Source organism: Blautia sp. HCN-20427, from assembly GCF_037890365.1.
Classification (GTDB): domain Bacteria; phylum Bacillota; class Clostridia; order Lachnospirales; family Lachnospiraceae; genus Blautia.
Window position 1 is genome coordinate 115,344 of record NZ_JBBKBX010000001.1, and the last position, 57,671, is coordinate 173,014.

Genomic DNA, 57,671 nt, shown 5'->3' on the forward strand with positions numbered 1-57,671 from the left:
TCCGTTGGAGGCCGGTGTGTCAATGACTACGCCAAAGCTGTCTAAGCTCTTTACCTCTACCGAAACAGCTTCATCGGTTACCTTTCCGGTCAGTTTTTCCACTTTGGAATCGCTGCAGTGAAGTACAGTCAATTCTTTGCCATTATAATCCTTTCCTACCGGAATGGATAATACACACGCAGACGGAAGTTCGATTTCTTTTCCATTCTTTGTGAGTTTGATGTTGTACAGACGGAATACGGATTTGTCAGAAGCAATTTCTTTTCTCATCTTTTCTACGTCTGCATTGTCTTTTCCGATTGGAGTAACTGCCAGTTCCATATCAGAGGTCAGACCCTCTCCTTCCAGTTTCACGCCGTATTTTTCATTTACCAGCATTTTTACACTTTCCGGTTTGCCTGGGTTTGGGTTTGGATTCTGGTTGTTATCTTCCAGTTTCTTCAACTCTTCCTCTGCTTTTTCCAACTTGGCAAGAGTTTCTTTGCTTACCAGCTTCTTCTGAGCATCTGTCAAAGCGTCATAGGCTTTTCTGGCTGCTTCAATGGCTGCTTTGCTTTCCAGAGTAATCTTATCCCCGATAGCATCAATCTTACCTGCAGCTGCATCTGCTGCCGCCTGGTCTTTCTTCTGATTTTCTGCCTGCTCTTTCAGTTCTGCCAGTTTCTGCTCTGCAGTGGTGAGCTTTGCAAGATTGTCTTCTCCTACCAAATTCTTCTGAGCATCTGTCAAAGCATTATAAGCTGTTCTTGTTTCTGTAATAGCTTTTTCGCTTTCCAGGGTTACTTCTCCGATGGCGTTAATCTTTTCGATTACTGCATTGGCTTTTTCCTGGTCTGCAGCTGCCTGCTGTTTCAACACTTTCAGTTTTGCTTCTGCAGCTTTCAGTGTTTTAAGTTCCGTTTCGCTTATAAACTTTTTCTGCGCTTCTGTCAGCTTGTCATATGCAGCTCTGGCTTCTGTAATAGCCGCTTCGCTTTCCAGAGTGACCTCCCCGATGGCGTTAATCTTTTCGATTACTGCATTGGCTACCTTCTGGTCTTCCTCGGCCTGCTGTTTCAATTCTGCCAGTTTCTTCTCCGCATCTGTCAATTTTGCAAGATTTTCTGTTCCTACCAATTCTTTCTGTGCATCCGTCAGCTTATCATAAGCAGTTCTTGCCTCTGTAATAACTGCTTCGCTTTCCAGAGTGACCTCTCCGATGGCGTTAATCTTTGCAATTACACTTTCGGCTGCCAGTTTATCCTGACTCATCTGCTCTTTTGCCTCTTCCATAGCCTTTTTCAGATTTTCCGTTGCTGTTTCAATTTCAGCTTTTGGAGTAATCACTGCGGAAACCAGTTCCACTGCTTTATCATAGGCCGCTTTCACTGCCGGTACAGCCATAAGCATGTCTCTGTCTTCATTGACTTCTGCCATAACTCTTGTGATTTCATCTTTATTGCAGATATCCAATACCGGATCCGTGTTTCCATACTCATATCCGGTCAGGTCTGTGCCGTATCCCCACAATGTGAACTGATATCTGAGTACATCTCCGTCTTTTGGTACATAGCTTGCCATTCCATAACCCACTTCCACGCCATTTACATGGTACATCCAGCCGGACATAAAGCTGTAGTCAAATTCACCAAGGGCATCTCCCTCCTGGGATTTTCCGTTTTCCAATGCTTCTTCGGTTGTCGGGCCTCCAAGTTTTTCGGAAATATAATCCGGTACTTTTACATGGTCTGAACCAAGATCTGCTCCCTTAATGGCTTCCAGATATGCTGCCGAACCGTCTTCTCCCACCCAGTTTTCTGCTCCAATGACTTTTTTCAGAATATCAACCGCATTATCACCTTTTTCAAACGGCACGATTACCGGCTCGTGGATGTAGCCCTGTCCGATAGTAAATCTCTCTACGGATACCACTACATGACCGTTTCCGGCTTCTTCCTCCAGTTTTTTCAGGTCTTCCTCGGCCTTTTCCAAAAGTTTAAGAACGTCTTCACTTATTAATTTCTTCTGGGAATCTGTCAGCTTGTCATAAGCAGCTCTGGCTTCTTCAATGTCGTTCTTACTTTCCAGTGTCACTTCTCCAATGGCCTTAATCTTTTCGATTACTGCATCAGCTGCTTTCTGGTCTGCCGCCTGCTCTTTCAACTCTGCCAGTTTCTTCTCTGCCTCTGTCAGTTTCCCATAGTTGGTTACTAACTTCTTCTGCGCTTCTGTCAGTTTGTCATAGGCAGTTCTGGCTGCTTTGATTGCCGCTTCGCTTTCCAGCGTTACTTCTCCGATGGCATCAATTTGTTTGATAACGGATTTTACTGCTGCGGTATCCTTATCCATCACATCTGTAAGGTCATACAAACGGTTTTCATTTTCTGCAAAGCGCCTGTACGCTTCCATTGCGTAAGTCACCTGCTGGGTAGCCATGCCATTGCCTTTCTGTCCCTGCTGCCACATAAAGCCGCTCTCTGCCTTGTAGCTGTCCAGATTTTTTACGATATTCTTATTTCCCGTTTTTGTGAATCCGTTGCTTTTGTCCAGAGGATCAATGCCTGCTGCGGTAAGGGCCGTAAGAACCTGTGCGGTTGTACAACTGTTTTCTTTTCCGCTATCCAGAAATCCTGCATTCTCTGTCATATTTTCTTTCATGTGTTCCAGAGCTTTGTCAAACGCTGTTTTCACTTCCGGATAAGAATCATTGTTCCTGTAAGGAGCCAGCGCCTGCAGCGCCATACCTGTCATATCAATACTGCTGAATTTGTTATTTGTCAGTCCGAAACCGCCTTCTTGGGTCTGGAAAGTAAGAATGTGCTGAATCAGCTTCTCTCTTGTCCATACTGCATCCTTTGGAATATCTGCATTCTGACAATCCAGTGCAATCAAAGCCCATATAGGGGCATTGGAGGTATCTTTGCCGATTTTCATCTTCAGTTCATCATTATAGAGCGCCTTCATCAGATTGACACCGTCAATATCTGTCAAATCTTTTCCCATAGCTGCCAAGGTAATGCTGACTCTTGCCACATCTGTGGCCCGAAGCTTTGTCAGCCCTGTTTTTAATTTTTCCGACACACTGGCATAATAAGCGTCCAGATTTTCCTGGCTGATGGTTCCGCCTGCACGAAGGGTTGTGAAAATATTCCATTCGTCTCCATATGCATTTACAGGCTCTTTCTGCAGATAATCCATGCCATGCTGTATATCCTCTTTCACCAAAGCCGTATAGTCTGTATCGTCGGGAACTATACCGCCCTTGCTGACCAACACAGTAAACTGTACAGGCTTGCAGTCTGCCGTAGCGTCCCAGGGTGTTCCTATTACCTGTACTTCTCCGGCTTTTTTTGCCTTAATGGTGTGTACGGTTTTTCTGGGTGCATTTACATTTCCAACGACTGTCTGCACTTCATCTGTAACTTCTACAATTCCTTCCTTGCTGTAAGACCAGTTAAATCTCTGCTCCGTAGCATTGGAAGGTGTTGGTGTAATTTGAACGCTTTTGGAACTGCCTTCTTCCAGTTCATAGGTATCCTTTTCTGATTCTGCCTTTTGCAGGGGGTATTTATATTTGAATTCCACACTAATGTCCTGAGAAATATCCTTATCTTCCTGGCTGTAAATATGGAATTTTGCCACGCCTGCCTTCTTTGGCACAATGCCGTTTCCGAAATATTCCATAAACTCTGCAATTTCCGGTGTCTTTGCCTCCCAGACAAGCTTCTGATTTGTGGCATTATACGGCGTAAAGCTGCAGTTATAATCATCCGGGTCATTTCCTTTGGTGATACCTACATAGTAACCGCCCAGAGGATTCCAGGAATCTATATACCAGACACTTGGAACAGTAACCTGAAAGTCTTCCAACGCTACGTTTTTGGAGATGACCTTAAACTCTTTGGAAAGGCGTTGTTTATCTTCCCCCATGCCAAGCTTGAAAACAGCCTCTCCTTCGCTTTCCATGGTGAATTTGCTGCCCTCAGCATGATTCTGGATAATGCCGGGGCCGCTGATATTCTCATGATACATAGCGGCGACGGGAACCTTCTTAAATTCGTCTGAGCCTTTGACTCTGGCCTTTAAATAGGCAACTCCGCTGTCTGTTCCGTGCATTTCGTAAGGTTTGTCCAAAGATACTTCCTGGTCTCCTACGAAAACCTTCAGCTCTTCCACATTACTGGAAACATTGTTGATTTTAAATCTCTGGAAGACTTCTCCCATGTTGTCTGCGTTGCAGACATAACCTTCCACAACCCGGAGGTCTGCCGGCTGATACCGTCCGCTGGCATTTACCCAATAGTGTTCGGTATATTCTATATCCGATGTATACACTTTTGCGGATACATTCCAGTCTGGCCGTTTGTCTGTGCCTGCCAGAACAAAAGTACCTTCGTCCATGGCATTTAAAGTAAAGGTGTTGTTTTCATCCATTTCCTGTATTCTTCCGTCATCATATTGGAAGTATACATAGGGCTTTTCTTCTGCGGCCTGGTCTTCCGTGGTTTCTGCCTCTCCCGGCACCATTTCAGGAACCGAAATCTGCTCTGTTTCACCCGCTTCCGGCTGCACCGCTTCTTCCGGCTCCTGAATTTCTGACTCTTGATTTTCCGACTCCTGGTAATGTTCCGTACTTTCCACGTTTTCTGCCTGCTGCTCATAAGCAGTGCTTTCTTCTGCTGCGGGCAATGTGTCTGCCTGCACCGGCACAGTAATACCCGATACCATGAGAACCATGGCCAGAACAATACTGAGCATTCGGCTGCCCGCACGTCGTTTCTTGTGTTTCATATGTTTTCTCCTTTTCTTTTTATTCTGCATAATTGTCCTATGTTTGTTTTGAGGAAATTTTACATGCAAAAAAGGCTCTCTCATCTTTACCAGACAAAAGAGCCTCTATTATCACTTTACCATATTAAATTTTCATATTGTAAAACCGCAAAACATCCTCAGCCCGGAAACACGAAACGTTTATAACGGCAAGTCTTCTGACTCAACTTCTTCCGCAGAAATACCTTCTCGGGTTTTCCCCAATGGTACTATTTCCTTGTCCATTTCACAGTAGAGGTGACTGTATCCGATTTACACGGATTTCCTTTTTAACTCCGGACATATAACACATCCGGTGACCGTTATTATTATGCAGTTATACCTTTCTTTCTACTCTATACTACACAATGTTAGTCAAAGTGTCAATGCATTTCTGCGAATTTGTCTTCCAGAAATTCCAAAAACTGTTTTGTGCAGATTCCAGGCTCTGTATCCGCCCGTCTGACGTAGCCGCAGGAAATATCTGCCCCACAGTCCTCCAGTTCCAGCTTATGGAGCCTGCTTTTCTTGTCACAGCACAAATCAAATCCGGTGCTGATATTTCCCAGCTCTGTTTTTAAAAGCAGCTGCTTCATAGCATGGGCGCTGTTCACCAGAACACCGTTTACCGCTTTTGCCCCATCCGGTATCTCGCCTTTTAAATGACGGGAATTGAGATTGTAAAAAGAAGGGATTTCCTCTGCCATATTCTGCACCAGGGAAATCTTCTGCAGGTCTGCTTTTTTTATGGTTTTCTGTTCATAATACGGACTTTTCGGCCCCACATAAAGAGCCAGCTTTGTTTCCCTCAGCAGGTGAAATTCCAGCCTCATCTTTTTCAAAAGTCGCTCTGAGGCCTTTTTCTGATGCGAGGAAATGAATACAAGACCTACCTGTGCCTGGCGGTGGGCCGTGCGGTGAATGACCTTATCCAAAGCTCCTTCCCAGTACCCTGCCTGCATTCCTTCCGCTTTTGCATAAAAGGAAGCAAAGATTCCGGCGAAACAACTGCTTGGCATGGCAGCTACTAAAAGAGGCTCCTTCTTTTCCAGGTTTTTCACATCCTGAATCGTCTGCAGGCTTTTGAGAATCTCTCTTACCTGTTCGTAAACCAGTTCCCCTTCTTTTGTCATCACCACGCCTTTTTTGCTCCGTTTCAGCAGAGGAACCCCCAGACTGGACTCCAGTTTCTGAATGGTCATGCTTACATGGGGCTGGGTCGTGTACAAAAGTTCTGCGGCTTTGCTCAAAGACCCTGCCTCTGCGCTTACCACAAAATACTGCAGTTGTTTCATCTCCATATCTTTTTCTTCCTCTCTTACAACCGGTGGCATGCAGCCAGATGCCCCGGGGCAATTTCTTTCAATTTAGGTTTTTCTTCCCTGCACGTTTCCGTCCCGTATCTGCAGCGGCTCCAAAAAGGACAGCCCTTTGGCAAATCACAGGGACTGGGCACTTCTCCCTTCAGACCTTCTATCTCTTTTCGTCTGTCATCCCGGACGGAGAAAAGAGCCTGCAGCAAAGCCTGTGTGTAGGGATGTGCTCCATGACTTCCAACCTGCTCCCCCGGAAGCAACTCTACCACATGGCCCAGATACATCACCGCAATCTGATGGGCAAAGGACTGAATCAGAGCAATGTCATGGCAGATAAAGACCATACTGATATGCTTTTCCTTCTGAAGTCTTACCAGCAATTCAATCACTGTCTTCTGTACCGAAACGTCCAGCGCTGACGTGGCTTCATCACAAATGAGAATTTCCGGTTCCAGGGAAAGGGCTCTGGCAATGCCGATTCTCTGCCGCTGTCCGCCGCTCATACTATGGGGATACCGCCAGAGAAGGTCTTCCGGCAGTTCCACCATACGCAGAAGTTCTTTTGCCTTCGCCTCTTTTTCCCCTTTTTTCAGTCTCTTATAATTTTCCAACGGCTCGGTGAGAATGTCAATGACTTTTCGTTTGGGATGAAAGGACGCCAGCGGGTCCTGAAATACCATCTGCATCTTCTGCCGGTTCAGCCATTTCTCTTTTGCAGTCATTTCAGCCAGATTCTTTCCGTGAAAAAGGATTTCTCCTCTATCCGGCTGCTCCAGCTGCATCAGCATCCGCACCAGAGTCGATTTTCCGCAGCCGCTTTCCCCTACGATTCCCAGGGTCTTTCCTCTGTAAACTTCCAGACTGATGTCATTACAGGCTGTCAGCACTTTTTTCTTTGGCGCCGGAAACTGCCGCACCAGATGATTTGCCTGCAAAATACATTCTCTTTTCTCAAACAAAACGCGCTCCCTCCATTTCCGGTACTGCTGCCAAAAGCTTTCTGGTATAATCGCTTTTTGGATTGTGCAGCACTTCTTCTGTACTTCCCTGGTCTAGCACCTTTCCGTTCTGCATAATCAGCAGTTTATCTGCCATATAGGCCGCTACACCCAGATTATGCGTCACCATGATAATTCCTGTCTGATAATCCCTTCGAAGTTCCATCATCTGGCGGACAATCTGCGCCTGAGTCGTCACATCCAGCGCGCTGGTGGGCTCGTCTGCCAGCAAAAGCCGGGGCTGAAAGGTCATAGCCATGGCAATTCCCACCCTCTGCCGCATACCGCCGCTTAGCTGATGAGGATAGCTTTTCATCACAGCTTCTCCGTCAGGCAGATGCATTTTTTTCAGCATCTGAACAGCCCGGTTCCATGCTTCCTGTTTGGAAGCCCTACTGTGGGTACAGATATATTCCACATACTGACTGCCGATTTTCCGGATGGGATTTAAGGTTCCCCCGCAGTCCTGAAAAATCATGGAAATCTTCGTGCCTCTTAAGGTTCTCCATTCTTTTGGGGATTTTTCCGTCAGGGATTCGCCAAGGAACAGGATTTCACCCTCTGTAATTTTCCCGCCGCCTGCCAAAGCGCCCAAAATAGCCCGGATAACCGTGGTCTTTCCACTGCCGCTTTCTCCTGCAATACTGATGATTTCCCCTTTTTTCATAGAAAGGTTAAAATGCTCCAGCACAGGCGGCTGTCCTTCGTATTGAATCGTCAAATCTCTTATTTCCAGCATAATCTGCCTCTCTATTCTGCAAATGCAATGTCCTTTGTCAGCCAGTAATAGTCCATGGGATACAGGGTGGCTCCCTGCACCTCTTTGGAGGAAAACAGGTATGTAGTTTCATAGCCAAAAAAGACGGTTGCCGCATCATCCATAATCAGCTGCTGTATCTGAATAATCAAAGCTTTTCGTTTCTCTGGGTCAAATTCCTGCGCCAGCTGGTCTAAAAGCTTATCTGCCTCTTCGTTCTTATAGCCCGTCTGGTTCGACGCGGAAGTGCTGTACCAGTTTTCTCGGAGATACTTTTCCGGGTCTCCTGTATTTGCCACCAGAACATTCCAGATAAGCAAATCAAACTCCCCTGCATCCCGCATATCCAGCAGGGTTTCATAGCTTACGGTATTGAGTTTTACGTTGATGCCAATGTCCTTTAAGCTGGACTGGGCTGCCTGTGCATACACATTCAACTCTTCCCGGCTGGTATAAATAACGAAATTCAATTCCAGTTTTTCTCCGGATGGCTGCTCTACAAAGCCGTCCCCATCCTTGTCTATATATCCTGCCTCTTTTAGCAGAGCCTTTGCGCCTTCCGGGTCATAGGCATTTTCGTCCTGAAGCTGGTCAAAGCCAAAGTCCAACGTTGGAGGAACCGGCGCTTTTCCCGGTGTTGCGCCCCCTTCCAGCAGTGTGCTGCAGTAGGTTTCCCGGTCCAATCCCCGAATGATAGCCTGTCTTAACGCTTTGTCCTTTAAAACGCCGTTCTGATTCATAAAGGCGTAGGTGGAGCGCAGGGATTCCAGCTCCTGCACCTGAATACTGTCATCGTTTTCAAAATCTGCCAGGTTTTCCGTTTTCAAATTGTAGGCAATCTGGATTTCCCCTGTCTGCAAAGCCATGGAACGGGTGGTCTGGTCGTCGATACATTTTAATACCACCTTTTCAAGGGGTACCTCCCCACCCCAGTAATATTCATTTTTCACTACCACGCAGGAATCCGTGGGGCTAAAGGATTCCACCGCATAAGGTCCTGTGCAGATAGGACCGGACATGGCAAAGGACTCCGTATCCGCATTGGCATCCACAATGAGAAACAGCGGATCCGCAAGGCTGCCCGGAAGGACTGCCACCGGTTCTTTGGTGGTGATTTTCAGATTCTGTCCCTCTGTTTCTATGGAGGCAGGCGCGAAAAAGGTTTCCGCACGGTCGCTTAGAGAAAAGGTTCTCTCCAGAGAGGCTTTTACCAGCTCCGGTGTCATTTCTTCTCCATTTGAAAACTTCACGCCCTCACGGATTTTAAAAGTCCAGGTCAGCTTGTCCTGGCTATTTTCCCAGCTTTCTGCCAGACAGGGTACAATCTCTCCCTTTTCATCAAATTTTACCAGTGTTTCACCGATTCCATACCGGGATACCACCCAGCTGAAATACTGCTCTGTCGGTTCCAGTGTATCTGCAAAGCTGGTTACACCAATGGTCAGTTCCTGCTTTTCCTGTGCAGAAGAGGAGGAGGCACTGCCTTCTGATTTTTCTCCGTTTCCACTCCCGCATCCGGTCAGCAGAGACGCCGCCATACTTCCTGCCAACAGAGTGCTGCATATTCTTCTTACCCATTTCTTTTTCATTACGCTCTCCTTTTCTTTTCCTGTCTGGGGTCTAAAATATCACGGATACTGTCTCCCAGCATATTAAACACAACAACCACAATGACGATGGCAATTCCCGGATACAACATCAGCCAGGGAGCCTTGGTCAGATAAGTTCTGCCCTCGTTGAGCATAAGCCCCCACTCGGGAACCGGAGCCTGGGCGCCGAATCCCAGAAAGGACAGGGACGCCAGTTCCAACATCATGGTTCCGATATCTGTTGCCGCAGTCACCACCATGGTGGTAATCATATTGGGCAAAATGTAGTTCAGAATGATTTTATGATTTCGGGTTCCTGTTACTACGGCTGCCTCAATGTAAAGATTTTTCTTTATTTTCAGCACCATACTTCGAGCCAGTCTGGCATACTTTGTCCAGCTCACTGCCGAAATGGCAAGGACGGCATTGACCATACTGGGTCCTAAAAGACCTGCAATGGCAATAGCCAGCACCAGTCCGGGAAAGGAAATCATCATATCTGCAATCCTCATAATCACGGCATCCACAAACCCGCCGAAATATCCGGCCAGAATTCCCAGCGCAGTTCCCACCACAAAAATCACGACAACCAGACAAAGGGTCATGACCAGAGAAGAACGGGTGCCGTAGATAACTCTGGAAAGCACATCTCTTCCCAGCTTATCCGTACCGCAGAGATATTCTCCTCCCGGCGCCTGCAAAGAATGGCTCATCACCGCCTCGTAGGGATCTTTGGGAGCAATCCACGGTGCAAATACGGCAATGGCGGCAATCCCCAGAGCCAGTGTGAGAAAAAGTGTAAACTGCCTGTTTGTCTTCAAAAATTTCCAAATTTTCACTTACCGCTCCTCCTTCAGTCTTGGGTCCAGCCGTTCATAGGAAAGGTCTACCAAAAGATTAATGCCCATGTAGAGCAGGGCAATCCACAAAACATAGCCCTGCACCAAAGGATAATCCCTGCAGGAAATGGCTTTTACCGCCATGCTTCCAAGCCCCGGCCAGTTATAAATAATTTCCACCACTGCCGTTCCGCCCAGCAGACTGCCCAGGGAAAGCCCCAAAAGCGTTACCAGAGGAAGCGTAGCATTGGGAAGCACATGTTTCCACAAAATCTTTTTCTCTGAAAGTCCCCTCATATGGGCCCCTGTAACGTAATCCTGCTGCAGCTCTTCCAGCACGGCAATCCGCACCTGTCTGGTGTATTTGGCAGACATGGCAATAGCCAGGGTAACAGCCGGCAACACCAGGGATTTAAAATCGGTACTTCCCCCGGACACGGTCACCCACCGAAGCTGCACCCCGAAAATACTGAGCAGAATCAGACCAATCCAGAAATTGGGAACCGAAACGCCGAAAAAAGTCAGGCCCCGCACCAGATAGTCCGGCCAGCGGTTGTGATAAACTGCTGACAATATTCCCAGTGGTATGGAAAACAATATCATAATAAGCAGAGATGCCAGTGCCAGCTTGAGGGTAGGAAAAAAGCAGGATACCAGTTTTTCCACCACCGGAACCTTCATGGAATAGGATTTTCCCATATCACCGGTCAGCACCCCTTTTAACCAGTTTCCGTACTGCACCAGAAAAGGCTTGTCCAGCCCCAGTTCTGCCCTGGTCTGCTCCAAAAGCTCCGGTGTGGGAATATTTCCACATTCGGTAAGCATAATTTCCGCCGGGTCACCAGGGGACAAATAGGTCAGGCCAAAGGTAAAAAAGCTGATTCCAAAAAGCACAATTACGATTTGCAAAAGCCGCCTGCCCAGGTTTTCTTTCTTCAAAATCTTCCACCTCCTGTTTTTATAACGGCAAAAAGACAATCTGATATATGCATATACAGACTGTCTCTACTCATAAAATTCGATATTGTTATTTATACCTAACCGTATTTTAAGAGTTCTCATCAGCCGTGAGAAACTTCCCAAAGATATAAGCAGTTCTCCTGACTTCAACTCACCGCTTCTACAGCACCTTCCCAAAGCTTTCCTTCAGTGGCATACGCTGCAAAAACTCCTTGTTACAGTGGCGGGACCGTACCGGACTTACACCGGTTTCTCTATGAATGCTTACGCAACTTATATCCTGTTATGATTTCTGCCCCTAATTATACTGGAAGATTTTGAAAATTCAACACTTTATGTATCACAATTTGTTATGGATACACTTTTTAAGTCTTCTTTCACTCTGTGTCATCTCGTCCTCTCCTTTCTACAGCTTTAACCGGACATCTGCGGTAACAGTTTCCGCAGTGCAGACAATTTTGCTGCCTGATAACCCCGGCAGCGACGTCAATACACTGCTGGGGACAAGTCTGACTGCACACACCGCAGTGAATACATTTCCGGGTAATCACATACCCCTCCTGCTTCCGGCTGGCTTCTCCGAAAGAAAAGTCAAAGCGCTCTATGGGCTTTTTTGACAAATCAAACCATTCCCCCCGGCCCTTGTAAATCTGGAAAACGATCAAAGCTTCTCTCGACTGTCTTGTGGGATAAATTTCATACATATAAGCATTTTTCTGAAACAAGTCTTCCACTCTGCCGCTGCCCAATTCTTTTGCCTCTCCCTGTACGGAAACCGCTATACTGGAAAGGGTATCTTTTCCCCGGAGGGCGGTAAACGCAATATGTCTGTTGGCTTTCAGGCGACTGTAGAACTGCTTTCCTCTGGCCGTCAGAAAATACAGACTGCTTTCATCTCCATCCATCATATCAATGGCGCAGGTGACGGGATAGCCTTTTTCATCCACTGTGGAAAACACCACAGTATGCAGTTCCTTCACAATATACTTCAAATATTCCTGTGCAGTCATAAAAATCCCCCGTTTCTCTTATAAAATATCCTTAAAATGTATAGGTTCTCGGCGGGTTACCGGAGAAATCTGCAAGAACCGCTTTTGCTTCTGCCAAATAAAACACTTCAAAAATCGGATTGTCTGCGGTTTCGTACTGTCCCTTTACAATAGGATTCTCCATGCAGGCTTCTTTTACCTCCCGATTATCCTCAAAAACAGCTTTTCCGTTCAATCGAATCCAGGTATAATCCGGGCTGGATACGGTCACTTCCACATAGGGATTCTCTTTCATATCCTTAAAAACATCCTTGGTGTGATTGGTGCAAAACCATAATTTCCCCTCTTTTTCAAAGCAGAACATAAAAGGACGGCATTTTGCCTTTCCGTCACGTCCAATGGTTGCAAGATACTGTACCGGGTTTTCCTGTAAAAATTTTACGACTTCATTCATGATGTTATGCTCCTTTTTCATTTGTTTGTTGTAATAATCTTATTTACAACTACAGTATAACCCCCTCTTAATTGTAATGTCAATAGTTACAACCATATTTTTTTTCATTTTGCCATAAAAAATTCCCTTCCAAGCAAATCGTTTTCCTTTTTCAACATTTGCTTAAAAGGGAGCATGTCCTCTGACAGGCACTGTCTTTCTCTATTCTGTTTCTTTTGCCATACAGGTTCTGGCATCTTTTACCACATCTGCCAGCGTCATTTTTTCAAGTTCTCTCTCTAACGCATTCTGTACCTGGATAAGTCTGCCATCCAGCACCTGATGAATGTTTCTTCCCACCGGACACAGGGGATTGGGACTTTCATGAAAATGAAAAAGACCCTCTTTTTCCACACATTCTACCGCACGATAAATATCCAGAAAGCTGATTTCTTCCAGCTTTCCCACAATCGACGCGCCTCCGCTTCCCCTCTGTACCTCCACAATTCCGGCGGCTTTCAGCTGGGACAGAATTTTTCGGATAATCACCGGATTCACATGCACACTGGCCGCCAGAAATTCACTGGTGAGTTTGTATTTCCCCTGAAACGTATCTATACAAAGCAATATGTGTACGGCAATGGTAAAACGGCTTGAAATCTGCATACAGATTCCCCCTTTTCTCTTTTTCTGATTCGTTGTACTAAATTATAAAACGGCCTTGCTGTCATGTCAATGAACGAAACAGAAGGAACCGCTTTGACACAGTTCCTTCTGCTTTTTCTGTATGCTTATTTCATCAAATATACATCTGCATAATTTACGCCCAGGGCATTGGCTCTGTCATGGTCACTGACATAGACGTCAATGCGGTTGCCCTTAATTGCACCGCCGCAGTCCTCTGCAGTAAATACATGGCCATTAATAATGACTTTGGTTCCGTATGGAATCACACTTGGGTCTACAGCAATTGTCTGTCCCTCTACAACCGGTGTGCCTGTTGCGGTAATACCGGTTTCCACGTCACAGCAAATCTCGCAGGAGCAGTAGTAAGTCAGTTTAAAGTTTCCTAACAACTCGCCGTACATATCTTCTGTAGCATTGACTTCTGCAATATCACTGCTGCCGTATACGGTTCTGGTATCGTCCAGAATTCTGGTGGCCCATACTGCGCAGTTGGAATTTACATCATCGGACACAATACCATAGTTCGTTCCCTTTGCTTCAATGGTCTTGCCATTTCCTGCATACATGACCACATGGAAAATATATCCGTCCTTAGCATAGAAAATCAAATCTCCCGGCTGCGCATCTTCTACGGCAATTTTGGTACCGTACTGAGCCTGGTCTTCTGCCACTCTGGGCAGGTCATAGCCGTACTGCTTGTAAATACTCTGTACAAAACCGGAGCAGTCTGCACCGTCTGTCAGACTGGTACCGCCCCATACATAAGGATTTCCGATAAACTGAGAAGCAAATTCCACGATGGAGTTTCGCACTTCTCCCCCCGGAATACCGGACTTAATGGATGTCAGTGTATAATAGCGGGCCTGGTTTTCATCCTGCTCAATCTGAGACTCCGCTGTCGTGTAAGTCTCTTCACCTTTCTGCTCTACTTCTGTCTTAACCGTATCTGCCATGTTGAGGTATTCACAGCTTACAAATCCCCGGACATCTCCGGACTCTATGTAAATCCAATCCTGGTCCTTGTCCGCAATGACATACACCAGACTTCCTCTGGTAAGCGTTGCCACAATACGGCTGTCTGTGCCTTTTCCCTCTCTTACATTAAGGAGACTTGCTGTGGTCAGCGCATAATCTTTCTGTACAACCGTCTGATTTACCGTAGCTCTCAGATGCAGAAAAGCTTTGTTTTCCAGATAAGGCACCAGTTCCTTTGCGACCGGAGCTGTTCCCTCAATTCCCGTATAAGTTTTCTTTTCTTTCTCTGCTTTTTCTTTGGCTTTCTTCTGGTATTTTTCCAGAATCTTCTGCGCGTCCTCGCCTGTCGTCACGGTGTCTGCCTTTACAAATCCTCTGACTTTGCCGGATTCCACATATAACCAGCCGTCTTCTTCCTCTTTGAGAATATAGCACACGCCTTCCTTGTCCAAAGTTCCCACACTGCGGGATTCCTGATTCATTTCCTCTTTGATTTCCAGACTATCTTTTGCAAAAGCGTATTTTCTGGCCACGGTCCAGAAGCGGAAGTCCTCTACCAGCTGGGGAACTTCATATATCTGCTGATCCGCCACCAGTTCCTCATTGGTAGACGGTGCAGAAGTGTCATCTGCTGCAATCTGCGGAGAACCGTTTTCCAACAAAATCACATAACCGTTTGCATCCAACACATAATGATAACCTTCCGGCAGCTGATAGCCCGTTCTCTGCTCATATGTTTCCGGGGTCTCTTGCTGCGGAACTTCCGGCTGGTCTGCTTCCACCTTAGGAGAACCGTCTTCCAATAATATCACAAAGCCGTTTGCATCCAACACATAGTGATGACCTTCCGGCAGCTGATAGCCTGTTCTCTGCTCATATGCTTCCGGGGTCTCTTGCTGCGGAACTTCCGGCTGGTCTGCCTCCACCTTAGGAGAACCGTCTTCCAGTAATATCACAAAGCCATTTGCGTCCAATACATAATGATGACCTCCCGGCAGCTGGTAGCCCGTTCTCTGCTCATATGCTTCCGGGGTCTCTTGCTGCGGAACCTCCGGGGTTTCCGGAGTCTCTGGTGTCTCTGGGGTTTCCGGCTGCTCCGGGGTTTCTGTATCTGTACCGCTATTCTCACCTTCCGGTGTTTCCGGCGTCTGTTCCGTCTGATTCTCTTGTGGAGCTTCCGGTTGTTCCGGGGTCTCTGCTTCTAAATGGCTGTTGCCCTCTGTCTGTACCTGCACCTCTGCTGCATATACATTGGCAGGAACCGCCAGCGTAAATGCCATGGATAGGGCAAGCACTCTCTTTAGTTCTTTCAATTTCAATCTTTTTTCCTCCAAGTATCTCAGGATAACTATCTTTGTCTGCCTTTTTCAGTTTAACGCAACTAATTCATAAAAACAACCCTTCTTTAGAAAAAAAAGGAATTTTTTTGTTTTTTCATTGTATAAAACGACGAAGAAAAACCTTTCCTTACACTTTATTTTATCGTTTCTTTATAGTATTTCCTTCTATCCGGTTTCTTTGTTCGCATTTTCATACCGCACTTCCCGCCCCAGAAAAAACAGAGCCAGCAGGTTTGGAACAGCCATCATACCATTTAAGGCATCCGATAGTTCCCATATCATCTGGGGCGCCAGTATGCACCCCGGCAGGGTCACCAGAATGTAAACCAGCCGGTACAGGGCCACCCCTTTTTCCTTCCCCAGGTACTCTGCCGTCTGTTCCCCAAAGCAGGACCAGCCCAGAATGGTAGCAAGAGCAAAAAGTGCCGTAGCTGCTGCCAGAAACTGCCGCCCCCAGGGAAGTACTGTGGCAAAAGCCATTCCTGTCAGCGTAGTTCCGTCTGTGATAGGCCCGCCGGTCTGTATCCGGGACAGAAATCCCTGGGGTTCATACACACCGCTGACCAAAAGTACCAACGCTGTCACCGTACAAACTACCATGGTGTCAATAAAAATCTCTGCCATCCCCCACATCCCCTGCACCTGGGGCGACGATACCTGCGTATTGGCATGGGCCAGAACAGAAGAGCCAAGCCCCGCCTCATTGGAGAAAATTCCCCTGGCAATTCCCATGCGGACAGCCTGCCCCATGCCATATCCGGCAATCCCGCCTGCCGCCGCCTGCACCCGGAACGCCTCTGTAACTATAAGCCGAAACGCCTCTGGAATCCGCTCCCGGTAAACAAAAAGCACCACCAGCGCTCCGCCCAGATAGGCCGCTGCCATAAGCGGAACCAGCTTTTCCGTAAAAGCCGCAATTCTCTTCACTCCGCCGGTAAGGGCCACGGCAACCAACACCATACAGATACATCCGGATACAAAGGGAGGAATGTGAAAAGCCTCCCAAAGCCCCTGAGCCATAGAATTTCCCTGTACCATGTTCCCCATGCCAAAAGACGCCCCCAGACAGCAGACAGCAAAAACCACAGCCAGCGGCCGGCACTGTAATCCACGTTCCATATAAACCATGGCGCCGCCCTTCCAGCGTCCCTTTTCGTCTCTGTAGCGGTATTTTATTCCAAGAAAATTTTCCGCATAACTGGTCATCATACCAAAAAAAGCCGAAACCCAAAGCCAGAAAATCGCTCCCGGCCCGCCAAACATCAGCGCTGTTGCCACTCCCGTAATGTTTCCCGTTCCCAAAGTGGCCGCCAGTGCCGTACAGAAAGACTGAAACTGCGAAATAGAGTGTTCCTCTCTTCTTTCTGATTCCTCCTGTTTCTTCAGAGAACCCAGTGTGCTTTTCAGCCAAAAAGGCAGTTTCCGAAGCTGAAAAAAACGGGACTGCAGGGTAAAACGGATACCTGCTGCCAGAAAAAACACCAGCATTCCAGGTCCCCATACAAACCGCTGCAGTCCGTGAACAAATTCCTGCATATCAAAAGACTGTCCTTGTTCCGTTTTTAAAGCCTATGCAAAAACCAGCAAAAACATGCCCTTTTTCACAAGGACTGTCTGATTCTCCTCTTTCTGAAATACAAGAACACAGCCATACAGATAACCGATGACAAAAGCGAGCCCGCCGGCGCCGCCAATCCCATAGGGTACAGGGTATCCGGAAAATATACTGCCGCCAGATAAGCCCCCGGAACCCGCACAGCAGCCATGGAAATCAAATTGTGCAGAAAAGAAACCGTAGATTTTCCGTAAGCACAGAAATAACCGCTGAAGCAGAAATGCACCCCCGCAATGGCACAGTCCAGTGCATAAGCCTTCAAATACTGGCTTCCCATAAAAATAATATCTTTTTCTTTAGAGAACAAGCCTAATATCATCTCCGGCGCCAGATTGCAGGCCAAGGCTGCCACAATCCCAAAGGACACGGAAATCAAAAGCCCATATCCCAGGGTTTTCTCTGCCCTCTCATGTTTTCCTGCACCTACATTCTGTGCTGCAATAGCCGAAATGGACGACAGCATGGCAGAGGGAACCAGAAAAAGAAAACTGATAACCTTTTCCACAATCCCCACGCCTGCCGCTGCCACAACGCCTCTCTGATTTGCTATGACCGTAATTAAGATAAAAGAAATCTGGATAAATCCGTCCTGGCAGGCCACAGGCACACCAATTTTCAGAATTTTCCTCAGGGTTTCTCTTTCCGGTCTCAAATCTCTTCCTGTCAGATACAAGGCAAATTCTTTTTTCTTCCGAATGACCGCAAATGCCATTATCACACTGGCCGTCTGGGAAAGTACTGTCCCCAGAGCCGCCCCTGTCGCCGCCATCTGAAATCCTCCGATAAAAAGGAAATCCAGCAGAATATTCAGCACGCAGGCCGCTGCCACAAAGTACATGGGACTTTTGGAATCCCCCATGCCTCTGAAAATACAGCTTAAAATATTGTAGGCAGTAATAAAGGGAATCCCGCAGAAGCAAATGGTCAGATAGCTTTTCGTCTGTGCCAACGCTTCTTTCGGCACAGCCACCCACTCCATAATCTGATCTGTGCCAAGCAGTAAAAGCCCTGTAAACACCACAGATACCGCCAGAAACAAAACCACCGTATTTCCCACAATTTTCCCGGCCTTTTCCTGATTCTTCTCTCCCACAGCCTGTCCCAGAAGCACTGTGGTTCCCATAGCCAGCCCCACTACCACCACGGCAAGCATATGCATCACCTGGCTGCCTATGGAAACAGCGGAAATAGCCGCCGCTTTGTTATACTGCCCTGTCACATACAAATCTGCCATACCGTAAAAGGTCTGCAAAAAACAACTGAGCAGATACGGCATGGAAAAAGCCATAAGTGCTTTCAAAACACTTCCTTTTGTAAAATTCTTTTGCATATTTTTCTCCTGATAAAAACGGTACAGCCCCCTATCCGGGCCATACCGTTTTCTCTTTTCTGCCCAAATGGCAGAACCTCTGCATATTCTATTCTGGAGTTTTTATCTTCTTATTCAAATGCTTTTCCAACAGAACCGAAGAGTTCCATTTTCTCTTTGATTGTATCACAGATAGCGTCAAAACCAGGTTTTAATAATTTACGAGGGTCATATCCTTTTCCTTCGTTGTCTTTGCCTGCTTCGATGTATTTTCTGGTAGCTTCTGCGAAAGATAACTGGCATTCTGTGTTTACATTGATTTTAGATACGCCTAAATCAATCGCTTTTTTAATCATGTCAGCCGGGATACCTGTACCGCCGTGCAGAACTAATGGCATTTCACCTGTTAATTTCTGAATGTCATCCAGAACGTCAAAGCGAAGTCCGCCCCAGTTTTCCGGATATTTTCCGTGGATATTTCCGATTCCTGCTGCCAGCATGTCTACGCCCAGGTCTGCAATCATTTTACATTCCTTCGGGTCTGCGCATTCGCCCATACCTACAACACCGTCTTCTTCTCCGCCGATAGAACCAACTTCTGCTTCCAGAGAAAGTCCGAGGCCTTTGCATACGCCAGCCAGTTCTTTTGTCTTTTCTACATTTTCTTCGATTGGGTAGTGAGAACCGTCGAACATAATAGAAGAAAATCCTGCTTTGATGCATTTGTAGCATCCGTCATATGTACCGTGGTCTAAGTGCAGAGCAACCGGAACTGTGATGTTCAGTTCTTCCATCATGGCTTTTACCATGTCGGCTACGGTCTTAAAACCACACATATATTTTCCTGCACCTTCGGAAACACCTAAGATGATTGGGGATTTACATTCTTCTGCTGTTAAAAGAGCTGCTTTTGTCCACTCCATGTTGTTGATGTTAAACTGTCCTACTGCGTAGTGTCCTGCTTTTGCTTTTTTCAACATTTCTGCTGCTGATACTAACATAATTCATGACCTCCATTTATTTAATGTGCTGAAACCATTATAACACATTTTCCTTTTCAGGCAAGCATTTCTTAATGCAATTTCATAGATTCCATGCTATAATGAAAAAGCACCAAAGTATAAAATTTGTAAATAAGAAAACACAGGAAAGGATTTTATATATGAACAGAAAAAATTTAATTGTAGGACAGTCCGGCGGACCTACCGCAGTCATTAACAGCAGCCTTTACGGCGTGGTATCAGAAGCCATGCGGCAGGAATCCATCGGGCGTGTTTACGGAATGTTAAACGGCATCGAAGGTTTTCTGACAGGTCGTTTTCTGGATTTCAAAGAGGCCCTTGGCGCCGATGAACTGGAAAAACTGAAAACCACACCCGGAGCTTATCTCGGCTCCTGCCGCTACAAGCTTCCCGAAGATTTAAATGACCCGGTATACCCTCTCCTCTTCCGGAAATTTGAAGAGCTTGAGATTGGGTATTTTTTCTATATCGGCGGCAATGACTCCATGGATACGGTGAACAAACTGTCCCGGTATGCAGCAAAGACAGGCAGCAACATCCGCGTCATCGGGGAACCGAAAACCATAGACAATGACCTGGTGCTGACAGACCACACACCGGGCTTCGGAAGCGCGGCACGTTATGTAGCATCTACCGTACGGGAAATCACCGTAGATGCCAACGTCTACGAGACAAAATCTGTCACTATTATTGAAATTATGGGACGCCACGCCGGCTGGCTTACCGCAGCAGGGGCACTGGCCAGAAAACATGCAAACGACAATCCCCTTCTTATCTATCTTCCGGAAACTGCTTTTGACCAGGAAGCTTTTCTTGCAAAAATAGAAGCAGCTTTTGAGAAGAACCCCAACGTAGTTGTCTGTGTATCAGAAGGTATTCATGACAAAGACGGCACTTTTATCTGTGAATACGACAACAGCGTAGGCACAGACTCTTTCGGTCACAAAATGCTGGCCGGCTGCGGCAAATACCTGGAAAACCTGGTAAGAAACCGCTTAAATGTGAAAGCCCGCTCCGTCGAATTAAACGTAAGCCAGCGCTGCTCCGCTTCCATGATGTCCGCTACAGACCAGAAAGAAGCTGTTCTGGCCGGTGCCTTTGGCGTAAAAGCTGCCTTAAAAGGTGAAACAGGAAAAATGGTTTCCTATGTGCGTACCTCCAATCTTCCTTATCGTATGACGCTGGGGCTGGAAGATGTAAACGAAATCTGCAACAAAGAAAAAACTGTGCCTTTGGAATGGATTTCCCAAGATGGTTCTGATGTCACAGAAGATTTCTTCGCCTATGCCCTTCCGTTGATTCAGGGCGCAGTAGAAATCCCACTGGGTTCTGACGGTCTTCCGGATTTTATATCCAGAAAATAGACACTATATTTTTTATTCGAAAGGGGTGTTTTTATGTTTCAAATTTCTAATTTTACAAACAACGATGATATTCGCGTTCTGGACAGCGCCGGACCTTTTACGGTTATCGAATATCTGAGGGATTTGAGCGTTATGCCAAACAACGCAGCGGCTGCTTATTTTTGCAATGCCATGAATGTACGCAAAAGACAGGTTGTCTGCGATTTAAGCAAAGCCCGGGTTACCGTCCAGTCAGGCGCTATGCAGTGGATGGTTGGAAATGTCAAAGCGGTCACGGGAATTAAGGGCGTCGGTGACTTCTTTGGCAAAGCTGTCCGGGGAAAAGTCACCGGAGAATCTGCTATCAAACCGGAATACACCGGAGACGGCGTCATGGTATTAGAGCCTACCTACAAGCATCTGCTGCTTTTAAATCTGGAGGACTGGAACGGTTCTGTGGTGCTGGATGACGGCCTGTTCCTGGCCTGCGACTCTTCCATTCGCCAGAAGGCGGTTATGCGTTCCAGCTTTTCCTCCGCAGTAGCCGGAAATGAAGGCCTGTTTAACCTGGGACTTTCCGGAAACGGAGTGGTTTGCCTGGAATCAGTCTGCCCGAAAGAAGAACTGGTAGAAATTACCCTGCAGGACGATGTACTGAAGGTGGACGGCAATATGGCCATTGCATGGAGTGGAAGTCTGGACTTTACGGTAGAACGTTCCGGAAAATCCCTTATTGGCTCTGCGGCCTCCGGCGAAGGACTGGTAAATGTATACCGGGGTACCGGAAAAGTTCTGCTTGCGCCTGTAAGCGACTAATTTGACACCAAAGAGAAAGGGAGGCTTTCCTCATGCATAAGATTTCCGGTTTTTCCGTGAAACGAATTCTGAAAAGACATGGACTGCTGTTGTTTCTGCTTCTGTATATAGGGGCTCTGACGGTACCTTATATTCCTCACAAAAAAGTGTCGGCATCTTTCAAAAAACAGTTTGCGGAGAGAGAATTTTACAGTTCTTCGGTGGGGACGGAACGGGCCGCCTATATCCCTGACAACACAGACGCCCTCTTATACCGCCTGCACATGATAAACAGCGCCCAAAAAGAAATCATTCTTTCCACCTTTGATTTTAATGCCGACAAGGCAGGAAAAGATGTAATGGCAGCTCTGTACCATGCGGCTGAACGCGGCGTAAAGGTACGGGTCATTGTGGACGGTTTCAGCGGACTTCTGGACATGAAACTGCAAAGCCCTGAATGGTTCCAGGCTTTGGCAGCCCATGAAAATATTCAGGTAAAAGTATACAATCCCATTAACCTTTTAAAACCCTGGGATATGCAGGCACGGCTTCATGACAAATATGTAATTGTTGATGAGCAGATGTATCTTCTGGGCGGAAGAAACACCATGAATCTCTTTTTGGGGGACTATTCTTCTTCCAAAAATATTGACCGGGAACTGTTTGTATATGAGACGGAAAGCAATCCGGACGCTTCTCTCTTTCAAGTAAAAACTTATTTTGAAAACATCTGGGGACTCTCAGACAGCAAAGATTTTGTGTGCAAAAAAGAAACGAAAAAGGTCTCTGATGCTGCGGCACAGTTGAAGGAACGTTTCAGCCGCCTGCAGGAACTGTATCCCCAGGCTTATGAACCCTGGAATTATGAAGAAAAAACTTTTGAGACTAACAAGATTTCTCTTTTATGCAATCCTCTGGAATCGGAAAACAAAGAGCCCTGGATGTGGTATGCTCTGCACCAACTTATGTCCGAAGCGGAAGAGGTAACCATTTACACCCCGTATATTATCTGCGGCAAAGAAATGTATCAGGATCTGGCTTCTCTGCAGGAGAAAAATATTCCGGTGGAAATCATTACCAATGACGTAGCCAGCGGTGCCAATCCCTGGGGCTGTACGGATTATCTCAATCAGCAGAAAAATATCCGAAAAACCGGCGTAAAGGTCTATGAATTTATGGGAAAACATTCCTGCCATACCAAGGCTGTCCTGCTGGATGACCGTATGAGCATTCTGGGCTCTTATAATCTGGATATGCGCAGCACTTACCAGGATACGGAACTTATGCTTGCCGTGGATGCTCCGGCACTGAACTCCATGATACGCAAAGAAGTGGAAACAGACAAAACTTACAGTAAAATCATGCAGGAAAACGGAGAATATCAGTATGGAGAAAACTATAAAGCGAAAGAAATGACCACCGGAAAGAAAGTTTTTTATGGTGTTTTGCGCGTAGTGATTCTTCCGCTTCGCAGATTCCTGTAGAACGCACAGAGCGGCGCAGTTTCTTACTGCGCCGCTATTTTTTCCGCCAAATCAGTTAAATACACCCAGCGGTCCATTTTTTCTTCCAACTGCTCTTCAGCCGCTTCCTTTTCCTGTGTCAGTTCATTGAGTTTCCCGGAATTGGTGGCGTTTTTCATAATTTCCTCATCCAAATGAGCAATTTTTTCTTCCAGCGCTGTAATGTCCTCATCAATGGTCTCAAATTCCCTCTGCTCTTTATAGGTGAATTTCAGCTTTGTACTTCGGTTCTGTTTCCAGTCTTTGTTCGCTTTCTTTTCTGTGTTCTCCGCCCTTTTCTCTGGTGAACCACTCTGCGCCTGTCCACTTTGCCCTTTTGCACTCAGGTAATCCGTATAACCGCCCTCATACTGACAGATGTGTCCATTTCCGTCAAACTCCAGAATCCGGTCCACCACATTATCCAGAAAATAGCGGTCATGGGATACGGTAATCACAATGCCCTGAAAAGAGTTCAGATAATCTTCCAGAATCGTCATGGTAGGAATATCCAGATTATTCCCGGCCTCGTCCAGTAAAAGCACATTGATATTTTCGCATAAGATACCCAACAGGTACAGCCGCCGCTTCTCTCCCCCTGAAAGTTTACCAATGGGGGCGTACTGCATATCCGGTGTAAACAGAAAACGCTCCAGCATCTGGGAGGCGCTGATTCTGCCTTCTCTTGTAGTGATATACTCCCCGATATCTTTGACATAATCAATCACTCTCTGCTTTTCGTCCATATGCTGCTCTTCCTGAGCAAAATATCCCATGCGAATTGTTTCCCCAATTTCAATGGTTCCGCTGTCCGGTTTCACCAAACCTGCCAGCATCTTCATAAACGTGGATTTTCCACAGCCGTTTGGCCCGATAATTCCCACCTTCTGATTCTTCAGAAAGATATATTCAAAATCGTCTGCAATTTTCAGACTTCCAAAGCCTTTGCTCACCTGATGCAGCTCGATGGTCTTTTTTCCCATTCTGGTTTCCACGGAATCCAGTTCCACAGTCTGGTCCTTCACCGGGGCACTCTGATTTTTTAACGCTTCCAGACGTTCCAATCGGGATCTTTGCTTGGTACTTCTGGCCCGACAGCCTCTCTTGGCCCATTCCAGTTCCATGCGCAGCACACTCTGCCGTTTTCTCTCAGAGGCCAGTTCCATTTCTTCTCTCTCCGCTTTCATTTCCAGAAACTGGGAGTAATTCGCAGGATAGCTGTACATCTGCCCATGACTGATTTCCAGAATCCGGTTTGTCACCCGGTCTAAAAAATAACGGTCATGGGTAACCATAAGGACGGTTCCCCGAAATTCCCGCAGATATTCTTCCAGCCAGGCAATCATCTCCGCATCCAAATGATTGGTAGGCTCGTCCAGCAGCAACATATCAAAATCCAAAGCCAGTACTTTAGCCAGAGCTACCTTGCGCCGCTGTCCTCCGGAAAGATATTCTATCGGCGTATCATACTCCAGAATCCCCAGCTTATTCAAATTGCTCTCTATTTTCCACTGCTGCTCACTGTCCTGGATATAAGACAAAATCGTGGCATTTTCCGGAAATTGGGGATTTTGCGGCAGATAGGCAATCCGCAGATTATTCTGCTTAATAATCTGTCCCTCATCCGGTTCTTCCAATCCGGCTGCCATTTTCAAAAGCGTGGTTTTTCCCGTACCATTTATACCAATAATACCGATTTTGTCCCCTTCTTGAATACCAAAGGACGCATGGTCAAAAATCACTTTTTCTCCGTAAATTTTGCTGATATTTTCTATGTTTAAAATATTCATGAAAAGACTCCTCTGCATTTAATCCTTTAACTCTGCTTATAATAAAGGATTTTTCCGGGTACGTCAACAGACGAAAAAAGAGTATGGATATACGGCCTGCCCATCTAGGAAGACTTTATCTGCTTCTCAGGCAGTGCATCCTGCAGCTTGACTCCGGCCTCATTGAGCATGGCAATCAGCAATCCATACTCAAAATCCTGAACTGGTCTGCGTTCTTCCAAAAGAATCCCCATAACACCTTTGACCTCCTCTGCGTCCTGTACAGGAAGATACATGGCCTGTGCCTCGGGAAGCGTATGGGTACAGGCTCCTGCCCGGTGATGATTAGCCGCCACCCACTGCACCACCGCTTTTTCCTGAAAATTCACCAATTCTTCCAGTGTTCTTTGCTCCATGCCTTTTCTGGGAAAAAGAAGCGGCAAATCCAAAAGCCCGTCTTTTTTCACCGGGTAAATGAGAATGGACAGATTCAGCAGTTTCCCTGCCTGCTCTGCCACCTGCTTCCATACCTCTGCTTTCGATTTACATCTGCGCAGCTTCTGGCTGTTTTCCAACAGAATCTCAGTTCGATACTGCTTTTTCGCGCTTTCCCGATTCTGCTGCTTCAATTTTCTGGTCAAACTCGCTGTGAAAAATCCTACTACAAACAGCATAACAAACGTAGTCGGATACCCTTTATCATACGCCTTAAAGCTCAGATAAGGGTCTGTAAAAAAGAAATTAAATGTCAGAACACTGAAAAGCGAGGAATACAGAGCATAAATTTTTTTATCCGCAATATAAGAAGACAGCAAAACACCCAGAATATAGGTCATGATAATATTAGATTCAGAAAGTCCCAGTTTCTGAAATCCAAAAGCCACCGCTGTTGTCAGCAGCAGAACTCCTGTAATAGCCGCCAGGTCTGCTACCGTGTGTGAATGTTCTGACCGGTGTCTCCCCTTTCCTGCCGGTTCCTTCCCGGTATTCTTCTTCCTGCCGTCCGGAATAATATAAATATCGATGTTAGGCGCCCGATACATCAGCGTCTCCAGCACTTCCACCTTACCCTTTTCCCAGAATCTCCTGCGGTTGTTTTTTCCGATAACAACCTTGGACACATTTCCCACAATGGCATATTCTGCAATCTGCTGTGCAATATCCGAGCCATATACAGTGACAATCTTCGCCCCCAGAGCTCTGGCCAGCTCCAAATGACGGTTCAACACACGCTTCGTCTTCTCATCTGCCTGCTTCAGCTCCGGTGTTTCTACAGACAGCACTGTAAATTGGGCATGGAACGCATAGGCCAAACGAGACGCAGTACGAATCACCTTTGCACTGGAGGGTGCAGAAGAAACACAGGCCAGAATATGCTCTCCGGTATGATACTCCATGTTTCCCAAAGCATTTCGCTCTTCTTCCGCAATCCGATTCACGCGGTCTGCCACCCGGCGCAGCGTGATTTCTCTGAGTGCCACCAGTTTTTCCCGTTTAAAAAAATTAGAAAGAGCTCTCTCCGCCTGCAGCCGGCCATAGATTTTCCCTTCCTTCATTCGCTCAATCAATTCATCCGGCTCAATATCTATCACCTCAACCTGGTCCGCCATATCAAATATCCTGTCAGGAATCCTCTCCCGAACTTCGATTTGCGTAATAGTTCCTACCAGGTCATTCAGACTTTCCAGATGTTGAATATTCAGAGTTGTATACACGTTGATACCAGCACGTAATAATTCCTTTACGTCCTGGTATCGTTTTTCGTTGCGGCACCCCTTTGCATTTGTATGCGCCAATTCATCCACCAACATTAACTTTGGCTTCCGCTTTAAAGCTGCGTCTACATCAAACTCCCGCAGCTTGACGCCCTTGTAATCCACCATCATAGGGGGCAGCATTTCAATTCCTTCTGTCAGCGCCTGGGTATCCGGTCTGGCATGGGGCTCCACATAACCTGCCACAACCTCCACACCATGCCGCAGCGCTTCATGAGCTGCCTCCAGCATGGTATAGGTTTTGCCGGAACCGGCCGCATACCCCAGAAAGATTTTCAGCTTTCCCCTGGTTTTCTTCTGTTTTTGCTCTTCCTCATATTTCAGTTTCCTCAACAATTGTTGGGAATCCGGTCTTTCATTCTCCATCTAAAATCCCCATAGCATCTGCGATTGCCAGATTGCATTTCAAAACATTCACTCTGTCTTCTCCAAAAACACCCAGAAACTTATGCTCTGTATTGTCTTTTACAATTTCAGAAACCTCTTCCTCGGATAATCCGGAATTTTCGGCTACTGCAGAAATCTGGATTTCAGCAGCTTTCGGTGAAATATCCGGGTCAAGTCCGGAACCGGAAGCAGTCAGAAGGTCTGATGGAATATCTTCCTTCTTTACCTCCGGATGTTTTTCTAAAAATTCATCCAAATCTTTTTCCATGCGCTTTTTCAAATCCGGATTGGAATTTCCATAGTTTGAACTTCCGGAAGCTACCCCCGTATAGTCTCCGTTTTCTTTTTCTTCCTCTATATAAGTATTGTAATTTACAGTAGAAACACGGGGCTGAAAATAATAATCTTCTGTAAAATCCTGCCCAATCAGGGAAGAACCTACTGCGTCCTCTGGGTCTGAAACCGGATTTCCTTCTTTATCTACCAGACTTCCGTTTGCCTTGTCCTTCATGGTCAACTGGCTGACTCCAGTCAGGGCCAGCGGATAGACAAAAGAGCAAAGTACCATCAAAACAATACAAAATCCTAACATCTTACCTATTGATTTCAAAGACTTTTTCATGTGTCTTCCTCCTACATTCCAATTAATGCCAGCAGCGGAGCTACCAAAAGGTCAATAATCTTAATGCCCACAAAAGGCACCACAATTCCGCCCAAACCGTAAATACCCATATTTCTCAACAGCAGTCTTTCCGCTTTCATGGGTTTGTATTTTACACCCTTCATGGCGATGGGAATCAGCCCCGGAATAATCAGGGCATTGAAAATCAAAGCGGACAGTATCGCGCTTGCCGGTGTTGCCAGATGCATAATATTTAAAATCTGCATTTGAGGCAGAACCATGGTAAACATGGCCGGAATAATGGCAAAATATTTTGCAATATCGTTGGCAATACTAAAGGTGGTCAGAGAACCTCTGGTAATCAGAAGCTGCTTTCCAATCTCTACCACTTCCAGAATCTTTGTAGGGTCAGAATCCAAATCCACCATGTTTGCTGCTTCTTTGGCCGCCTGCGTTCCTGAATTCATGGCAAGTCCTACATCTGCCTGCGCCAGCGCCGGTGCGTCATTGGTTCCGTCTCCGGTCATCGCCACCAGCTTTCCTTCTGCCTGTTCCTTCTTAATAGCGTCAATTTTGTCTTCGGGTTTACACTCTGCAATAAATCCGTCCACTCCTGCTTCTTTAGCAATTGTAGCTGCAGTCAGAGGGTTATCTCCCGTACACATAATGGTTTTGATTCCAATTTCCCGGAGTCTTTCAAAACGCTCTACCAGACCTGGTTTTACCGTATCCTTCAGATAAATGACACCTAAAATCTTATTATTTACACAAACCACCAAAGGCGTTCCTCCAAGGTTGGAAACTTCGGTTACAATTCCTTCCAAATCTTCGGGAATCACTCCGCCCAGTTCTCTTGCAAAGGTTTTCATGGCTTCAAAAGCACCCTTTCTCACCATTGTACCGTCTTTTAAATTCACGCCGCTCATTTTGGACTGTGCGGTAAACTCCACAAATTCCATCTGACTGCAAATGCTTTCGTCTAAAGCGCAGCCCATCTGCCGTCCCAAATCCACTGTAGATTTTCCTTCCGGTGTGGTATCCATGAGGGAACTCATAACACTGTAGTCCACCAAATCTGTCTTTTCTACACCCTTTACCGGATAAAATTCTGCTGCCAGTCTGTTTCCATAAGTAATGGTTCCTGTTTTATCCAGAATCATGGTATCTACATCACCGCAGGCTTCTACGGCTTTTCCGGACATGGCGATAACATTAAATCTGGTTACTCTGTCCATACCCGCAATACCGATAGCAGAAAGCAGTCCGCCAATGGTGGTTGGAATCAGACATACCATCAATGCAATGGTCCAGGAAATAGGAATCTCAACTCCCAGATAGCTTGCAAAGGGATGTAAGGTTACCACTACAATCAAAAAGATTAAAGTCAATACAATCAGCAGCGTGTTCAGTGCAATTTCATTAGGGGTCTTCTGTCTTTCTGCACCTTCTACCAGGGAAATCATCTTATCAAGGAAAGATTTTCCGGGCTCAGCCACAATTTTAATTTTCAGCCAGTCAGATACTACGGTTGTACCGCCTGTCACAGAGGAGAAATCTCCTCCTGACTCACGGGTTACCGGAGCAGATTCTCCTGTAATGGCAGATTCGTCTACAGAAGCAACGCCTTCTATAACTTCTCCGTCATTCGGGATCACTTCCCCTGCGTTTACCAGAACGATATCGTCTTTTTTCAGTTCTGACGCATTTATCATTTTTTCCTGACCATTTGCCAAAAGCAGTCTGGCCTTGGTATCCTGTTTGGTCTTTTTAAGAGAAGCCGCCTGTGCCTTTCCTCTTCCCTCTGCCACAGATTCCGCAAAATTTGCGAACAGTACGGTTATAAACAATATCAGCGTTACAATTCCGTTATAAAGCTGATACTTTGCATCACCGCCGAACAGGGTTGGAAAAAAGGTCAGCACCAGGGTAATTACAAAGCCGATTTCCACCACAAACATAACCGGATTCTTTATCATATAACGTGGGTCCAGTTTCTGAAAAGAACCGATAATTGATGATTTTAAAATATCTTTGGTAATGAATTTTGTCCTTTCATTTTTAGCCATTTCTTACTCTCCTTTGGTTCCTGTCACTCTTCTCTTCCTCTACATCCACAGAGACAAATGCTCTGCAATGGGGCCCAGCGCCAATGCCGGGAAGAAGGTCAGGGCAGCAAAAATATATACGATAAATACCAGAATCAGCATAAAGGTCACATTGTCTGTACGCAGTGTACCAATGGTTTCGTTCATCTTTCTCTTGGCAAGCAGGGAACCTGCAATGGCAAGCTGTGCCACCATGGCAATGTATCGTCCGAAAAACATAGCGAATCCTGTAGTCATATTCCAGAATACACTGTTGTCTGCCAGTCCCTCAAATCCGGAACCATTGTTTGCCGCAGATGAGGCATATTCGTACAATACCTGACTAAGCCCATGATAGCCGGGATTGGTAATGCCGTCCAGACCTGCCTGTACAGATATGGCAAGTGCAGAAAATCCCAGAATCAGCAGGGGGTGAATCAGAATACAGATAGCCACCAGCTTCATTTCTTTTCCTTCAATTTTCTTATTCAGATATTCCGGTGTACGCCCTACCATCAAACCGCAGATAAAAACGGCAAGAATCACGTACATAATCATATTCATCAGACCTACGCCTTTTCCGCCAAACACACAGTTTAACATCATATGCAGCATGGGAACCATACCGCCCAGAGGGGTCAGGGTATCATGCATATTGTTGACCGTACCGGTGGTAAAGGATGTGGTTACCGTGGTAAAGAGTGCAGACTGGGCTACACCGAAGCGAACCTCCTTGCCTTCCATGTTGCCGGCTGTCTGGTCGATTCCCATATTTCCGATAACCGGATTTCCTGCCATTTCCGCATGATAACAGATAACCAGACCAACCGTAAACAAAATCGCCATGGCTCCGAAAATCACTGCTCCCTGTTTTCCATAAGCAGCCTTTTCTTTCTTCTTATCATGAATCATATGTCCAAAAGTGACAATGCAGGCTCCCGGAAGAAGCATCATGGAAATCAGCTCTGTAATGTCAGAAAGAATGGTAGGATTCTCAAAAGGCGTTGTTGAGTTCGCCCCGAAGAAACCGCCGCCGTTGGTACCTAAATGTTTAATGGATTCCAGCGCTGCCACCGGGCCAACTGCGATATCCTGCAATTTTCCTTCTATTGTATGTACCGTAAGGTTCCCGCCCAGAGTCTGCGGTGTTCCCTGACTGACTAAAAACAGTCCTACAAGGAAAGACAGCGGAATCAAAACTCTGGTGATAATCCGCACCACATCTCTGTAGAAGTTGCCAATCTGTCTTCCTGCCAGTCCTCTGCAAAAAGCCATACACGCTGCATAGCCGGTGGCTGCAGAGGTAAACATCATATAAATAATGACACACATCTGACTGGCATTGGACAAACCACTTTCTCCTGCGTAATGCTGCAGGTTTGTGTTTGTCATGAAACTGATAATGGTATTGAAGGAAAGAGACGGTTCCATGGAATCAATCCCATTGGGATTCAAAAACGGCAGGTTCTGAATCCGCAAAAACAAATATCCTACAAATATCATGACTGCATTAGCCAGTAAAAGGGTTACTGCATATTTTTTCCAGCCCATGTCTGTGCCTTTAATACCGCAGATTTTATAGATAAAAGAGTCTATCGGGTCAAATACTTTATCTGCAAAAGTTTTTTGTCCGGTTGTAATGTGATACATGTATTTTCCCATAGGAATGACAAGAATCACAAAAATCGAAAGTGTTAAAATAATCTGTAACATTTCTTCTCCTCCTGGTCTTTTCCTCTCGATTCTGTATTACAGTTTTTCGGGATAAATCAATGCATATACCAGATATCCCGCTAAGGCTGCAATTATTATTCCCAAAACGATCATTTTCTTACTTCCTCCTATTTGTCCTTTGGTTTTACCTGTGATTCGCAGAAATCTGCAAATAATTTGACGAGTCCGAAGCTCACGGCCAGGACTCCAATCATGATTACATCCATCATAATTTTTTTCCTCCTTGCTGTAACATTGTATTCCTTTCCAAATTAAGGAGGTATTAATCTGAATTTATTTCGTATTAAGATAGTATTAAGAAATCTTTCGAAACTGCATATATCACAAAGAAAAGCGCAGCCTGCATTTCACCAAACGGGTGATTTACAAACTGCGCTTTTCATACTATTCCTGCTTCAGCCTTCTGTTTCTTCCAGAAATGCTCTGATTTTCTCTTCGTTTCCCTTCAAAGAGCCTTGTATCATAGGCGGTTTCCCGCCTCCTTTTCCGTGAAACGCTTCATTTAACGGTTTCCCAATCATGTGGATACTGCCTTCCCTCTGCCCCAGTACATACCGAAAGCCGCTTTCCTCTGTGCCGGCAAACACACCGCAGACACCTTCCGTCTTTTCCATTGCCTCATTCACAAAGTTCCGCATGGCAGCCGCGTCCATATCTTCCACAAAAAGTATCAGATTGGCCCCCGCATGTTCTGCCAGTTTCTTTTCTTCCTCTTTTAAAGCGGCAGCCACTAACTTCTCCTGCAGCTTTTTGTTCTTTTCCTTTAAAGCCGCAATCTCCTGCTCCATCCTTTTTACTGCCTCAAAAACCTCCTCCTGCTTTGCAGAAAGGCGGTTGGAAATCTGTTTCACACTGGTTTCTTTCTGTCGGTAATCCAAAAGAGCCCGGAAACCGCAGTGCAAAGAAAGCCGCATACCTCCTTTATACCGTATGGCACCCGTAATCTTGATCATACCCACGCTTCCCGTGGTTTTTACATGAGGAGCACAGCAGGCGCAGCTGTCATAGCCCGGAATCTGCACAATCCGCACCTGACCTTCTATCTCCATTTTACTGCGGTAAAAAATATCCTTCAGTTCCTCTCTGGAAGGTTCCAGCACCACAATGGGAACATCCTCTGCCACGGCCCGATTAGCCTCATACTCAATTTCCCGCAGCTCCTCTTCCGTCAAAGGGCCATTGTAATCCATAGTGACTTCTTCTTTTCCCAGATGAAATCCCACATTCTGGTATCCGAAACGTTTGTATACAATTCCGGATACAATGTGCTCTCCGGTATGCTCCTGCATTTTGATAAACCGTTCCTGAAAATTTAGTTTTCCCTTTATCCATGCCCCCTCTGTCAGCGGCCCGTCTGTTTCGTGTACGAGAATTCCCTCTTTTTCCTGTACGTCTAAAACCTGCACGGTCTTCTCTCCCTCTGAAAGGATTCCCGTGTCTGCTGTCTGTCCTCCGCCCTCAGGAAAAAAGGCAGTTCCCGAAAGAACTACCTCATATTTGTTTCCCTTTTGGGCGCAGGATAATACTTTTGCCTCAAATTCGGACAGATAACTGTCCTGATAATATAGTTTTTCTGTCATTCCTGCTCTCCATATACCCGGATAACGGAGGAAATCTTATGTACAGCCTCCATGCCCTCAATAATCAGCATAGCGTCATGGAAGTTTCCTTCTCTGACCTCTGAGGTTACGACAACGATTTCTGCGAAATCCTCTTTTCTGTGTTTCTGAATCATCTGTGCAATACTTACCTTATAATTTCCCAGTACGCTGGCAATGCCCGCCAGAACCCCCGGCTTATCATCTACATGCAGCCTTAGGAAAAACCGGCTCTCTGTCTCTTCCTGTTTCTTAATTGGCAGCTCTTTATAGCAGGTGCAGCTGATTCTGCCTGTACACTGAAACAGAATATTTCTTACAATGTCAAAGACATCTCCCACAATGGCACTGGCCGTCGGCAGTTCTCCTGCCCCTCTTCCGTAAAACATAGCGTCGTCCACCGCATCTCCATGGACAAAAACCGCATTAAAGGAATCGTTTACAGAAGCCAGCGGATGGCCTTCCGGCACCAGCATGGGCTGTACCTTAACCTCGATTCCGTTCTCTGCATTTTTTGCCACACCAAGCAGCTTAATCACACAGCCCAGTTCTTTTGCATACCGGATATCCTTGGAAGAAATATGGGTAATGCCCTCTGTAGAAACATCTTCAAAGGTTACTCTGGAATTAAAGGCAATGGATGCCATAATAGCCACTTTTCGCCCTGCGTCATAACCCTGAATATCTGCTGTGGGGTCAGCCTCAGCATAGCCCAGTCTGGTAGCCAGAGCCAAGGCATCAGCAAACTCCATATGTTCCTGGGTCATTTTAGTGAGAATAAAATTGGTTGTTCCATTGACAATTCCCACAACCTCGGAAATATGATTTCCCGCCAAACACTGCTTCAAAGGACGAATGATGGGAATGCCGCCCGCCACAGATGCCTCAAACAGGAAATCGCAGTGGTGCTCCGCAGCACAGTCCAAAAGTTCTCCTCCAAAAGAGGCCACTAAATCTTTATTGGCTGTCACCACATGTTTTCCCGCACGAAGAGCGGCTGTAATGTATTCCTTTGCCGGATGGATACCACCCATTACTTCAATGATAATGTCAATGGATTCATCCTCCAGAATTTCCTGCCAGCTGTCTGTCAGCAGTTCCGGCTCCTGCAGTTTTGCCGCTGCTTTTTTCAGATTTCTTACCAGAATCTTTTTAATGGCAACTGCCGCGCCGATTTTCTGTTCCATTTCCTCTTCCTGGCTTTTCAGAACCTTATAAACTCCGGTTCCCACAGTTCCCAAACCTAAAAGTGCTGCATGAATTATTTTTTTACTCATTCTTTTCTTCCTTTTTTACATCTACTCTTTCCACAAATCCCTTTTTCAGTTTACTGTTGCGCTTAAAGGCCTTGCTCCAGCCTCCGATTTTATTGTATACCCAGAAGGAATGGGACAGAACCGCCTTGGCCTTCCCAATCTTTTCCTTGGTGGTATTGGTGTAAATGGTTCCGCCGCATTCCAGCTTTGTCCCCTTGATAATATGGGCAATCAAATCGGTTTCACAGGTAATGTCGTCCGGCACTTCCGTATAGGCCATACCTACACAGTCTGCCTTATGGGCATCACTGCCCCCGGTTCCCGGCAAATCATATTTCTCTGCAATTTCCTTTGCCTTGTCATTGACCTCCTGGGGTTCACAGGCATTGAAGGTTTCCATGAAATCAAATTCCTTTAAAATGTCAGGATTGCGCTTATATGCCTTGGCATTCATAAAGCTCATAAACTTCTCCCCACAGGGATGAGCCGGACCTAAAATGCCTCCGTAGTTGTGTACAATGGGAATCAGCATCTGTACCGGAATACCTCTCAGTTCCAAAAGACGCAGCTTAATATTCTCCGGCATAATGACCAGAATATGCCCTGCGTCCAGGGTGTCGTATTCAATGCCCTTTAAAACTACAAAGTCCTGATATTTCTGTCCTTTGATATGCTTTTTCCAGTACCGGTAGCCGCCGTAAGAATCGTGGTCTGTTACCAGCATTCCCCCGAATCCCTGATTTTTCAGCAGCCGAATATATTCCTCAATGGGTACTTTTCCGTCTATGGAGCCCTCCTTTGTATGGCAATGCATGTCAATCTTCATGACAACATCTCCTTTCCCGAACCTGGTTTCAGAATCTACAGGCCGAATCGCTGTCTGATAGCCCCTATTTTTTCCTTTGGCACAATCAGATTAAATCCCTGGGGATTGACCACTGCACCTTTGGCTACAGGAATCAGTACCTTTTCCAGATTTTCAAAGGTTACTAAAAGTGCCTGAAATTTCTTTTCTTTATTAAACTTTCTGAATTCCTCGGCATCCGTAAAAACAGGCTGGAAAATATCTCCGTTCTGGTTCTTCACATAGGGAACCTGAACCTTTTTATCTGCCTCCTCTTCGCCCTGCTTTTCCACTGCTACAAGATACTTGCTTTTGGCAAGGTTTGCGGCAACCTCTTCTTCCAGTTCCGGCAGATTTGCCTTTTCCTTGACGTCTCCGCCTCTTCGGAATTCCTGCATAAAGTAAATTCCGGAAAGCTGTAGCTGAGGATTTAAAAGCGGTCGTTTCTCTTCCGGAAGAGCTGAAAAATCCGGTTTTTTTACGATATCCTCCAAATCTAATTCTGTCTTTTTCTCTTTTTCATGGTAGACAATACTATTGACACCCAGCGTATACAGGGCTGTATAAAAGCTGAGAAAGCTCTTATTTTCTACCTTAATGGCTGCGATGGGATTTTTGTTTTCTGCCAGAGGTTTTGCCGCTTCCTCCAAATCTTCCTTATTCTCAAAAATCCATACCTGGTCATTGAAACTTTCCGGGTCACAGATAACAAACGGTTGTCTTGTGGCTCTGGAAAGAATGGTAAACACCTCCTGGCTGGTCTGTATTTTCTGAATCAGTTCTTTGTTTACATTGTCCATTTCATTTTCTCCTGTTGTATTCTTTTCTATGTATAGTATACACCTGTTTTGTGTTTTTGTCCTCTCTTATTTCGCATGTCCCGCTATTTCTGCTGAAAAAACAGAATACTGAAAAAGGCCACCTCACCCTCACAGTAATAAGGAATTTTGCAGTATTCCGCCAGTGCGTCTACCTTGACACAAAAGGCAGAAAGACAGGATGCTCTCTTTTGAGGAAAAGGACAGTCTTTTCCCAGTTCCTTTGCACAGGGAGAACAAATCTGACAGGGACCTGCCATAGCCGGAAGATATTCCCCCACTTCCCCGGCCACACTCTCAATCAGACTCCAGGTCATCTGGTTATGTCGGCGTTTAATTTCCTTTGTTTCACTGTCATTCGTGATATCTTTCACCGGTGTAATAGTCTGTAGAACCAGAGCCCGCTCAAACGCCCTCGCCTTATCCCCCAACTCTTTTGCTTCTCCGCAAGCCGGAGGACAGGAATAATTGTTGTCATAATTTCCACAGTAATTCGTTTCACAATACATTCTGAAACGCTCGTCAAAATGAAGCGCCGCTGTATCGATTACCTGATAATTATCAAACCCCAGTTCCTTTGCTGTCTGTAGTAAAGTTTCCTCTAAACGCATTGAAAAACCTCCCTTTATTGTCCCATTTCCTTCGTATAAAATCCGTATTCTGCCTCTCCGTTTTCCCAGTATCCCTTTACCTGATACACATACCCCGCATCACAGGATATCACCGGATTTCCCGCCTGATTTTCCGTTACCTGTACGGTTTCTCCATCTGGAATTTCAGCCGTATCTTTCTCCTGTCTGGCTTTTTCCCACTCTTCCATTGACCATCGAAGGACTTCTGTTTTCTGCGGCGCCAGACTGAAAAGCAGTTCCATTTCTGTACCATTTTCCAGGGAAATCTCCGTCATATTGTCCCTTTGCAAAATATAGGCGGTGTCTGTTGCTATGGTTTCTTTTTCTCCGTTTTCCTTTTCATAAGTCCAGGTATACGCACCCATATCGGAAACAGCCGCCGTTACAATGGCCTCCGGCTGTTTATAGGAAACGTCCAGCATAGGAATCTGGCTGAAATCTGCTGCCGGGAAAAATTCCTCCATATAGTGGCTATAAGACTCCACATACTTCTGATTTCCTTTTTCCTCTACCTGTATCTTCGTAATTCCGTTATACTGCGCCGGATAAGACTGAGCCATTACTCCGCTGCCCCATACAAGCACCACATCTCCGCTGTTCAGATCTTCCCCGGAAATTTTTTCTTCCTTCTGGCTATACACTCCGTCCTCTGGAAGAATTCCCAAAAACGGTGTTTCATTTGTCAAGTCTACAAACATAAAATCGCCCTGCTGATTTTCCAGATAGACTGCTTTCATGGCCTCTTCACTGTTCTGTTCCCGGCTCTCTTTCTTCGTTTTATCTTCCTTTTCAGAAAAAGCTTTTTTAATCCCAAAAGCGCCTCCCAGCACCAACACGGCCGTCAGCGCCACACCGGCATACACTGCTGCATTTCGTTTCTTCATAAGACCTCCTGTATCGGGGCTGTCCAAAATGAAACAACCCTCTGTTTTTCTCAGCATACCACAAACACGAAGAAAAAGAAAGGGGAACGGTTAAAGCCCTTTTCCGGCTGTTTCCGTCCCCCTTTTCTGCCCATTGTTTTCTGTCTTCAGAGATACTTTTCATTGTATTTCAACCGGCATCCATACAAAGTTTTAAAGAAAGAATCCTTTTTAAAGATTCCTCAATCCGGCTTTCCGAAATTTCTCCACTTTGCATAGCAGAAAGAACCGCTTCATAAGCCTCATGGAAGTCCACTGGCATCAGTAACATATCCGCACCTGCATTTATAGCTAAAACAGCAGCCTCCCCGGAAGTATACTCCTGTGCAATAGCTCCCATATTCAGTGCATCTGTTATAACAAGTCCCTGATACCCCAAATCAGTTCTCAAAATATCTGTTATCATCTTCTTTGATAAGGATGCAGGAACCGTATCACCGGTAATTCCCGGGCAGGAAATGTGAGCCACCATAATTACTTCCGCACCGGAACGAATCCCCTCTATAAAAGGAACTAATTCATTTCCTTTCATCTCCTCCAAAGTGGCGTCTGTACTGGCATATCCTGTATGCGTATCTGCAGTCGTTGCTCCATGTCCCGGATAATGCTTCAATACTCCAATCACTCCCGTATCTTTCATTCCTTTCAGTTCTGCCAGAGCCATATCGGACACCATATGACAGTCCGAACCAAAAGAACGATTTCCAATCACTGTATTTTGTGGATTGCTCAAAACGTCTGCAACTGGAGCATTATCCATATTAAATCCTAAATCAGAAAGAAATGTTCCAAGCTTTGTTCCCAAATTGTAAGCTGCCTGAGTATCTCCAGTTCTTCCCAATTCACGCATATTGACAGAAGCATCGAATTGAAAGGCCGGATTTCTTCCAAACCTTGTGACGGTTCCTCCTTCTTCATCCACGGACAAAAACAATGGAAGTCCAATCCGATTTCTGGAATATTGTTGAACATTTGCAGTCATCTGCTTCACCTGCTGCGGTGATTCAAAATTTTGAGCAAAATAAATAATCCCTCCAACTGGACAAGCTTCCAGTGCTGCTTTCGTACTTTCTCCTGCTGCCACAACCTGTCCTACTCCGGTCAGTGCTTCCGGCGTAATCATAAAAAGCTGCGCTACCTTTTCTTCTGCAGACATATTACGAATTTTTGCTTCCACTTCCTGTTCCAGCAATTCCTCTTTTGTTGGTTCTCTTTTTACGGGTTCCTCTTTTTCAGACTTCGAAGTAACTGGTTTTGAATCTTTTTCTGCTTCTATTTTTCTTTCAGATGCTTGCTTTTTCTCTTTTTCTGTATGATACAGGCTCCACGACCGCCAAATTACACAGCTCCCCAGCAGTAATACAAAAAGGACTAAAATTTTTTTCTTATTCATATTCAACAATGTACCCCACTTTTCCACTTAACAAATCCGGATACATTCCAGCCAGATTTGCTGAGGAGTCATTCAAGTACCAGCTTCCGGATACGCAGAATAAATTCATCACATCTTCTTCAATGGTACCTGTAGCCTCAGAACCCACATCTACGAAACTGGGCTCTCCATTGTACCAGTAAAGCTGTGCCCAGGAATCACTTGTATTCAAACCGGATTCTATAAATTGATTTTCCTGATTCACCCAATAATATGTCGTATCTGACGCTGTCCGTTTTCCTCCCAGATAAAAATGAATATCGGTATAGCCACCTGCATTCAGCAAATTCTTAATATGTTCATATTCTTCCTCTGAATTAATTCGCACCAGATATCCTCCAGCATCCATACTTTTTTGACATGCCTCTTCCCAGGTACAGTCTTCTATCACAAAGCCATACTCATGAATTCCCACATCATCTTTCATGGGCTCTATTTGAATAATCGTTTCCGGATACAATTGAACTTCACCGTTTTCTCTCCAAATTCTACATTCCAACAACATTTTTCTATTTGTATAATCACCGCCCTCAAAAATATGGGTATCTTCTACCTTTACACCATCTATATTCCTTACTACAACTGCTTTTCCAGCATCTCGGTCTTCCAGATAAATATTCAAAGGAGTTTCAAATGTAAACTTGCTGCTCCCTTCCTCTTCTAACAGGCAGCCTTCTATCTGAACATAAGAAGCATTATATGCATCCAAATCCACTTCTGACATATCAACAACCTCTTCCGTTTTCTCTTCTGTCTGCCCTATTGGCTCTTCTGGCTCAGGATAACTTTCCACATATACATCAGACTGCGGTTCTACAGAATCCGAATCATTTTTCCCACAGGATTTTACAATAAATATAAGGGCTACCAGAAGTAAGAGAAGCACTGCGCCTCCTGCAACTAAAAATGGATTGAAAGAAATGGTAACTTTATTTGAGGAAGAATTTTCTTTTGCAGGTTCTTGAAAGTTTCTGTTAATATCTCCGAAACTGTTTCCATATACATCTTCCTTTTCCTGTTCTTTCTCTGCCTCAATTTGAACGTCAGGAATCTGTCCCTCTTCCGGCTTTTCCGCCTCAATTTTCGTTTCGGTTTCTTCTGCCTTACTTTCTTTCCCGTATTCCTCAAACATTCTGGTAGGATCCAAAACTGGTTGAATGTTTTTGTCTGAATTCTCTTTCATCCGATTTTTCTTTTTATGTTTTTTTTCCGGTTGTAAGGAAACAGCCTGTTTTGTCTCCGTATCAATTAATGGAAGATTACAAGAAGGACATATTTTTATTCCTTCATATTCTTTTCCGCATAATGGACACTTCATCGTTTTATATTCCTCCCTTTTTCTTTCGTTTTTTTAAATAAGCCGATAATTTCTTTCCACGGCCAGAGCATACAACGTCTCTGCACTGGTGTTAATTCCCTCTTCATCTCCCATAGATACCGCCCGTTCCAGAGAATCTAATTCTTTAAACACTCGCTGCTCTATTTCTTTTGCAGCAGATGAAGATTTTACCGGACTGCATCGAAGGACATCATATACCTTTTCTATTTTTTTCAATAAAACCCTGTCTCCGACTTTCTCCATAATGCTCCTCATTCTTACAGAAGCTGTTTTTACATAACAAAGGTCCTTACTATGACGCTCTATAGCCGTTTCGGTCTGTTCATTTGCAATCATATTGGATATCAAAACAAACAGATACACTGCCAAAATAAGCACCTGTACAATCAATGCTCCTTTTATCCCTTTGGGAGCTATAAGAATAAAAAGGATACCAACAACCAGTTCTATCCCAAAATAAGTCGCAGAAATCCACCCTAACACAGCACTAAAAGTTCCCGTTTCTCTCCCTTTTCTTACAAAAAACGGAGTAGCCAGCAGAAACAAATACGCAAAGTGAATAAAAAAGTAAGAAATCCAAACAGATGCCGGACGATTGATTCCGCCAAGGGTATAAAAAATAAGATTAAATACGACCAAAAAAATCAAATATAGAATCGACCACATGGTATTTTTTCTTTTCATATCAAATTTTCCTCTTTTCGCCACAATTGCTGCAGAATTTCATACCTGGTTCCAGTTCAGTTCCACAATTTGCGCAAAATACCTTTTGATTCAAAGGGGCACCACAGTTGCTGCAAAATTTTGCTCCTGAAGCACATTCACTGCCACAATTTACACATTTTATTCCCTGTGATATTCCTGTATTTTTTTGTGTAAATCTTCCGCTTGGTGTCTGATGAATCGGCTGTTGCTGTGTCTGATTTTTCATAGGTGTAAACATTTCCTGAGCCATACTGTTAAACACACCTCCGGCTGCCATGCCCATACCCATACCTGCACCAGCTGCTGCCAATCCACCTGCGCCTGGATTATTAGACAGATTCCCCAAAATATCTGCTGCTTTTTGTCGTCCCCAGTCATTTCCTAACACGTCCATAACAGCCTTATCACCACGAGCCTGATTTATTTTTTCGATTGCAGAAATCTGCGAAACATCAATTGCATCATATTTACTCTTGTCTACATCCATTCCTGAAAGTACAAAGGCTGTACATTTCAGACCATATTCAGCCAAAATTGCTTCTATGTACGGAGTAATTTGTTCTGAAAGTTCATCTAAATAAGCATCAATACCAATTAAATCCTGCTGAAGTCCATTTAAAAATTTTGCAACTGCAGATTTTATTTTACCTCGCAAAATATTTTCAAAGTACAGATTTATTTCTTCCTGTTCTTGAAAAAATACATTATTTCCAACTTGCTTTTCCAAAAACAAAGCAGGATTTTCTATTTTGAGTTTATAAGCCCCCCGTACCCGTACATCCGTTACAATATTAAAAACCTTATCGCGTACGCTGATTGGACTGTCTGTCCCCCATAAAATTTCTCTGCTCTCTGCATCTCTGACAAAATAAACGACACAGTGGAAAGTACTGATACCTCCGGAAAGCGCATTTCGAAGCCTGCTGATAAAAGGATAGTTTTCTGTTGAAAGTTTATACGTTCCTTTCTCAAAAACCTGTTCTACCACTCCGTCCTTGACAAAAACTGCTTTCTCTCCCGGCATAACAACCAATGTAGAATTCGTATTAAAATCTTCCTCCGGCTGTCTCCAAATCAACAGTTCTCCACTTGCAGAATTTTTAATCACATCTGTCCAGTGCTTTTTACCACCTATATATGCTTCTTCGTTTGGATTTCTATTAAAGAATGCCATTTGATTACCTCCTAATTAAGTTCTGTCATTTTTGCATTTTTAAGGATTTCAAAATTCGTACGTGAAGGCAGGATAAATCTACTAATTTCTCCTGTTTCTTTGTCTATTGCAATCCCTGCATTCCCAAATCTGGGTTGCTCTTTTTTTCCTGCATATACAACCCAAATATTTTTCGATTCATAAATTTTCGTTAATTCCAATTGACCTTTTTCTTGATAATATTTTTGTGCAATTTCTATTGCTTTCTTAAAATCAATCATTTTTTCACTCCTTTACAACAATTTAAAATGCGTGATGACGGCATAAGCTGGTCAGTTCTGCAAAATGATACACTTCCTGGTTTTGCTTCATCAAAATACCAACTTACGTCGGTATCTCCCGTTTGAGGGTCTACAAAGTATGTCTTTCCATTTCTTTGTTCTGCCATAAACGTATGCCCTCCCTCGCCAATATCCCATTGCAAACAAACTTGGGCTCTTGAACCATCTCCCCAACTGCTCATTAAATCCTGGATATCATGTAATCCATTCCCTGATGCCTTCCTTACATCCGGACTTTCCCATACATCATATGGGTGATACGACAAATAATCGTTATCATCCACACAAGGGAATGCTGTAACATCATATCCTCGTGAACGCATTTCGTATGTAGGAACACACCTTTGACAATTTACTTTCCATTCATCGCTCAACTCATAATTAGGATTTGCTGCCTCTAAATTATCTTTATAAGATAAATCTGGCGGCACTTCACTCCATTGTCCAAGATTATCAAGTTTATTTAATGGTGGCAGTTCATAGTCTGGATATGCCTGTCTTTGTAACTCTCTCCATTTTGGGTCTTGTGAATAGGTTTCAAAATCATCGAGTCCATAGCTGTTGGCATTCATATAATCAATCAACTGATTGCGCGCATTTTCTTGCGTAAGTGGCGGCAGCTCATAATCCGGATACGCTTGTTTCTGCAATTTTCTCCATTCAGGGTCTTGTGAATATGTGGCGAAATCATCCAGACCATAATTATGCGAATTCATATAATCACTCAAACTATTAGCCGTTTCATTATTATTAAGTATATCGTTTGTTTTTTCAGTATCATCTACGGAATTATAAACAATGATTTCATCGTTTCCATCAATCGGCATTCCATCTACCACATTATCCTGAATCTCATCAACTGACTGTTCCCCGGTATCCTCACTGTCTGCATCAATAGCAGCTTCTTCTACCTCACTATCTTGAATGTCATCAACGGGTTGTTTCTCGACATCAATATTATCCATATTTGATGACTCATCCTCCGAAATGTCCTCTGGCGTCTCTTCCGGTATGTCATCTTCTATTTCCGTCAACCCTTCTTCCTGAATTTCCTCTTCTTCCGAAATCTCCTCTTCTTCTGGGATTTCCTCTTCCTCCGAGATTTCCTCTTCTTCTGGCATCTCCTCCTCTTCTGAAATTTCCTCTTCCTCCAAGAGTTCCTCTTCCTCTGGGATTTCCTCCTCTTCCGGGATTTCCTCCTCTTCCAGAATCTCCTCTTCTTCTGGCACCTCCCCCTCTTCTTCTGGCATTTCCTCTTCCTCTGGAATTTCCTCTTCTTCCGGAATCTCCTCTTCTTCCGGGATCTCCTCCTCTTCTGGAATTTCCTCTTCTTCCGGGATTTCCTCTTCTTCCGGGATCTCCTCCTCTTCTGGAATTTCCTCTTCTTCCGGGATTTCCTCTTCTTCCGGGATCTCCTCCTCTTCTGGGATTTCCTCATCTTCCGGAATCTCCTCTTCTTCCGGAATTTCCTCTTCCTCCGGAATCTCCTCTTCTTCTGGGATTTCCTCTTCCTCTGGAATTTCCTCTTCCTCTGGAATTTCCTCTTCCTCCGGAATTTCCTCTTCTTCTGGGATTTCCTCTTCTTCCGGAATCTCCTCTTCTTCCGGAATTTCCTCTTCCTCCGGAATCTCCTCTTCTTCTGGGATTTCCTCTTCCTCTGGAATTTCCTCTTCCTCTGGAATTTCCTCTTCCTCCGGAATTTCCTCTTCCTCCAGAATTTCTTCTTCTTCCGGAATCTCCTCTTCCTCTATTTCCGGCACCTCTTCTTCAAAAGTTTCCTCCGGCACATCATATTCCATATCTTCTGAAAATTCATCTCCCATATACTACTTTCCCCTCTTATCATGTATTTTCGAGATTTTTTTGAATCGTTACATCGTGTATTTTTATAGAAGTATGATATTTAATTCTCCGAAACAACTGCACCTTAACACAAGCCACTAATTCATCATCCAAAACCTCATCATTTAACTCTGCTTTAATCAGACTGCGAAGTTTTGGAATAACTTTTTTAATAATTTCAAAGTCTTTACTATCCTTTTTAAAATATTTATTAAAAATTCGGCGTGCCACTTCTTTGGCCAACATGCGGCGACCATATTCACAGGTAACATGACAATATTTTACATAAGAACATTCTGGATAGGGTCTTAGTTTATCCTGCTTATCCTTCCAATAAGTGGAAAGATTCTTAATCCCTTCATCTGACAGTGTAATCTGAATGTTATTCTGGAGACGATAATCCTCTGTTTTAACTTCTTCTGGTTCGTCCAATTTATTAAAGAAGAAAAATGCTTCGCCCGGCTTTAATTTAGACAATCTCTTTATCTGTACCTCATCCATACTTGCAGAATCCGCTAAAATTTGTTTATCTGTAGCCTCCACAAGACGAAATGCCATCTTTATGTCTGTAAGTGCCACAACATCTGTTGAAACTTTTCTTGGAGACTGGTCTGCAATAACAATTCCAACACCATAAGAACGAATCTCAGCCAACATGCGTTTCACCAATCCCTGTGCGATAGCACTCGGATTGGCATCTCCCTGTCCCCCATTGCTCTGTGCATCCAAAAGAACATGCGCCTCTTCCAGAAGGATTAAATTTTTAAGTCCTCCTTCCCCTACATAATTACTATTCACATATGCCAAAATGGATAATAGCAACAGCGAAATAAGAAGTGCTTTCTGGTCACTATTTTCAATGGCCGCCAGTTCAATTACGGTTGGCTTGGTCAGCAAGTCCTCAACGGGTATTGAAAAATAATTATCAAATAAATTCTCAAGAGAGTTTAAACGCACCACTCCTGCTCTTCCAATGTTCTTCGCATCTCCGGTATAACCAATAGCGTCAAAGGTTTCCTGAAAACACTTGATAAAATCTGTTATATTAAAAATCCGACCTTTATCCTCAATGGTATAAGTATCCAGCCAACGAAAATCTGAATAACAGTTGTTAATAGCCTCTTCAAATATTTTGTCAAGAGGTGTCGTCATTGACACACCTGCCGCAAATGCTGTCTTCAATGTTGACTTATAAGTTTCCAGTTTTACATTTTTAGGCGGTACAAAAGGATTATACACAAAAGGTGAAATAAAATTTTTTCCAGGTGTAAATACCTGCAAGTCCGGAATACTCTGTACCAGGGCACGATATTCATTCTTGGCCGGTTCAATAACCAAAAACGGAATTTTATGTTCTTTCCAAAGGCGATCCAAAAGTCCTACAGAAAAAGTTGTTTTACCAGAACCGGGTGTCCCTACAACCAGCATATGTTTTGCCAAATCCTTTAATGAAATTCCGATTTTGTCCCCTCTTGAAGAAGACTTTAAAGTACCGATCTCTATATCTCCTGCATTAATAATATGGTCTGCATACGTTTTGCTGGTTTTCCCGGATTCATTTACCGGAAGTCCGGCAGAAACCCGGCTGCTTCCAATGGGGAGACGGAAAAATTCCGATGCTTCTTCTGCGGTAATCATATACGGCAATCGGTAATACGCCTCAGAAAAAACTCCGCTGTTCCAGATTTGGCTCTCCCGTTCCCTTGTCATCAACACTTCATTCACAGCCCATGGCAAAGGATAAAAATTTGTATCTTTTTGCACTTCACCTTCCTGCAAATCAATAAACTTCATTTTCACAGGCTGCTTTGGCGTATTCAGCTGTGCATATACTCTGGAGGAAATTTCCGGTGCGCTTGTTTGGTTTCCATATATTAAGATATTATATAAAAAAAGCGGATTATTTCTTTGTGTGGCATAATATCTGTAAACTTCCGCGTTTTTTTCAGCAAGGGCAAAGCTCACATTTCCAATTTCTGCTGTTCCTTTTCCCAACATATCCAAAATCTGCATCATTCGACTGAGTTCTTCCTGTTCCTGTCCTTCCAATCGAGCAGGAATCAGCTGAAAAGATACTGCACAATCAGGATGTGCGGTTAAAATATTTACGAGCCTGCTTAAATCCTGTGCCGTATCTTGTATTATGTCATAGGTATAGCAAAAGGGAAGCATCTGATTTTGAAGATTTTCTACCCCTTCTTCCTTGACAAGTGCTTTGACAGAAGATGCTTCTATATTTTTAATTTTTTCTGTCATTTCTTCCATAGAACGTTCTTCATACTCATACTTCTGAAGTTCTAATGCAGACTGACAGGCACGCATAATAGCATCTGCTGTTTTCACTGCGTCTTCTGAAGATTTTTCAATAGAACGCACAAGCAAATACATTTTAATCTTTGCTTTATAGGGCTGATTTTCTACTTCTTCTGCAATCCAAAGAATCTCCAAGGCAGTATCTTTCTCTTCGCCTGACATGGAAGACTGTACTTTATAATTTTGATATATCTCTGCCAACAGGTTTCCCATATCTTTTTTATAATTTTTTACAATCTCAGCCTCTTCTGCATTGTTGTCTATAATCGAAAGATTCGGTATTGACGTAATTTCTATTACGCTTAAAGCAACTGCTTCATTATTTTCAAGATAACTAACTGAAGTTTTACTCATAATTTCCCCCTTTTTTTCCATTCTTACGGATAATCCTTTCCCCCATTTGGCGCATGACATCTTCCAAGTCTTTGAATCCCTTTCCATACTCCCCGCACAACTCCGTACTTTTCTATGGCCAGTATCATATATTCTGAACAGCTTGGTTCAAAGACACACCTAAGGCGTACCGCATCTGGTGCTTTATTTTGATACAAACGCACCATCCAAATAATGATTTTTTTAGAAATTACGGCCAAATAAACGATTACAGCAAAAAGGCTAATCCACCCTTTTCTTTCCAATTCCGGGCATAAACCATAAAGAAAAAAAGATACACTCAAAAAAGTCCCAAGTCCCCCCAGCACTGCATAGAATGGCTTTCGATAGTTTATTTCCGGTCTGTTTAAAGGATTTTCCGGTTTTGGGGGAGACGTGCTGTCTATGACCGGCGCCCCTCCTACATCATATGGAAATTTCATGTTCCCTCCTATAAAACAGGAGAAATGCCGCAGCACTTCTCCCTAAAACTTACTATTTTACAAATTTTCTCTCTCTGAGCATTGCCTTTGCAGCCTGCAGGCTTTGCTCCAAAGTTTCATTGTTACGCATTGAGAAGCTAAACTCTGTATTTGGAACAATAATTTTCAGTGTATCTACAATGTAATTATTTTTCTCTGCAGAAATTCCTTTTTTAATACAGCCGGTAAGATGTGTATCAATCTTCTCTACTACTCGCTGCTGTGTAGTAAAGCAGGTAATATCCTGATAAAAGAAATCCTGTGTAGTTTCCCATACATCATCACTGGTCATATCAAATTTATATGTATAAGTATAAATTTGTGTATCACTGAAGAAAATCCAGGAAGCTGCAAATCTGGAAGCAACGGCTTGAGTTCCTTCTACTTTTACCCATACATCATTGCCATCAAAGGAATCTTCAAAGGCATAACCACTTAAAACAATGGGCGGAATTTCTTCAATTTCACTTTCATCCAATGCAATCTTTGCCAGTGCCCGTTCTTTTAAGTTCAACCCATACAACTTATTAGCAACCGCCTGCTGGTATTCCGTCATGGTCATTTGCTTTGTTCCATTCATGCCTGACAAACACCCTGCTGTACAACCCTCATCTGCCAAAAAGAAATCAATGACTCTTTTCTGTTCCTGTGATTTTCCTCTTTTTAAATTTTCAATCAGCAGCTTCTGTGTGCTTTTCTCCATACCTTTATCTAAACATCCCATCTTTTTTTCTCCCTCTTTATTTTTTCTTTTTACAGACAACCTGGTCTGTCAATTCCCAGAATCAAATACAACTGTTCTACATCTGTTTCTGACAATCCCGTTTCCTGTGCTTTCACAACTAACTCCTGCCATGTCGGGCTGGTATTCAGAAATTTTTTTGTATAATAATCATATTTGATATACGCCCAGAAATAATAATAAATTCCCAGATTTTCAATCATCAGAGCAGCCTGAATATCTTCTTCTATTTTTTTTATAATAGAACGCTCTTTCATTGTGCATGCTTTTTTTCCATTCAAGCGGCAAATTGCTGCGTAAAAAAATGCCTGAGAATTATCAAAATTATCTTCTATAGCTTTTTCAAAAGCCTGCAAGGCCATCTCCCTTTTTCCAAGTTTTAAGTAGCACATAGCCACAGACATATTTAAATCCTGATTTTCAGGATTTTCCTCCAGCTGCTCTCGATAGGACCTGGCATATTTTTGAACCTCTGGCATAGGCATATCATATACACTGTTGAATGTCGTAATAATAACCGGTCTATGACAATATTTGCATTCTTTTTGCCCTGTATCCACGGGCGCCCCGCAACCCGGACATTTGATATCAATAACCTGATAAGCCATTTTTCTCCTCTCCTGTCAATTTATTCATTTTTTTATAATATTGAGATAATATATCAATTTTCTATATTTTACCTGCCATTTTTTTTGTTTTCAATATGTGGACAGTGTTGTGGACAGACTTTTTTCTATAATATAGTTTTTTTTCTTTTCTCAATGTTATACAATATAAACAAAAATACAAAGGAGTCTATTATGTCCAAATTTTCACAACTTCTTTCTCAATATATAGAAGAAAAAAATGTACGCATCTATTCCCTTGCTGAATACTGTGGAATTGACCGTTCTTTCATGTACAAAATTGTTCATGGGAAACGTACCCCAGGTTCTGCATCTACGGTAAATAAAATTGCCGATTATTTACGTTTGACTCCGGGAGAATGTCGTGAACTAACAGATGCATATTTTATCACAGTCCAGGGAAGTGATAATTTTTACAGGCGGAAACACGTTTTGGCCTTTTTAAATGATTTCAAGAATATTGTCAACAGGGATACTTTAAATTTATCCTTTTCTTTCCAGACCTCCTACACGCAAACGCTTATTCCCCTGGATGGTGAAACCAACGTTAATCAGGCCATATTCAATCTCGTTGCCTGGCAGGCGCAAAAAGAATCTGGTGAAATTCATATGCTTATCCAGCCCAAATTCCCCTTTCTCACTCAGCTTTTACTATCCATTGCCAGAAATTGTCATCAACTAACGATTCGCCAGTTGATTTATCTGAATAATATGGACTCCGTTAGAGAAAATCGGAAAAGCTATAATCTACATTGTCTGCAAAATATTCTGCCGCTGTGTACCTGTAAATATCAGTATCAGCCCTATTACTATTACGATACTGTTCCTTCTTCACTCGATAGTTTCCGGCTCTTTCCGTATCTTCTTTTAACAGATAATCAGGCTATTATTCTTTCGGAGACACTCCAAACTGGCTTCTTTACTTCTCAGCCAGACATGATTAGTCTTATAAAAAAGATTTTCAATCGCTACATGGAACAGGCTCGCCCTCTACTTCTAAAAATCGAAGATGTACATACACAGCTTTCTTCTATTCAGCAATGTGTAACCAGTTCTTCTATGGCCTATAATTTTCAGATGACGCCCTGCATGACAAATTTGCTCTCTTCCGAGTTCCTGAAGAAGTATCTGATTCCTACACTTCCTTCTCGTGAACTCTTTATCGCACAATTAGAAAACCATATAGGTCACGTAAATAGCCTCCATGAAGAACAGGAAGAAATTCTTATTTTTTCAGAAGATGGGATTGTAGAATTTTTAAATACAGGAAAAATAGAAGAATATCCTTCTTACATATATACACCGCCCTCATTAGAAGACAGAATTGACTTGATTCACCGTTTCATCAAAGAGTGTGAAAAGGACCGGCGTCATATGCGAATGTTAAAGCACACCATAGGAAGTGTTCGAAATGGTGCAAATATTTATTGTAATTCATGCAATGGGTATCTTCTTTTTACTCCTGCTGAATCTGACACGCCTATTTATCTAAACATTCAGGAATCCGGCCTTTTATCTGCCTTCTTGGATTTCTTTGAAAATATGGACCAGTCACTATTCTATCCGGAGGAAGAAATCCCAATTCGCTTAAAACAAATAACGGAACGATATTTATAAAAATCGAAAATCATCTATGGAAAAAATTAATGATTGCGGCCAGAAAGCCGTATCTTATAAAGAAAGAGCATCAGACTGAGAATGGTAAAATCGGTATTTTGATGCAGTAATCTCTCAAAGTGCCAATTTGCCCATTTTGAACGAATCAGAACAGCAGTTGAAGGATTAGAGCCACATGCCTAAGTGAAGGTGGCTCTAATCCTTCAACCGAAATACATATGTCCTTACTTGTAGTAAAATCCCGCACATTTCATATTCGTATCAAAGGATATGGTGAACATGATTTGTCCATCCTCATACTTCGCCAGTACCATAGCTGCCGCATATTCTGTTCCCGTGTCTTTATCCTTTGTTCCCTTTACCTCCACTTTGGAAAATTCCTGAAATTCCCCCTTGCCTTCCAGCACATAATCCAGGCTTTCCTGCAATTCATCAAAAGCCACACCGTTTTGCATAACCGGGGTAAACGAGTCCTCATAGACTTCTTTCAGATTTCCGGCATTGACTTTTTCTACGATTGCCTCTGCTGCTTCTTTTACTTTGTCCTCGTCAAATTTTTCCGAAAGTTCGGTTCCACAGCCGCCCAGGCAGCCCACAATAACTGCAATCATGCAAAGCATTACGATTTTTCTTATCTGTTTTCCTAATTTCATGTTTCCGTTCCCCTTTCTGCCCATTTTTGCATATCTTCATACAGCCGCTCTGTATCTTCTTTGGTTTCTCCGTTTAACACTATGGTCGGCCCTGTGGTTTCCAGGACAATATAAGACTTGCAATCCTTGTATACAAAAAGCATATAATCTCCATAAATTTCATTCCGAAAATGTCCTTCCAGCAGTTTCATACTTCCCAAACCATTGGTTCGTTTTCCAGGCTGCAGCTTATTCGTATGGGATATCTTTTGTATATCTTCCCTCTTTATTTCATAATCCGGCCAGTACGATGCCACAATTTTCATTTTTTCTCCGGCAAATCTGGTTTTTACATCTCCGGTAACAAGGGAAATACCGATAACGACAACCAGCAGAAGTGTAAAAATGACGCTGCATCTGTTGATTATTTTCACCATCCTCTGCTGTTTCCCACTCTCCATCCCTGTTTTTTCTTCTTCCGGTGGTTTTACTACACAAATAGTATTGCACAGCAGAATCACAACGATTGTGCCGATAGATAAATACACGAAAGCCAGTACCAGATACCAGTCCGGAGCCTGTTCCCCCAATACAGCTCCAAGCGCCAAAAGAAGCGTGACTCCGCCCATGTACAGACCTATGACCCGGCACAGACGCTTTTCCTTGTATTTTTTCTTTTCCTCTTCACTTGCAGTATTGTAACCTGCAATCAGAAAACTCCCCTTTCCCAAAAGCAACACTGCCGATAAAATCCCAAAGATACCAACCAATATCCACATCATGCTTTTTCCTCCTCCCTGGCATCAGGAATCAGCAGAATCACCCGAAATTCTCCGTCTTCCTGTTCTATAGTACACGTTCCCTCATACTTTTTCAGCGCCTCTTTTACATTCTCAAGTCCCAGCCCCTGATGTCCGTTTCTTTTATTTTTCTCTTTTGATTTTCCCACTGTATTCACAATCTCAATAACCAGAAATTCTTTTGATTTCTCTGCATGATTTTCATAAAAATAGCATTGGTCAAATTTACAGACAGCCCCCATAGCAACACTACTCCCGCCAGAAACAACAGGTAATAAAACAAATAACCTCCTTTCCCCTTGCGAATACGGGAAGTAAACCAGCACAGAAGCCCCAGCAAAACCAGTATATCCGGCACAATCCATTGGTACATATCACTTCCTCCTGCCTGCCAGATATTTGCTCAGAACCTCTTTAAACAAAGGGGACTGTTTCTGTGCCAGAGGAATTACCGTACCATTTGTCATATAAATCTCGTATCCTCTCATATTTTTAATTTCCCCCAGATTCACCACAAAACTTTTGTGGGGTGAGGCAAATCCGTATTCTTCCATCCGGTCTCTCACATCTTTCAGCCTTCCTCCCATTTCATAAGTCCCATCCCTGGCAGTTATAAAAATCCTTCTTCCGGAAAATTCAAAGAAGTAAATCTCCTCCGGATGCAGAAAAATCAGTCCGCTTTTTGTAGAAAACTCCAACAATGGACTTTTTCCTGTTCTTCCTCCTGGTAGGTTCTGGCATCCTCCACCTGAGCCAGAATTTTCTTCTTTGTCACCGGTTTCAAAAGATATCCAAAGGCGTGAACGGAAAAGGCTCTGCCCCCGTATTCGCTGTAGGCCGTCACATAGACAATTTTCAGCTTTCTGTCTCGAAGACGAATCCCCTGGCTGTTTCAATTCCGTCCATTCCTTTCATATCAATATCCAGGAACAAAAGGTCATAAGTTTCCGTCTGCTTTAGAAACTCCTCGCCGCTGAAATACACATCTATCTTTTCCAGGGGGTTGGGATACTGGTGTAGGATATCCATTAGTATGTCAGCGGCCCTTTTATCATCATCGCAAATTGCTATCTTCATTTTATGTATTCATCATACTGTAAAGAGCTGCCCACCAATTCCTTAGTGCGTCAGCCCTTTACACGCTTTTAATCTTCTAACCGAACAAAACGATTACAGAATATCTCTATTCAAGACAAAAGTTTCTTTAATTCTTACAAACCTCATCATAAAGATTCCGTCCCTTAGAATCAATCACTACAATCACCGGAAAATTTTCCACTTCCAGTTTACGGATAGCCTCTGTGCCCAAATCATCATAGGCAATCACTTCTGCCTTCTTGATACACTTGGAGAGCAGCGCTCCCGCACCGCCTACAGCGGCGAAGAAAACAGCGCCGTTTCGCACAATGGCATCTGTAACTTCCTGCTTTCTTCGTCCCTTTCCAATCATACCGGTCAGACCCAAATCCAGCAGTCTGGGGGCATACTTATCCATACGGCTTGCTGTAGTCGGACCGGCGGAACCGATGGGACGTCCCTCTCTGGCCGGAGTCGGACCCATATAATAAATCACATTTCCATCCAACTCAACAGGAAGTTTTTCTCCCCTGTCCAGAGCCTCGGACATTCTCAAATGCGCCGCATCTCTTGCAGTGTAAATCGTTCCCGTAATATAGACATAATCTCCTGCTTCCAGTGTCTTTACCTCTTCCTTATCCAGAGGCGCTTTCATATATCTGTCCATTCTCATTCCTCCCAAAGCATTATATGGTTCTGGCAATATGACGGTTTACATGACAGCAGATGTTCACTGCCACCGGAAGTCCCGCAATATGTGTCGCATAAGTATTGATATTCACTGCCAACGCTGTGGTATCGCCGCCAAGGCCTGCAGGTCCCAGACCGATTTCATTGATTTTTGCCAGCAGTTCCTCTTCCAGTTCTTTGATATGAGGAAGTTCGGAATGTGTACCGATTTCACGGGTCAGCGCCTTTTTCGCCAAAATGGCAGCCTTTTCAAAGGTGCCGCCGATTCCCACGCCTACCACAACAGGAGGACATGCGTTAGGGCCTGCTTCTCTTACCGTATTCACAATCGCTTCTTTTACGCCTTCCACGCCATCCGCAGGTTTCAGCATATGGATTTTACTCATATTTTCACTTCCGAAGCCCTTAGGCGCTACCAAAATCTCTACTCTATCCCCCGGTACCAGTTCATAGTGAATAATAGCCGGTGTATTGTCTTTTGTATTGACACGAAGCAGCGGATCACCCACAACGGATTTTCTCAGATAACCCTCCTGATACCCCTGGCGCACGCCTTCGTTTACTGCGTCTTCTACGCTGCCTCCTTCAAAGTGTACGTCCTGTCCGATTTTCAAAAATACTACGGCCATACCGGTATCCTGGCAAATGGGAATCATATCTTCCCCCGCAATTTCCAGATTTTCCAGAAGCTGTCCCAAAATCTGTTTTGCCAGAGGCTTTGTCTCTTTCTCGTGTGCATCTCTCATAGCCTTGTCCATATCCGGTGCCAGATAGTGATTGGCCTGTATGCACATTTCTTTAATATTCTGTGTCAGAAGTTCTACGTTTACACTGCGAACCATACTTGTTCCTACCTTTCTGTTTTACTTTGGCTGACCGCTTAAAGGTCTGCTGAAATCAATACGGTTAAAGTCCTTAATATCGTCGGACTGATGTTGTCCCAGCAGTCCAATCAGCATATAATACCCGTTTCTGGGATCCTGGGGATATTCCTTTACCAGAGTAAAGTCTCCGATTTTCCCGGTACTGGAAATATGCATTCTCGGTCCCAGACATTCCAGAATGTACGGACCAATCTGCACATGATGTTCATCATAATAAGAAACCGGCAAATCCTGCGCCACTGCTTCTTTCACCTTTTTTTCCAACTGAAACAAATTCACATCCGGCTTCTGCTCAAATTCCAGTACAAACCCATGACGCACATCGGAGCGGGGACCGTCCTGTGCATATCCCTCTCCCATGAAATGCACACACAAATCCTCCAGCGTATGAGCTGCTTTCCTGTAGACCACGGACTTATGTACAATCTTTGCAATATTTTCCGGAAGCGGCCCGAACATGTTGGGACGGGTAATGATGATTTCTTCCCCGATTCCTACCAACAGGTCTGCGTTTCTCTTCAAAAACGGAAATATCAGTTCAAAATGCTCCACAATTACCATTTTTCCGTTCCTGGAAGCTTCCAGAATAGCCTCTGCCAGCACATGCATCTGGGTAAATGCAGACTCAAACCGGATATCCAAATGATAGGTATGAGGAGAAAACGGGTCTTCCAAATCCTCATGAAGAAGAGGAAGGGGACGAATATTGACGCCTTCATCGTCATTGGTCAAATCCACCCCCGGAAACATTCCCTTAATCAAGAGGCTCTTTCCGGCTCCTGCGTCTCCGATAATTCCTATAATGTGGTCAAAGGGGCTTAAATACATCTGGCTTAACTGCATACCCAAATCCGCCATACGGCGATTGCCTCTGGGTGCAAAATAATAGCTGTACAGGTTTCCCTCCTGCATCTGTTTTGAATATGCCATACTTTTTTCCTCTGCTTTGCACAAAAGGTGCCGTATAAAGGGGCTTTTCAATCCTCACTCAATACGACACCTGTGTTTCGTCAACCTTTATTTCTGAGTTTTTCTTGCTTTTCTAAGAGCAAGGATTCTTTCCATTTCATTGTAAACAATCATAAAGCCTTCGTCAACACCCATGCCCGGTTTTGCAAGAATCTGGTCCGGTTTGGTTGCCATTGCACAGTTTACGCAAACCTGTGCAGAACGGTCTGTTTCGTTACAGGTACCGCCCTGGTAAGCGCCGAATCCTTTTTCTTTGCAGTAAAGAACGGCTTCCACAATGTTATTGATTCCGCCAAGGTCCGGTGTCTTAATCTGTGCCATATGTCCGGCTTTGTTGTCTGCAAAGTATTTTACATCTTCCAGAGTATTGCACCATTCGTCTGCCACTAACTCTACATCAATGCCTCTTCTGTCCACTTCTTCTCTCAGTCCCTTTAAGCAGAGCATCTGTTTTTCTCTTTCCTCTGCGTCCATAGGGCCTTCAATTCTCAAATGGAAGGGTTTTGCCGCTTCTTCCAGTTCTGCCAGATAATCCGCCATAGCCGGATAATTGTCTACGCCGAAAATTGCACCAATCGTACCGTATACGTCAATATGGAACACCGGCATATAATTTTCGTCATTGCGCAGCTTCAGCACACGGTCTCTTAACCACGCCACATACTCTTTTAAGATTTCTCCGTGCTCGCCCAGTTTTAACTTCACATTGTTAATCAAAGCGTGAGGCATAACCGCAGCACCTTTTAAAATCATCTTATCCGCATTGTCATAACGGCTGTCCCCGGACTGGGTAAATACAGGAATCGGCTCTTCTGAAACCGTTGTGCCGTATTCATCAGCAACAACCTCGCACATCAGACGCTTGCTGGATTTTGCCACTGCGTCCAAAATCGCCTGACTTACTCCATAGCGGATAGCGGTGTGCAGTCTCTTACCCTCCACCTGAATGTTTTCCAGCATTTCGCATAAGTTCTTAAAGCTGTCCGCCTCTTTTCCAACCAATTCCGGTTTGATATATTTGTCAATAATCGGAATAAAGTCTTCTGCCAGAAACAGCGGGTCACGTCCGCCTGCACCGGAATACTGTACGGCTGCACAGTCACCCCAGGCAATCTGTCCGTCCTCCAGAATCAGCATGACGGAAATGGCCTCTCCGGCCTGTCTTACAGACTTAAATCCCGGTGTAACGGTCTCCCCAAAATATGCAGCGCCGTCAGAAACAGCGCCTTTTTTAATCGCTCTCTGGTCATCAAAGAAAAATCCGGTTCTTGCTTTTGAACAAACTACGTCTACTATTTTCATGATACTCTTCTCCTTTATTTACCGTGATAAAGTAAACTTTCTTTCTATTTTCCTTTTATATTTTCTCTTTCGTTTCTGCCTCTCTCATCATTTAGGCTTACCAACTAATCTACCCTTACTGATTGCATACACGTCGTCAATCACCATCTGGAAGGAAGCTTTTCTCTTTTCCATCTTCGCACGGTGTTCAATCTTGCCTCTGTTGAAGTCAATGAGTTCCTGCGGAAGCGGAACGTGGGCGGTATTTAAATAGCGCACAGCGCCTTCATGGTCACGGGCCGGAAGCATTTTGCCGAAATTGTATTTACTCGGGGCAAACGGAATATCAATGACACCGGCTTTGACTGCGCGGATAACGCCAAGCGCCAGATCACCCATACCAAGTTCAAAGGTCTTGTCCACAATAGCACAGGTTTCCCCTTTGATGATGGCCTTTTCCAGTTCCAGAGCAGAGCTCTTTAATTCCTGGTCAGCTAACAGGGAAATGGCCTGTTTTGTACAGCGCAGCCCCTGTGCATTGGCTTCCATGGTCGGTACACCAATGGCTTCATGAGGAGTCTTAACAATTACCTTTGTAGCTTTTGCCAGAGCTGCTACAGAACTTCCCCAGGAAATAACAGCGAAGGCTTTTGCTTCGTCCTGTGGGAAGCCGCC

The 57,671-nt window shown here is 44.3% G+C and carries 51 protein-coding genes and 2 riboswitches (2 of these 53 cut by a window edge); of the genes, 4 read left to right on the forward strand and 47 right to left on the reverse strand.

Features of this window, described 5'->3' with window-relative positions; all coding sequences use genetic code 11:
• From WKT17_RS00555 to fba, 14 genes are all read right to left on the reverse strand, one after another.
• Nucleotides 1–4,770, reverse strand: partial view of a DUF4430 domain-containing protein gene (locus WKT17_RS00555; protein ID WP_340271783.1) — the 5' portion only. 207 nt of this gene lie to the left of the window's left edge; the window shows 4,770 of its 4,977 coding nt (coding positions 1–4,770); the start codon lies at nucleotides 4,768–4,770; the stop codon falls past the left edge of the window.
• Between the two features lie 170 nt (nucleotides 4,771–4,940).
• Nucleotides 4,941–5,128: riboswitch (cobalamin riboswitch) on the reverse strand.
• A 43-nt stretch (nucleotides 5,129–5,171) separates the two neighbouring features.
• The gene (locus WKT17_RS00560; RefSeq protein ID WP_291681251.1) at nucleotides 5,172–6,089 is read right to left on the reverse strand and encodes a LysR family transcriptional regulator; all 918 of its coding nucleotides are present in this window, start codon (nucleotides 6,087–6,089) and stop codon (nucleotides 5,172–5,174) included.
• A 17-nt stretch (nucleotides 6,090–6,106) separates the two neighbouring features.
• Nucleotides 6,107–7,063 carry an oligopeptide/dipeptide ABC transporter ATP-binding protein gene (locus WKT17_RS00565; protein ID WP_298059930.1) on the reverse strand — a complete coding sequence of 319 codons (957 nt, stop codon included), beginning with the start codon at nucleotides 7,061–7,063 and terminating at the stop codon, nucleotides 6,107–6,109.
• Nucleotides 7,056–7,841, reverse strand: coding sequence for an ABC transporter ATP-binding protein (locus tag WKT17_RS00570; RefSeq protein WP_298059932.1), 786 nt, complete (start codon nucleotides 7,839–7,841; stop codon nucleotides 7,056–7,058). Before WKT17_RS00570 ends, WKT17_RS00565 begins: the two co-directional genes overlap by 8 nt.
• 11 nt (nucleotides 7,842–7,852) lie before the next feature.
• Complete coding sequence (locus WKT17_RS00575) at nucleotides 7,853–9,448, reverse strand: ABC transporter substrate-binding protein (protein WP_291681254.1); 1,596 nt, start codon at nucleotides 9,446–9,448, stop codon at nucleotides 7,853–7,855.
• Complete coding sequence (nikC, locus tag WKT17_RS00580) at nucleotides 9,448–10,287, reverse strand: nickel transporter permease (protein WP_340271784.1); 840 nt, start codon at nucleotides 10,285–10,287, stop codon at nucleotides 9,448–9,450. The genes WKT17_RS00575 and nikC overlap by 1 nt, the downstream gene beginning before the upstream one ends.
• Nucleotides 10,288–11,226, reverse strand: a complete 939-nt coding sequence (nikB, locus tag WKT17_RS00585; protein WP_298059934.1) for a nickel ABC transporter permease — start codon at nucleotides 11,224–11,226, stop codon at nucleotides 10,288–10,290.
• Between the two features lie 134 nt (nucleotides 11,227–11,360).
• A riboswitch (cobalamin riboswitch) is annotated at nucleotides 11,361–11,539 on the reverse strand.
• Between the two features lie 85 nt (nucleotides 11,540–11,624).
• Nucleotides 11,625–12,257 (reverse strand): pyridoxamine 5'-phosphate oxidase family protein, encoded by a 633-nt coding sequence (locus WKT17_RS00590; protein WP_291681258.1) that lies wholly within the window; start codon nucleotides 12,255–12,257, stop codon nucleotides 11,625–11,627.
• A gap of 31 nt (nucleotides 12,258–12,288) precedes the next feature.
• Entirely contained in the window at nucleotides 12,289–12,690 is a 402-nt protein-coding gene (locus tag WKT17_RS00595) for a pyridoxamine 5'-phosphate oxidase family protein (protein ID WP_173748841.1), read from the reverse strand.
• Nucleotides 12,691–12,891: 201 nt separating this feature from the next.
• Nucleotides 12,892–13,335, reverse strand: coding sequence for an Rrf2 family transcriptional regulator (locus tag WKT17_RS00600; protein ID WP_291681261.1), 444 nt, complete (start codon nucleotides 13,333–13,335; stop codon nucleotides 12,892–12,894).
• Between the two features lie 125 nt (nucleotides 13,336–13,460).
• Nucleotides 13,461–15,650: an NlpC/P60 family protein gene (locus WKT17_RS00605; RefSeq protein WP_291681263.1), complete on the reverse strand. Its 2,190-nt coding sequence runs from the start codon at nucleotides 15,648–15,650 to the stop codon at nucleotides 13,461–13,463.
• 186 nt (nucleotides 15,651–15,836) lie between these two features.
• Complete coding sequence (locus WKT17_RS00610) at nucleotides 15,837–17,207, reverse strand: alanine/glycine:cation symporter family protein (protein ID WP_340271785.1); 1,371 nt, start codon at nucleotides 17,205–17,207, stop codon at nucleotides 15,837–15,839.
• A gap of 65 nt (nucleotides 17,208–17,272) precedes the next feature.
• Complete coding sequence (locus WKT17_RS00615; protein WP_291681265.1) at nucleotides 17,273–18,616, reverse strand: MATE family efflux transporter; 1,344 nt, start codon at nucleotides 18,614–18,616, stop codon at nucleotides 17,273–17,275.
• Between the two features lie 110 nt (nucleotides 18,617–18,726).
• The gene (fba, locus tag WKT17_RS00620) at nucleotides 18,727–19,596 is read right to left on the reverse strand and encodes a class II fructose-1,6-bisphosphate aldolase (protein ID WP_173748846.1); all 870 of its coding nucleotides are present in this window, start codon (nucleotides 19,594–19,596) and stop codon (nucleotides 18,727–18,729) included.
• 161 nt (nucleotides 19,597–19,757) lie between these two features.
• Here fba and WKT17_RS00625 point away from each other — a divergent pair, with 161 nt between their 5' ends.
• From WKT17_RS00625 to WKT17_RS00635, 3 genes are read left to right on the forward strand one after another with little or no spacing between them, the layout of a single operon-like run.
• Nucleotides 19,758–20,981, forward strand: coding sequence for a 6-phosphofructokinase (locus WKT17_RS00625; protein ID WP_291681268.1), 1,224 nt, complete (start codon nucleotides 19,758–19,760; stop codon nucleotides 20,979–20,981).
• A gap of 33 nt (nucleotides 20,982–21,014) precedes the next feature.
• Nucleotides 21,015–21,776, forward strand: coding sequence for an AIM24 family protein (locus tag WKT17_RS00630; protein WP_291681270.1), 762 nt, complete (start codon nucleotides 21,015–21,017; stop codon nucleotides 21,774–21,776).
• A gap of 32 nt (nucleotides 21,777–21,808) precedes the next feature.
• Nucleotides 21,809–23,239, forward strand: coding sequence for a phospholipase D-like domain-containing protein (locus WKT17_RS00635; RefSeq protein WP_291681272.1), 1,431 nt, complete (start codon nucleotides 21,809–21,811; stop codon nucleotides 23,237–23,239).
• Nucleotides 23,240–23,262: 23 nt separating this feature from the next.
• Here the strand turns inward: WKT17_RS00635 and WKT17_RS00640 are convergent, their stop codons facing one another.
• The 22 genes from WKT17_RS00640 to WKT17_RS00740 all read right to left on the reverse strand — a co-directional run bounded on the left by WKT17_RS00640 (nucleotide 23,263) and on the right by WKT17_RS00740 (nucleotide 49,028).
• On the reverse strand, nucleotides 23,263–25,047 hold the full coding sequence (locus WKT17_RS00640; protein WP_173748850.1) for an ABC-F family ATP-binding cassette domain-containing protein: 1,785 nt from the start codon (nucleotides 25,045–25,047) through the stop codon (nucleotides 23,263–23,265).
• Nucleotides 25,048–25,151: 104 nt separating this feature from the next.
• Nucleotides 25,152–27,167, reverse strand: a complete 2,016-nt coding sequence (locus tag WKT17_RS00645; RefSeq protein WP_291681274.1) for a DUF4118 domain-containing protein — start codon at nucleotides 27,165–27,167, stop codon at nucleotides 25,152–25,154.
• The gene (gene kdpC / locus WKT17_RS00650) at nucleotides 27,157–27,810 is read right to left on the reverse strand and encodes a potassium-transporting ATPase subunit KdpC (protein ID WP_173748852.1); all 654 of its coding nucleotides are present in this window, start codon (nucleotides 27,808–27,810) and stop codon (nucleotides 27,157–27,159) included. The genes WKT17_RS00645 and kdpC overlap by 11 nt, the downstream gene beginning before the upstream one ends.
• A gap of 11 nt (nucleotides 27,811–27,821) precedes the next feature.
• Nucleotides 27,822–29,876 (reverse strand): potassium-transporting ATPase subunit KdpB, encoded by a 2,055-nt coding sequence (gene kdpB / locus WKT17_RS00655; protein ID WP_291681276.1) that lies wholly within the window; start codon nucleotides 29,874–29,876, stop codon nucleotides 27,822–27,824.
• A gap of 39 nt (nucleotides 29,877–29,915) precedes the next feature.
• On the reverse strand, nucleotides 29,916–31,607 hold the full coding sequence (gene kdpA, locus WKT17_RS00660) for a potassium-transporting ATPase subunit KdpA (protein ID WP_173748854.1): 1,692 nt from the start codon (nucleotides 31,605–31,607) through the stop codon (nucleotides 29,916–29,918).
• A gap of 36 nt (nucleotides 31,608–31,643) precedes the next feature.
• Nucleotides 31,644–31,721 (reverse strand): K(+)-transporting ATPase subunit F, encoded by a 78-nt coding sequence (gene kdpF, locus WKT17_RS16275; RefSeq protein ID WP_173748870.1) that lies wholly within the window; start codon nucleotides 31,719–31,721, stop codon nucleotides 31,644–31,646.
• Nucleotides 31,722–32,023: 302 nt separating this feature from the next.
• Nucleotides 32,024–33,208 carry an alanyl-tRNA editing protein gene (locus WKT17_RS00665; protein ID WP_173748855.1) on the reverse strand — a complete coding sequence of 395 codons (1,185 nt, stop codon included), beginning with the start codon at nucleotides 33,206–33,208 and terminating at the stop codon, nucleotides 32,024–32,026.
• Nucleotides 33,205–34,503: a homoserine dehydrogenase gene (locus tag WKT17_RS00670; RefSeq protein WP_173748856.1), complete on the reverse strand. Its 1,299-nt coding sequence runs from the start codon at nucleotides 34,501–34,503 to the stop codon at nucleotides 33,205–33,207. The genes WKT17_RS00665 and WKT17_RS00670 overlap by 4 nt, the downstream gene beginning before the upstream one ends.
• Nucleotides 34,496–35,308, reverse strand: coding sequence for a PHP-associated domain-containing protein (locus tag WKT17_RS00675; RefSeq protein WP_173748857.1), 813 nt, complete (start codon nucleotides 35,306–35,308; stop codon nucleotides 34,496–34,498). Before WKT17_RS00675 ends, WKT17_RS00670 begins: the two co-directional genes overlap by 8 nt.
• A 35-nt stretch (nucleotides 35,309–35,343) precedes the next feature.
• The gene (locus WKT17_RS00680; protein ID WP_173748858.1) at nucleotides 35,344–36,126 is read right to left on the reverse strand and encodes an SseB family protein; all 783 of its coding nucleotides are present in this window, start codon (nucleotides 36,124–36,126) and stop codon (nucleotides 35,344–35,346) included.
• A gap of 83 nt (nucleotides 36,127–36,209) precedes the next feature.
• Nucleotides 36,210–36,755 (reverse strand): DUF2284 domain-containing protein, encoded by a 546-nt coding sequence (locus tag WKT17_RS00685; RefSeq protein ID WP_173748859.1) that lies wholly within the window; start codon nucleotides 36,753–36,755, stop codon nucleotides 36,210–36,212.
• Nucleotides 36,756–36,769: 14 nt separating this feature from the next.
• A complete protein-coding gene (locus WKT17_RS00690) occupies nucleotides 36,770–37,660 on the reverse strand; it encodes a hypothetical protein (protein ID WP_291681282.1) in 891 nt (296 codons plus the stop codon).
• A gap of 169 nt (nucleotides 37,661–37,829) precedes the next feature.
• On the reverse strand, nucleotides 37,830–38,891 hold the full coding sequence (locus WKT17_RS00695; RefSeq protein WP_294461515.1) for a glycoside hydrolase family 3 protein: 1,062 nt from the start codon (nucleotides 38,889–38,891) through the stop codon (nucleotides 37,830–37,832).
• 193 nt (nucleotides 38,892–39,084) lie between these two features.
• Entirely contained in the window at nucleotides 39,085–40,314 is a 1,230-nt protein-coding gene (locus WKT17_RS00700; RefSeq protein WP_173748862.1) for a C-type lectin domain-containing protein, read from the reverse strand.
• A gap of 168 nt (nucleotides 40,315–40,482) precedes the next feature.
• The gene (locus WKT17_RS00705) at nucleotides 40,483–41,154 is read right to left on the reverse strand and encodes a hypothetical protein (RefSeq protein WP_173748863.1); all 672 of its coding nucleotides are present in this window, start codon (nucleotides 41,152–41,154) and stop codon (nucleotides 40,483–40,485) included.
• Between the two features lies 1 nt (nucleotide 41,155).
• Nucleotides 41,156–42,349, reverse strand: coding sequence for an SPFH domain-containing protein (locus WKT17_RS00710; protein ID WP_294542613.1), 1,194 nt, complete (start codon nucleotides 42,347–42,349; stop codon nucleotides 41,156–41,158).
• Nucleotides 42,350–42,360: 11 nt separating this feature from the next.
• Nucleotides 42,361–42,609, reverse strand: coding sequence for a hypothetical protein (locus tag WKT17_RS00715; protein WP_340271787.1), 249 nt, complete (start codon nucleotides 42,607–42,609; stop codon nucleotides 42,361–42,363).
• A complete protein-coding gene (locus WKT17_RS00720) occupies nucleotides 42,606–44,492 on the reverse strand; it encodes a toxin glutamine deamidase domain-containing protein (protein ID WP_340271788.1) in 1,887 nt (628 codons plus the stop codon). Before WKT17_RS00720 ends, WKT17_RS00715 begins: the two co-directional genes overlap by 4 nt.
• 19 nt (nucleotides 44,493–44,511) lie before the next feature.
• On the reverse strand, nucleotides 44,512–47,178 hold the full coding sequence (locus WKT17_RS00725; protein ID WP_173750142.1) for an ATP-binding protein: 2,667 nt from the start codon (nucleotides 47,176–47,178) through the stop codon (nucleotides 44,512–44,514).
• A 23-nt stretch (nucleotides 47,179–47,201) separates the two neighbouring features.
• On the reverse strand, nucleotides 47,202–47,639 hold the full coding sequence (yidD, locus tag WKT17_RS00730; RefSeq protein WP_291682224.1) for a membrane protein insertion efficiency factor YidD: 438 nt from the start codon (nucleotides 47,637–47,639) through the stop codon (nucleotides 47,202–47,204).
• Between the two features lie 52 nt (nucleotides 47,640–47,691).
• On the reverse strand, nucleotides 47,692–48,402 hold the full coding sequence (locus WKT17_RS00735; RefSeq protein ID WP_173750144.1) for a hypothetical protein: 711 nt from the start codon (nucleotides 48,400–48,402) through the stop codon (nucleotides 47,692–47,694).
• A gap of 29 nt (nucleotides 48,403–48,431) precedes the next feature.
• On the reverse strand, nucleotides 48,432–49,028 hold the full coding sequence (locus tag WKT17_RS00740; protein ID WP_173750145.1) for a hypothetical protein: 597 nt from the start codon (nucleotides 49,026–49,028) through the stop codon (nucleotides 48,432–48,434).
• Nucleotides 49,029–49,220: 192 nt separating this feature from the next.
• On the opposite strand from WKT17_RS00740, the gene WKT17_RS00745 reads away from it, so the two are divergent.
• The gene (locus WKT17_RS00745) at nucleotides 49,221–50,663 is read left to right on the forward strand and encodes a helix-turn-helix domain-containing protein (protein ID WP_340271789.1); all 1,443 of its coding nucleotides are present in this window, start codon (nucleotides 49,221–49,223) and stop codon (nucleotides 50,661–50,663) included.
• Nucleotides 50,664–50,887: 224 nt separating this feature from the next.
• Here WKT17_RS00745 and WKT17_RS00750 read toward each other — a convergent pair whose 3' ends face one another.
• From WKT17_RS00750 to WKT17_RS00800, 11 genes are all read right to left on the reverse strand, one after another.
• Complete coding sequence (locus tag WKT17_RS00750; RefSeq protein WP_340271790.1) at nucleotides 50,888–51,316, reverse strand: DUF3887 domain-containing protein; 429 nt, start codon at nucleotides 51,314–51,316, stop codon at nucleotides 50,888–50,890.
• Nucleotides 51,313–52,077, reverse strand: a complete 765-nt coding sequence (locus WKT17_RS00755) for a DUF3784 domain-containing protein (protein WP_173750148.1) — start codon at nucleotides 52,075–52,077, stop codon at nucleotides 51,313–51,315. The genes WKT17_RS00750 and WKT17_RS00755 overlap by 4 nt, the downstream gene beginning before the upstream one ends.
• Nucleotides 52,074–52,337 (reverse strand): GHKL domain-containing protein, encoded by a 264-nt coding sequence (locus WKT17_RS00760; protein WP_173750149.1) that lies wholly within the window; start codon nucleotides 52,335–52,337, stop codon nucleotides 52,074–52,076. Before WKT17_RS00760 ends, WKT17_RS00755 begins: the two co-directional genes overlap by 4 nt.
• A 132-nt stretch (nucleotides 52,338–52,469) precedes the next feature.
• Nucleotides 52,470–52,796, reverse strand: coding sequence for a LytTR family DNA-binding domain-containing protein (locus WKT17_RS00765; protein WP_291682216.1), 327 nt, complete (start codon nucleotides 52,794–52,796; stop codon nucleotides 52,470–52,472).
• A complete protein-coding gene (locus WKT17_RS00770) occupies nucleotides 52,766–52,939 on the reverse strand; it encodes a hypothetical protein (RefSeq protein ID WP_291682215.1) in 174 nt (57 codons plus the stop codon). The genes WKT17_RS00765 and WKT17_RS00770 overlap by 31 nt, the downstream gene beginning before the upstream one ends.
• Before the next feature lie 11 nt (nucleotides 52,940–52,950).
• Entirely contained in the window at nucleotides 52,951–53,172 is a 222-nt protein-coding gene (locus WKT17_RS00775; RefSeq protein ID WP_226853626.1) for a LytR/AlgR family response regulator transcription factor, read from the reverse strand.
• Nucleotides 53,173–53,299: 127 nt separating this feature from the next.
• Nucleotides 53,300–53,839 carry a Fe-S-containing hydro-lyase gene (locus WKT17_RS00780; protein ID WP_173750150.1) on the reverse strand — a complete coding sequence of 180 codons (540 nt, stop codon included), beginning with the start codon at nucleotides 53,837–53,839 and terminating at the stop codon, nucleotides 53,300–53,302.
• A 19-nt stretch (nucleotides 53,840–53,858) separates the two neighbouring features.
• Complete coding sequence (locus WKT17_RS00785) at nucleotides 53,859–54,704, reverse strand: fumarate hydratase (RefSeq protein ID WP_298060407.1); 846 nt, start codon at nucleotides 54,702–54,704, stop codon at nucleotides 53,859–53,861.
• A 21-nt stretch (nucleotides 54,705–54,725) separates the two neighbouring features.
• Nucleotides 54,726–55,676: an alanine-tRNA synthetase second additional domain-containing protein gene (locus WKT17_RS00790; RefSeq protein ID WP_173750152.1), complete on the reverse strand. Its 951-nt coding sequence runs from the start codon at nucleotides 55,674–55,676 to the stop codon at nucleotides 54,726–54,728.
• Nucleotides 55,677–55,763: 87 nt separating this feature from the next.
• A complete protein-coding gene (locus tag WKT17_RS00795; RefSeq protein WP_173750153.1) occupies nucleotides 55,764–57,017 on the reverse strand; it encodes a methylaspartate ammonia-lyase in 1,254 nt (417 codons plus the stop codon).
• An 87-nt stretch (nucleotides 57,018–57,104) separates the two neighbouring features.
• Nucleotides 57,105–57,671, reverse strand: partial view of a methylaspartate mutase subunit E gene (locus tag WKT17_RS00800; RefSeq protein WP_173750154.1) — the 3' end only. 882 nt of this gene lie beyond the right edge of the window; 567 of the gene's 1,449 nt are visible here — the last part of the coding sequence; its start codon lies off the right edge, out of view — the gene reads right to left on this strand; the stop codon is at nucleotides 57,105–57,107.

What these genes read in the sequence shown, in the direction of transcription:
- WKT17_RS00705 (WP_173748863.1), bottom strand. Translation starts at nt 41,154, where the DNA reads ATGAAAAGAAAAAATACCATGTGGTCGATTCTATATTTGATTTTTTTG.
- WKT17_RS00795 (WP_173750153.1), bottom strand. Translation starts at nt 57,017, where the DNA reads ATGAAAATAGTAGACGTAGTTTGTTCAAAAGCAAGAACCGGATTTTTC.
- WKT17_RS00600 (WP_291681261.1), bottom strand. Translation starts at nt 13,335, where the DNA reads ATGCAGATTTCAAGCCGTTTTACCATTGCCGTACACATATTGCTTTGT.
- WKT17_RS00760 (WP_173750149.1), bottom strand. Translation starts at nt 52,337, where the DNA reads ATGGGGGCTGTCTGTAAATTTGACCAATGCTATTTTTATGAAAATCAT.
- WKT17_RS00690 (WP_291681282.1), bottom strand. Translation starts at nt 37,660, where the DNA reads ATGAAGAAACGAAATGCAGCAGTGTATGCCGGTGTGGCGCTGACGGCC.
- WKT17_RS00575 (WP_291681254.1), bottom strand. Translation starts at nt 9,448, where the DNA reads ATGAAAAAGAAATGGGTAAGAAGAATATGCAGCACTCTGTTGGCAGGA.
- WKT17_RS00615 (WP_291681265.1), bottom strand. Translation starts at nt 18,616, where the DNA reads ATGCAAAAGAATTTTACAAAAGGAAGTGTTTTGAAAGCACTTATGGCT.
- WKT17_RS00560 (WP_291681251.1), bottom strand. Translation starts at nt 6,089, where the DNA reads ATGGAGATGAAACAACTGCAGTATTTTGTGGTAAGCGCAGAGGCAGGG.
- kdpB (WP_291681276.1), bottom strand. Translation starts at nt 29,876, where the DNA reads ATGGCTAAAAATGAAAGGACAAAATTCATTACCAAAGATATTTTAAAA.
- WKT17_RS00715 (WP_340271787.1), bottom strand. Translation starts at nt 42,609, where the DNA reads ATGATTGATTTTAAGAAAGCAATAGAAATTGCACAAAAATATTATCAA.
- WKT17_RS00675 (WP_173748857.1), bottom strand. Translation starts at nt 35,308, where the DNA reads ATGAAGATTGACATGCATTGCCATACAAAGGAGGGCTCCATAGACGGA.
- WKT17_RS00635 (WP_291681272.1), top strand. Translation starts at nt 21,809, where the DNA reads ATGCATAAGATTTCCGGTTTTTCCGTGAAACGAATTCTGAAAAGACAT.
- WKT17_RS00750 (WP_340271790.1), bottom strand. Translation starts at nt 51,316, where the DNA reads ATGAAATTAGGAAAACAGATAAGAAAAATCGTAATGCTTTGCATGATT.
- WKT17_RS00570 (WP_298059932.1), bottom strand. Translation starts at nt 7,841, where the DNA reads ATGCTGGAAATAAGAGATTTGACGATTCAATACGAAGGACAGCCGCCT.
- WKT17_RS00775 (WP_226853626.1), bottom strand. Translation starts at nt 53,172, where the DNA reads ATGAAGATAGCAATTTGCGATGATGATAAAAGGGCCGCTGACATACTA.
- WKT17_RS00720 (WP_340271788.1), bottom strand. Translation starts at nt 44,492, where the DNA reads ATGGGAGATGAATTTTCAGAAGATATGGAATATGATGTGCCGGAGGAA.
- WKT17_RS00640 (WP_173748850.1), bottom strand. Translation starts at nt 25,047, where the DNA reads ATGAATATTTTAAACATAGAAAATATCAGCAAAATTTACGGAGAAAAA.
- WKT17_RS00740 (WP_173750145.1), bottom strand. Translation starts at nt 49,028, where the DNA reads ATGGCTTATCAGGTTATTGATATCAAATGTCCGGGTTGCGGGGCGCCC.
- WKT17_RS00725 (WP_173750142.1), bottom strand. Translation starts at nt 47,178, where the DNA reads ATGAGTAAAACTTCAGTTAGTTATCTTGAAAATAATGAAGCAGTTGCT.
- WKT17_RS00630 (WP_291681270.1), top strand. Translation starts at nt 21,015, where the DNA reads ATGTTTCAAATTTCTAATTTTACAAACAACGATGATATTCGCGTTCTG.
- kdpC (WP_173748852.1), bottom strand. Translation starts at nt 27,810, where the DNA reads ATGAAAAAGTCTTTGAAATCAATAGGTAAGATGTTAGGATTTTGTATT.
- WKT17_RS00645 (WP_291681274.1), bottom strand. Translation starts at nt 27,167, where the DNA reads ATGGAGAATGAAAGACCGGATTCCCAACAATTGTTGAGGAAACTGAAA.
- WKT17_RS00745 (WP_340271789.1), top strand. Translation starts at nt 49,221, where the DNA reads ATGTCCAAATTTTCACAACTTCTTTCTCAATATATAGAAGAAAAAAAT.
- WKT17_RS00595 (WP_173748841.1), bottom strand. Translation starts at nt 12,690, where the DNA reads ATGAATGAAGTCGTAAAATTTTTACAGGAAAACCCGGTACAGTATCTT.
- fba (WP_173748846.1), bottom strand. Translation starts at nt 19,596, where the DNA reads ATGTTAGTATCAGCAGCAGAAATGTTGAAAAAAGCAAAAGCAGGACAC.
- WKT17_RS00680 (WP_173748858.1), bottom strand. Translation starts at nt 36,126, where the DNA reads ATGGACAATGTAAACAAAGAACTGATTCAGAAAATACAGACCAGCCAG.
- WKT17_RS00610 (WP_340271785.1), bottom strand. Translation starts at nt 17,207, where the DNA reads ATGCAGGAATTTGTTCACGGACTGCAGCGGTTTGTATGGGGACCTGGA.
- WKT17_RS00790 (WP_173750152.1), bottom strand. Translation starts at nt 55,676, where the DNA reads ATGGCATATTCAAAACAGATGCAGGAGGGAAACCTGTACAGCTATTAT.
- WKT17_RS00665 (WP_173748855.1), bottom strand. Translation starts at nt 33,208, where the DNA reads ATGACAGAAAAACTATATTATCAGGACAGTTATCTGTCCGAATTTGAG.
- WKT17_RS00755 (WP_173750148.1), bottom strand. Translation starts at nt 52,077, where the DNA reads ATGATGTGGATATTGGTTGGTATCTTTGGGATTTTATCGGCAGTGTTG.
- WKT17_RS00710 (WP_294542613.1), bottom strand. Translation starts at nt 42,349, where the DNA reads ATGGCATTCTTTAATAGAAATCCAAACGAAGAAGCATATATAGGTGGT.
- yidD (WP_291682224.1), bottom strand. Translation starts at nt 47,639, where the DNA reads ATGAAATTTCCATATGATGTAGGAGGGGCGCCGGTCATAGACAGCACG.
- kdpA (WP_173748854.1), bottom strand. Translation starts at nt 31,607, where the DNA reads ATGTTACAGATTATTTTAACACTTTCGATTTTTGTGATTCTTGTCATT.
- WKT17_RS00780 (WP_173750150.1), bottom strand. Translation starts at nt 53,839, where the DNA reads ATGGACAGATATATGAAAGCGCCTCTGGATAAGGAAGAGGTAAAGACA.
- WKT17_RS00685 (WP_173748859.1), bottom strand. Translation starts at nt 36,755, where the DNA reads ATGCGTTTAGAGGAAACTTTACTACAGACAGCAAAGGAACTGGGGTTT.
- WKT17_RS00735 (WP_173750144.1), bottom strand. Translation starts at nt 48,402, where the DNA reads ATGGGATGTTTAGATAAAGGTATGGAGAAAAGCACACAGAAGCTGCTG.
- WKT17_RS00670 (WP_173748856.1), bottom strand. Translation starts at nt 34,503, where the DNA reads ATGAGTAAAAAAATAATTCATGCAGCACTTTTAGGTTTGGGAACTGTG.
- WKT17_RS00625 (WP_291681268.1), top strand. Translation starts at nt 19,758, where the DNA reads ATGAACAGAAAAAATTTAATTGTAGGACAGTCCGGCGGACCTACCGCA.
- kdpF (WP_173748870.1), bottom strand. Translation starts at nt 31,721, where the DNA reads ATGATCGTTTTGGGAATAATAATTGCAGCCTTAGCGGGATATCTGGTA.
- WKT17_RS00590 (WP_291681258.1), bottom strand. Translation starts at nt 12,257, where the DNA reads ATGACTGCACAGGAATATTTGAAGTATATTGTGAAGGAACTGCATACT.
- WKT17_RS00785 (WP_298060407.1), bottom strand. Translation starts at nt 54,704, where the DNA reads ATGGTTCGCAGTGTAAACGTAGAACTTCTGACACAGAATATTAAAGAA.
- WKT17_RS00700 (WP_173748862.1), bottom strand. Translation starts at nt 40,314, where the DNA reads ATGAAAGAGAATTCAGACAAAAACATTCAACCAGTTTTGGATCCTACC.